Source organism: Arcicella aquatica (assembly GCF_034928825.1).
Classification (GTDB): domain Bacteria; phylum Bacteroidota; class Bacteroidia; order Cytophagales; family Spirosomataceae; genus Arcicella; species Arcicella aquatica.
The window spans coordinates 1-41,085 of record NZ_JAYFUL010000048.1 but is presented as its reverse complement, the minus strand read 5'-3'; the positions used below and the strand labels follow the sequence as shown (position 1 = coordinate 41,085).

Annotated in this window: 37 protein-coding genes and 1 tRNA gene; 7 read left to right on the top strand and 31 right to left on the bottom strand. The window is 34.6% G+C overall.

Going from position 1 to position 41,085, the window contains the following annotated elements:
• Positions 1 to 489: 489 nt before the first annotated feature.
• The 10 genes from VB264_RS20755 to VB264_RS20710 form a co-directional block, all read right to left on the bottom strand.
• Positions 490 to 945, bottom strand: a complete 456-nt coding sequence (locus VB264_RS20755; RefSeq protein ID WP_323252572.1) for a carboxypeptidase-like regulatory domain-containing protein — start codon at positions 943 to 945, stop codon at positions 490 to 492.
• 566 nt (positions 946 to 1,511) lie between these two features.
• Positions 1,512 to 2,210, bottom strand: a complete 699-nt coding sequence (locus VB264_RS20750; RefSeq protein ID WP_323252570.1) for a hypothetical protein — start codon at positions 2,208 to 2,210, stop codon at positions 1,512 to 1,514.
• Between the two features lie 289 nt (positions 2,211 to 2,499).
• Positions 2,500 to 2,865, bottom strand: coding sequence for a hypothetical protein (locus tag VB264_RS20745; RefSeq protein WP_323252568.1), 366 nt, complete (start codon positions 2,863 to 2,865; stop codon positions 2,500 to 2,502).
• Positions 2,866 to 3,065: 200 nt separating this feature from the next.
• Positions 3,066 to 3,659, bottom strand: a complete 594-nt coding sequence (locus tag VB264_RS20740; protein WP_323252566.1) for a hypothetical protein — start codon at positions 3,657 to 3,659, stop codon at positions 3,066 to 3,068.
• 85 nt (positions 3,660 to 3,744) lie between these two features.
• On the bottom strand, positions 3,745 to 5,217 hold the full coding sequence (locus tag VB264_RS20735; RefSeq protein WP_323252564.1) for a M28 family metallopeptidase: 1,473 nt from the start codon (positions 5,215 to 5,217) through the stop codon (positions 3,745 to 3,747).
• 168 nt (positions 5,218 to 5,385) lie between these two features.
• Positions 5,386 to 6,279 (bottom strand): EamA/RhaT family transporter, encoded by an 894-nt coding sequence (locus VB264_RS20730; RefSeq protein WP_323252562.1) that lies wholly within the window; start codon positions 6,277 to 6,279, stop codon positions 5,386 to 5,388.
• A 449-nt stretch (positions 6,280 to 6,728) separates the two neighbouring features.
• Positions 6,729 to 7,793 (bottom strand): ferrochelatase, encoded by a 1,065-nt coding sequence (gene hemH, locus VB264_RS20725; RefSeq protein ID WP_323252560.1) that lies wholly within the window; start codon positions 7,791 to 7,793, stop codon positions 6,729 to 6,731.
• A gap of 139 nt (positions 7,794 to 7,932) precedes the next feature.
• On the bottom strand, positions 7,933 to 9,069 hold the full coding sequence (locus VB264_RS20720; RefSeq protein WP_323252558.1) for a DUF4249 domain-containing protein: 1,137 nt from the start codon (positions 9,067 to 9,069) through the stop codon (positions 7,933 to 7,935).
• Positions 9,070 to 9,113: 44 nt separating this feature from the next.
• The gene (locus tag VB264_RS20715) at positions 9,114 to 11,540 is read right to left on the bottom strand and encodes a TonB-dependent receptor (protein WP_323252556.1); all 2,427 of its coding nucleotides are present in this window, start codon (positions 11,538 to 11,540) and stop codon (positions 9,114 to 9,116) included.
• A gap of 222 nt (positions 11,541 to 11,762) precedes the next feature.
• The gene (locus VB264_RS20710) at positions 11,763 to 11,945 is read right to left on the bottom strand and encodes a hypothetical protein (RefSeq protein ID WP_323252554.1); all 183 of its coding nucleotides are present in this window, start codon (positions 11,943 to 11,945) and stop codon (positions 11,763 to 11,765) included.
• A gap of 553 nt (positions 11,946 to 12,498) precedes the next feature.
• On the opposite strand from VB264_RS20710, the gene atpA reads away from it, so the two are divergent.
• On the top strand, positions 12,499 to 14,076 hold the full coding sequence (gene atpA / locus VB264_RS20705) for a F0F1 ATP synthase subunit alpha (RefSeq protein ID WP_323252552.1): 1,578 nt from the start codon (positions 12,499 to 12,501) through the stop codon (positions 14,074 to 14,076).
• A gap of 102 nt (positions 14,077 to 14,178) precedes the next feature.
• Entirely contained in the window at positions 14,179 to 15,063 is an 885-nt protein-coding gene (atpG, locus tag VB264_RS20700; protein ID WP_323252550.1) for an ATP synthase F1 subunit gamma, read from the top strand.
• A 66-nt stretch (positions 15,064 to 15,129) separates the two neighbouring features.
• Here atpG and VB264_RS20695 read toward each other — a convergent pair whose 3' ends face one another.
• Positions 15,130 to 16,032 (bottom strand): Rpn family recombination-promoting nuclease/putative transposase, encoded by a 903-nt coding sequence (locus VB264_RS20695; protein WP_323252548.1) that lies wholly within the window; start codon positions 16,030 to 16,032, stop codon positions 15,130 to 15,132.
• A gap of 250 nt (positions 16,033 to 16,282) precedes the next feature.
• Between VB264_RS20695 and VB264_RS20690 the strand changes: the two genes are divergently transcribed.
• The 3 genes from VB264_RS20690 (at position 16,283) to VB264_RS20680 (ending at position 19,081) form a co-directional block, all read left to right on the top strand.
• Entirely contained in the window at positions 16,283 to 17,119 is an 837-nt protein-coding gene (locus VB264_RS20690; protein ID WP_323252546.1) for a DUF2911 domain-containing protein, read from the top strand.
• 527 nt (positions 17,120 to 17,646) lie between these two features.
• Positions 17,647 to 18,909 (top strand): GTPase HflX, encoded by a 1,263-nt coding sequence (hflX, locus tag VB264_RS20685; RefSeq protein WP_323252544.1) that lies wholly within the window; start codon positions 17,647 to 17,649, stop codon positions 18,907 to 18,909.
• A gap of 100 nt (positions 18,910 to 19,009) precedes the next feature.
• Positions 19,010 to 19,081 (top strand) — tRNA-Arg (locus VB264_RS20680).
• 466 nt (positions 19,082 to 19,547) lie between these two features.
• Here VB264_RS20680 and VB264_RS20675 read toward each other — a convergent pair.
• From VB264_RS20675 to VB264_RS20590, 18 genes are all read right to left on the bottom strand, one after another.
• Positions 19,548 to 20,159, bottom strand: a complete 612-nt coding sequence (locus VB264_RS20675; RefSeq protein WP_323252542.1) for a DUF4142 domain-containing protein — start codon at positions 20,157 to 20,159, stop codon at positions 19,548 to 19,550.
• A 73-nt stretch (positions 20,160 to 20,232) separates the two neighbouring features.
• A complete protein-coding gene (locus VB264_RS20670) occupies positions 20,233 to 22,599 on the bottom strand; it encodes a glycosyltransferase (protein ID WP_323252540.1) in 2,367 nt (788 codons plus the stop codon).
• A gap of 4 nt (positions 22,600 to 22,603) precedes the next feature.
• Positions 22,604 to 23,635: a glycoside hydrolase family 130 protein gene (locus tag VB264_RS20665; protein ID WP_323252538.1), complete on the bottom strand. Its 1,032-nt coding sequence runs from the start codon at positions 23,633 to 23,635 to the stop codon at positions 22,604 to 22,606.
• Between the two features lie 170 nt (positions 23,636 to 23,805).
• Positions 23,806 to 24,189 (bottom strand): hypothetical protein, encoded by a 384-nt coding sequence (locus VB264_RS20660; RefSeq protein WP_323252536.1) that lies wholly within the window; start codon positions 24,187 to 24,189, stop codon positions 23,806 to 23,808.
• 231 nt (positions 24,190 to 24,420) lie between these two features.
• Complete coding sequence (locus VB264_RS20655; protein WP_323252534.1) at positions 24,421 to 24,642, bottom strand: hypothetical protein; 222 nt, start codon at positions 24,640 to 24,642, stop codon at positions 24,421 to 24,423.
• A gap of 5 nt (positions 24,643 to 24,647) precedes the next feature.
• Positions 24,648 to 25,136, bottom strand: coding sequence for a response regulator (locus tag VB264_RS20650; RefSeq protein WP_323252532.1), 489 nt, complete (start codon positions 25,134 to 25,136; stop codon positions 24,648 to 24,650).
• Positions 25,137 to 25,152: 16 nt separating this feature from the next.
• On the bottom strand, positions 25,153 to 25,503 hold the full coding sequence (locus VB264_RS20645; RefSeq protein WP_323252530.1) for a cupin domain-containing protein: 351 nt from the start codon (positions 25,501 to 25,503) through the stop codon (positions 25,153 to 25,155).
• A gap of 215 nt (positions 25,504 to 25,718) precedes the next feature.
• Entirely contained in the window at positions 25,719 to 26,693 is a 975-nt protein-coding gene (gene pfkA, locus VB264_RS20640) for a 6-phosphofructokinase (RefSeq protein ID WP_407654669.1), read from the bottom strand.
• A gap of 34 nt (positions 26,694 to 26,727) precedes the next feature.
• Complete coding sequence (locus VB264_RS20635; protein WP_323252526.1) at positions 26,728 to 26,955, bottom strand: SHOCT domain-containing protein; 228 nt, start codon at positions 26,953 to 26,955, stop codon at positions 26,728 to 26,730.
• A gap of 81 nt (positions 26,956 to 27,036) precedes the next feature.
• Positions 27,037 to 27,708: a BON domain-containing protein gene (locus VB264_RS20630; protein WP_323252524.1), complete on the bottom strand. Its 672-nt coding sequence runs from the start codon at positions 27,706 to 27,708 to the stop codon at positions 27,037 to 27,039.
• A 180-nt stretch (positions 27,709 to 27,888) separates the two neighbouring features.
• Positions 27,889 to 30,408: a magnesium-translocating P-type ATPase gene (gene mgtA, locus VB264_RS20625; RefSeq protein ID WP_323252522.1), complete on the bottom strand. Its 2,520-nt coding sequence runs from the start codon at positions 30,406 to 30,408 to the stop codon at positions 27,889 to 27,891.
• A gap of 322 nt (positions 30,409 to 30,730) precedes the next feature.
• On the bottom strand, positions 30,731 to 31,207 hold the full coding sequence (locus VB264_RS20620) for a DUF2383 domain-containing protein (RefSeq protein ID WP_323252520.1): 477 nt from the start codon (positions 31,205 to 31,207) through the stop codon (positions 30,731 to 30,733).
• 335 nt (positions 31,208 to 31,542) lie between these two features.
• A complete protein-coding gene (locus tag VB264_RS20615; protein WP_323252518.1) occupies positions 31,543 to 31,857 on the bottom strand; it encodes a hypothetical protein in 315 nt (104 codons plus the stop codon).
• 261 nt (positions 31,858 to 32,118) lie between these two features.
• Positions 32,119 to 32,679, bottom strand: coding sequence for a helix-turn-helix domain-containing protein (locus tag VB264_RS20610; protein ID WP_323252515.1), 561 nt, complete (start codon positions 32,677 to 32,679; stop codon positions 32,119 to 32,121).
• A gap of 122 nt (positions 32,680 to 32,801) precedes the next feature.
• Positions 32,802 to 33,236: a response regulator gene (locus VB264_RS20605; protein ID WP_323252513.1), complete on the bottom strand. Its 435-nt coding sequence runs from the start codon at positions 33,234 to 33,236 to the stop codon at positions 32,802 to 32,804.
• A 61-nt stretch (positions 33,237 to 33,297) separates the two neighbouring features.
• Entirely contained in the window at positions 33,298 to 35,277 is a 1,980-nt protein-coding gene (locus VB264_RS20600) for an ATP-binding protein (RefSeq protein ID WP_323252511.1), read from the bottom strand.
• Positions 35,278 to 35,387: 110 nt separating this feature from the next.
• On the bottom strand, positions 35,388 to 35,957 hold the full coding sequence (locus tag VB264_RS20595; RefSeq protein ID WP_323252508.1) for a helix-turn-helix domain-containing protein: 570 nt from the start codon (positions 35,955 to 35,957) through the stop codon (positions 35,388 to 35,390).
• A 14-nt stretch (positions 35,958 to 35,971) separates the two neighbouring features.
• Entirely contained in the window at positions 35,972 to 36,313 is a 342-nt protein-coding gene (locus tag VB264_RS20590; protein ID WP_323252506.1) for a cupin domain-containing protein, read from the bottom strand.
• Between the two features lie 497 nt (positions 36,314 to 36,810).
• Here VB264_RS20590 and VB264_RS20585 point away from each other — a divergent pair, with 497 nt between their 5' ends.
• Complete coding sequence (locus VB264_RS20585) at positions 36,811 to 37,827, top strand: glycosyltransferase family 2 protein (RefSeq protein WP_323252504.1); 1,017 nt, start codon at positions 36,811 to 36,813, stop codon at positions 37,825 to 37,827.
• Between the two features lie 15 nt (positions 37,828 to 37,842).
• Positions 37,843 to 38,817: a hypothetical protein gene (locus tag VB264_RS20580; RefSeq protein WP_323252502.1), complete on the top strand. Its 975-nt coding sequence runs from the start codon at positions 37,843 to 37,845 to the stop codon at positions 38,815 to 38,817.
• 32 nt (positions 38,818 to 38,849) lie between these two features.
• Here the strand turns inward: VB264_RS20580 and VB264_RS20575 are convergent, their stop codons facing one another.
• Entirely contained in the window at positions 38,850 to 39,875 is a 1,026-nt protein-coding gene (locus VB264_RS20575; protein WP_323252500.1) for a quinone-dependent dihydroorotate dehydrogenase, read from the bottom strand.
• 129 nt (positions 39,876 to 40,004) lie between these two features.
• Positions 40,005 to 40,739: an outer membrane lipoprotein-sorting protein gene (locus VB264_RS20570; protein ID WP_323252498.1), complete on the bottom strand. Its 735-nt coding sequence runs from the start codon at positions 40,737 to 40,739 to the stop codon at positions 40,005 to 40,007.
• Positions 40,740 to 41,085 lie beyond the last annotated feature (346 nt).

The following is a 41,085-nucleotide window of genomic DNA, read 5'->3' as shown; positions in this document are numbered from 1 at the left end:
CTATAAAACAATAAATTGCAATCGTAAAATCTTTCATTGAGGATAAATTGAGTTGGCAAACCAAATTTAAGCCAATATTGAAAGGTTTTACTTTTTATAATACTACGCAACTTACATTAATTAATTATTTACAGTTACTTATAAGCACAAATAGATAATATTTAATAGTCAGGTTTATTGTAATTTATTATTTTACAATACCCAGATATGATAAGCTTTTTGAGATTTAAAATAATACATAAACATCAGCATCAAAAACTATTATATACTCCAAACACTATAATTTTATGCCTTACGATTTAATGACTTTGAAAAAGAAATAAAATACTTATTCTCTCATAACTTTGAGCGAAACGCTCTTTTGTATTTGGAGTCGTAGGATAGCCTACGACTAGATAGATATTTGCAGTCTCAGACTGCTTTTTTATTATACCACGAAGTTGGAAACTTCGAGGAGCAAGGGCTGGGGCTTTTTTTGATTGTAGTTTTTTATTTCTTCTTGTAATATGGTATAAATTCTTGTTTATAACAAGCCTTATCTGTTTTAAAAATACCTTTCTTAAATGCTTCTTTATGTAGTTTTGATAGGTTATTAAATCTTTTCTTTCGCAATTTATCCACTCTTTTGAGAGTTATAAAATCATATGTAACAGCGTCCATCATAATAACTTCGACCTCGTTACATTTTTCATCAAGACTTAAATGTGTTACCTCAAATCCAACGCAAATAAAAATAATTTTTTGTTCTGAAACAGGAACATTTATTTGAAAATATCCATTTACATCGGGTTTGCCAACTTCAATTGTATCATTAACCATAATTGAAGCAAATGGCAAAATTTCTAAATTTTCAGCAATGACACGACCTTTAATCATTCTTTCTTGACTATAAAGATTACCAATTGAAATTAAGAACAAAATAAGTGTTATTGATAATTTATTCATTTTTATATTCTTAGATTAAGGTTTGTAATGATGATTATAATTATATACTTTTCGCTCTTCGAGATGTTCCGAAGGGCATCTCGAAGTATAGATAAAAAGGATGTTAATCCAAAAAAAATCAAAATATCGACCTCGTTGCATTCTTCTAATAAATAGCTTGGGCAATCATAGATTGTCTTTTATCTGTACCACGAAGTCAGAGACTTCGAGGAGCAACGGATGTTAATCCAAAAAAGCAACATATCGACCTCGTTGCATTCTTCTAATAAATAGCACGGACAATCATAGATTGTCTTTTATCTGTACCACGAAGTCAGAGACTTCGAGGAGCAAGGGTTGTTGTCGCACTGGTTGTTGGTGAAAAAAAACACCAACAACGGCAAAAAACGAAAAAAAGACTTTATACAGCAACTATTCAGAGTTTAAGCATCCTATTTATTATTTTATAGGATTAATATTCTTGTTATCGGTGCTTCTAGATGTCCTTTGGAACATCTAGAAGAGCGGGCATAAATCCTTTAATCGAATGTCATTCAATAAATAATTACATAAGATTAATTTCCTTTTTATCTGGACTTCGAGACATCCTTGGTAACATCTCGAAGAGCAGGATTATTTTTATAGAGCGTAATTTTATTATTCTTATCATTTAAATAATAAATCTTATTCCTTTTAAGGTTAATAATAATATCGTTAAAAGCTCTATAGGAAAAATATGAATCTTCTACATCTATATGAAATTTAATAAAGTTTGATTGCACATTAAAAGGATAAAAAGTGGCTGATTTAAGTGGTTTTAAAGAATAGCGATATGAATCCGTATAATTGACTTTAAATATGTATAGTTGAATACTTTGAATAGGCAATTTTTCTTGGATTACTGAAAGAGAATCACATCGTTTTGTGGTATATAGCTTATCATTCAAGTAGATAGTACACTCGCAATCTTCTGCTTTAATTTTATTAAACCTGAAATCAAAAAACATCTCATTAATAACCTCTTTTGTTGTGGTATATTTCTCAGTTTCTAACTTTAGCAAATTCCCTTTCAAAAAGCTATTTAATACTATTTCTTTTTTATTCTTTTGATACCATTTTCCATTTGAATATTCATATTCATGTAATCTATAATAATTGTATCTAAATGTTGAGTCATCATTAAATGTAAATGCATACACCTTATTTTTAGAAATGTATTCTCTGTAAAAGCGTTCTTCTGTACAACTAAACATGAGAATACTTGAAAGCATAATTATTATTTTCATAAGTTAACAACTATTTATTATCACTATCATCAAACGCTTTAATCATTATTTCTCTGTTATAGCCTGCACCCATAATGCGTTGCAAATATATAAAATCCCCAATAGCTCCATTCTTGCTCTTCGAGATGTTCCGAAGGACATCTCGAAGTATAGATAAAAAGGATGTTAATCGAAAAAGTCAACATATCGACCTCGTTGCATTCTTCTAAAATAGCTCGGACAATCATAGATTGTCGTTTATCTGTACTACGAAGTCAGAGACTTCGAGGAGCAACGGTAAAGTATGACACTACGGACAAATTGAGATTTTAATCAAATCATAAATTTCAGTAATTCCATTCTCGGGTTCAGTACAGATTTTTAGCCTTTTCCCGTATTCTGAACACATTATTCTATTTGGTGTATATCCTATATTTTTCCCATCCATCTCAAATACAACTGTACTTATTTCCAAATAATATTTCATACCTTTTTTTATATTTTGACCACCGCTTGAATGTCTATATACAATTTTGAAAATCTCATCTATATTATTTTTCGCATGAATGATGCTAATCGTTTTGTACTTTTTTATTTTATGAATATAAAAAGTATCTGATTTAGTTATATTCGTTATTGTACTTTGACAATAAATATTGCATGATATAAGTATCATAATAAGGGGAAATAACTTTCTCATCGGATTCTTGGTAAGTTTATCAATATAAAATCCATCTTTTTTATCCAAAAAGTCAACATATCGCCCTCGTTACCTCGTTGTTTTCTCCTAAAAATAGCACGGACAATCATAGATTGTCATTTATCTGTACCACGAAGTCAGAGACTTCGAGGAGCGAGATTCAATTATAGGGTTCACTATTTTTTCAATAACTTATCAATTGCTTTAAGGATGGTATCTCTATTTTTGGCATCTTTAATGAAATTAGGAAGGCGTTCTACCATTGTAGTATGTGTCATGTTTTGTCTTTCTCTTAATTTTGATGCAACGTAGTTTTTTATCTCTAACAGGTGCTCTCTATTATAAGCCCAAAATAAGTTCCCTCTTATCTCACACTGAAACCATAAAGGAAGGTTAAAAACTGGATCTCCTTCTAATGAGTTTTTATAAAATAATCTATAATCATCATTTCGTGGTTTATAAGTTCGCACTATTCCACAATGTTGACAAGGGATGGTCAATTCTTCTACTTTTTCTTTATTATTCGGAATAGTAATATCTATTGACTTCCCACAATTATCACAATTTCGTTTTACTATAGCATTGTATCTCACAAGCTCTTTCGCATCTTCAGTAAATTTACAGCTACTGCAAATCAATTTACTCCTATTAGTAAATCGACCTATCACTAACGCTTCATGCAAACACTTTGGACAATGAACGAGATATTCATGTTTGTATGTCCATCTAACTTCCTTTGACTCAATATATCTTTTGTTATTTTCTTCCATTTTACTGATGTCCATTCACTCATTGCATGACTACCAGTCACTCGGCAACGTTGGTAATACTAACAGCGTCATGCCATGAGTAATCTTATCTCTCTAATTTAAACCCCTTATCCGTGGCTGGTCTGTTGGTTGCATTGGCTACCTTCCACCCTGTTCTGTACATCCAATCAGCCATTTTTTTAAGCTTTGGATAGTTGATGCTCTCGGCATTATCTTGTGGCGTATGATAGTCGGGATGCAAAAGACTGGTGTACATGATAGCAGGAATGCCTAGCCTTGCATACGGTAGATGGTCACTCCTAAAATACCAACCTTCTATGTGCGATACGTCGTCCCAAGTATCATCTAATTTAAACTTAGGGCCTTCATTATTAGCGTCAAGTGCCATCGTTACCAAATCAAGGGAATTTCTGTGAGGAGGTTTCATGCCTAAAATGGCGGCACTATCAGTAGTATTTCTACCAATCATATCTCCATTCAATACCGCTACAATGTTTTTGATAGGAACAGTAGGGTGTGACGAAAAATACCTCGACCCTAATAAACCCCTTTCTTCTGCCCCATGAATCACAAAAATCACTGAACGTTTGGCTGGCTTTTTAATAAATGCTCTGGCATTGGCAAGCATCGCTACATCTACACTGCCATTATCATCAGCACCATAATAAATAGAATCATTTTTGATTTCATTTCTAATGCCATGTGCATCGGTATGCCCACTATATAACAGGTACTCTGCTTTTAATTTAGCATCTGTTCCATCAATTTTGCCAACTACATTGACAGAGGGATAGGGATATTTAGCCACTATCAAGTTGGCTTTAATCGTAGCAGTATTTTGTTGTAATAATGCTTTCGCACTAGCATGGAACCACAAAACAGGCACGGTAGTGGTAACATTTTCATTCACGCCCCCATCTATGTCATAAGTACCTCTTTTAAAGTTTTCAGCGGCATCTTCCCAAGCGTTTTCAGCTACATCGTCTGCAATAAAAATGATGGCAATTGCTCCTTTTTTTATCAAAGGCAAGCCATACTTCGTGAAAACATATCGGTTGTATCGCCAAGTTGGTAACGATACATTCAAATTAATGCCTTTCGCATTAGCCTCAATGGCTATTACTTTGCCTTTTACATCTATTTTACTCGTATCAATATCAAGGGCATTTCCTAAATATACAATAGGTGCATTTAACGAAATATTAGCCATCTGTGCCACAGCAACGTCTTTCCAAAGCGAGAAGGTTGTATTATTAATCACGACACTAGCATTATCTGCTATATGATTTCGCCATAAGGTAAAGTACTGAAAGTAGGTACCATCATCCCCTGCTGGTTTTAGTCCAATTGCCCTGTATTGATCAGCCAACCACATAGAAGCCTTTAGTTCGTCTAACGTTCCAGCAGAACGACCATTAAAATGGGCATCTGCAAAGGCATATAAATCTTTTTTCAAATCCTGTATTGTTATGGCATTCAACGCAGGAGGATTATTCAGTTGTGCCAACACTGTGTTTGTCACAAGCAGGAACAAGAATAGTAAATTACTTTTTTTCATTTTCTATTTATGGCTAAGTTTTGTTAAGTAATCATTAAAATTTAAGCATCGTTTTTATTTATCGCAAACAACTGATAACTAGCAATTTGAAAAACTACCGAGACAGGGGGCTATTCACCAATCACTATTTACTAATCGCTACTTAATGAATTTTTATTTTAAATTGGCTTAAAACAAACCCTGATACGAAATCAATCCAATGGCGATGACCGCCAACAGTAAGCCGATTTTATTGAGCAAAGTAAATTTCTCTTGAAAGAAAATAAAAGCGACCAAGGCCGATCCTACAATGACACCAATATTATAGATGGGTAATACAAAAGCGCCATTGTTCTGATAAGCATCAAGGGCTTTTAGTAGATAATAAAATGATAGGAAATTAGGAATGCCTAATGGAATTGCCGCTAACAGGCTCTTGGCTTCTAGTTTCTCTTTTCCTTGTATCATCCTGATAATCAATACAACTCCCCCAATCAACACAGAACCAACTAAGATAGTTAAGGTAAAAGGAATAGTAGTACCTGCGGCAGTAACGTATTTGGCATTGAGGTAATTAAAAGTGGTATTGGTAATGCCGTACATGGTAAATACAGCAATGGGTAATAACCAATCTGCCGTTTGTTGCTTGTTTTGATTGCCGCCTTCATCCTTTTTAAAGGTGCTCAACGCTACTGCTATGACGGCTAGTACTAATCCCAGATAATTAAAGGCATCAAAACTAGTACTCGTTTTCAGGATGACTAAGCTAAAAATAACGGGTACTACCAACGACATATTGTTTGCTAACGAAGTAGTAGCCATCCCGATTCGTTGGGTAGAGATACCCGAAAGCATAAAGGTAATCACAAAACCAACGCCTAATAGCATGGCTAAAATGGTGGAGGTTTCGGATAAATCTAAGTTAAGGTGTTGGTTTTCTGGCAAAAACAATAAGCCTGTAAGGATGCAAACTGGATAATTGAAAATGATGGTTTGAAAAGTATTGATGCCAAAACGTGGATGCAAACGGAAATTAATCAATAATAAAACCGAGAAGATTATACTGAGCAATAAATGTATCATAGCTGATGATGATTAAATATTTTGGGATTTATTATACCGTTTAGGTTTGAAAACAGGTAATTACCCAAATGTAATAATATCCATTCAAAAGCTTAAACAAATATTCCCGAATTTATATTGAGCTATGGGTGTAAGTGATGAGTTGTGAGCCTTGAGATGAAGCAATGTCATTTTTCTATTAGGGTGCGACTCAAGTCGCACCCTAATAGAAAAATTTCTGTCTTTGTGTTTTTTAAGCCCTTGTTGGTGAACTAACACCAACAAGTAGTGCGACAGCAATGCACCACTAATAATTGTAACAAAAACTAACTATTGGCTGGAGTGTTGCTGTCGCACGAGTTGTTGGTGAAGACACCAACAACGGCGAAAAGACACCAACAACGGCGAAATAAGGGCTAAAGGGCGAATGGCGAAAGAAAAAAGCTCATCACTCAAAGCTTACAGATCTATCACGCCTTTTTAATCAAATCTTCCAATAAATCCACCCACATCGGTGAGTTATTTAGGCTCTCTACCAATTGCCAATGTTGCCCGCCAAATTCTTCAAACATTTCACGGTATTCTTCTCCTATTTCGATAGTTGTTTCTAAGCAATCAGCCACAAAAGCTGGCGAGAACACCAAGATATTCTTTTTGCCTTGTTCCGCCAATTCCTTAATGACAACATCAGTATAAGGTTGCACCCAAGGGTCGCTGCCTAATCTCGACTGGAAAGTAGTTCTATAAGTACCCTCTTCCAAGCCCAATTCTTTTACTAACAACCTAGTGGTTTCATGGCATTGTGCCCGATAGCAATATTGATTCATCGAATGTATAGTATCACAACATGAACCGAACTTGCAGGTTTCACCCGTACAGTCACCTTTACGGATTTGACGTTGTGGTAAACCATGATAACTAAACATGAAATAGTCGTATTCGTGTTTAGCCATATAATTTTTAGCCGCAGTAGCAAAATATTCTATAAACTTAGGATGGTCGTAAAAAGTATTGACAAAGCTTATTTCAGGTATAATCTGCCATTCTTTTACGATACGCATCGTTTTTTCGTAAACCGACCCTGTACTTGCCGATGCATATTGTGGAAAGAACGGAACAACGATAATCTTTTTATAGCCCGATTTTTTAAAGGCTTCTAAGCCAGCATCCATGCTAGGGCTTTGATAACGCATCGCCAATTTGACATCATACTCATCGCCCAATTGTGCTTGAAGCATCTTTTCGATGTCTTCGCCATAAAACTTTAAAGGCGAACCTCTGTCTGTCCAAAGTTCTTTATATACCTTAGCCGACTTGGGTGCTCTAAATGGTGCAATGATAAGGTTTACTAGCATCCATCTAAAAGCATAAGGAATATCGATTACTCGCCCATCCATCAAAAATTCGCGTAAATACTTACGGACATCTGGTGTATTTGGCGAATCGGGCGTACCCAAATTAACGATTAATACTCCTGTTTTAAGCTTAGTTGTCAAGGACTTGTCAGACAACGTGTGTGGTTCTTGTACTTGCATTTTTATAAATTAAGTTTCTCGTATTTACGTAACAATTCGCTCAAGAGATTGTTTAAAGACAACTTCTATAATACAAATTTGTTCGATTTTAATATTTCTACCGCTCATTTATGAATTTATTTTTCGAGAAACTTACTAATTAATTTTTCCAGCCTACTGGTTTAAATGGTGTTCTGTACAAACCATCGTTACACTGAACGTACTCTTTACAATTTGAAGAAGCTGGAGGGCAAGCGAAAACATCTCCAACAATTTTTACAGTAACAGGGGCTTCTCCTGCTGGTACTCCTACAGAACGGTCTATATAAAATATCTTTTTTCTGGTTGAGTGTACATCAAAAATACCCAGTATTTTTTCACTGGTATTGGTTGCTGATTTGATATTATAGCTAAATCTTGTTTCAGCAGGTACATCAAACAGTGTACCATTATTTTGTGTTTGGGCAGCCAGACTTTGATAATAGTTATAGGCATTTTTAGTAATAGAACGTTGTTCAAACTGAAGATAATATGGTGTAATATCATCATAAGGTATTCTTGCTACCCGTCTGCCCGTAATTCTCTGTCCGTTTAGATAAGAATCAGAAAATACATTCAAATCAGTTGAAAAGGATATATTCCAACAATCTCCATCACATTTATAATTCAAAATTATGTCTGTTGGTACTTTAGGGAAAGTACAGGTATTCTTGGTAAAATCATAATAGCCATTCGGACAAGTCTCGCAAATGAAAGCACGTTCATAATGTTTCCAATACCATTGATAATTATCTCCTGTAGTAGAAAAATCCTGAAAATCTACATATATATTAAAACCTCCACGACGAGGGTCCCCTTTGGCATAATTATCTTGTAGGTCAAATCTAGTAATCACATTTTCTATTTCTGGAACGGGTCTCATCGTTTCTGCGGTAGAAACATACTTTTTACCATCTAATGTTTCGATAGTTAAGGTATAAGTTCCTCCCACGCGTCCAGCATATCCATCGGAAGTCTGGTAATAACCTGTAGATTTAGGGTCTGTTAAGTTTTCAACAACACCTTTTTCATCTGTCAAATAAACTTTGGCTTTCAATATTGGCAAAAAATATCCTCCCGAAATTTTATCTGAAGACATATATAAATGCACTTTATGGGGCCCGGGTTGGTCTGTTAAGTTAGCTTCTATCGTCAGGAAGCTTTTTGAGGATACTTGTACAAAGTCTGTAATTGGTGTAATACACGAGGCTACCAGTAAACAGAAAAGTAAGGAAAATATTGGAAATTTAGTTTTCATGATAATATATTTCAATCTTTCTAAACGAAAGCAATACAAGTCTTTTATAAAAATTTAAAATTATAAGTCAATGAAATCAATGGGTTAGCGAAAACACTTAACTCATAAGGTTTCAAGGCAACACCAGCAGGTTTGAAGAATACCGAATAGGCATTTTTTCTTCCATAAAGATTATACACTGTAAAAGTCCAGCTTCCTTCCCAGCGTTTTTCTTTCATACTTGGATTGGTGATAGTCCAAGAAAAATCTAGGCGATGATAATCAGATATTCTATCATTGTTTCTGGCTTCGTAAACAGGGTATCTTTTATTATCCAACTGAAAAAAACCTGATGGAGACGAAAACGGACGACCTGTATTATAAGCAAACGTAAAAGAAAAACTATGATGAATAGTTGGCTGTACGTTCATCATAATATTCAAACTATGAGGCTTATCATAATTTGAAGCATACCAATTACCATCAGAAATTTGTTGGAGTTGAGGATAATCGCCTCTTACTTGTTGCAAAGAACGTGCGAAAGTATAACTCACCCAACCATTCAACTCACCTCTTTTTTTCGTTAACATCAATTCTAAACCATAAGATTTGCCCTTGCCTGAAATGAGTTGTGTTTCGATGGCTTGACTCAATTGTAGATTTGCTCCCGAGATATAATCCACTACATTCTGTGTTGAACGATAATATCCCTCTGCTGAAAACTCCCACACATTATCTTTATAGGTCTTGAATACGCCTAAAGATACAAAATCACTCACCTGAGGTTTAATATATTCGTCTGCGGTTTTCCAACGTGCCGTAGGCAGTGGCGTGGTATTATTAGATAATAATTGAATGAATTGCTGCATTCTATTATAGCCTATTTTCAAGGTACTGTTTTCGCCCAAAGAGTACTTTATTGCTAAACGAGGCTCAAACCCACCATAAGATTTCTCTACAGCACCACTTGATACAATTTCTTCTCCGATTTGAGAGGAGGCTGTTCTTGGCTCTCCATCTAAATATTTTCGAGTAGTCGTTGGGCCTAAGCTTAAATATTGTGCATACCTAATGCCCGCTTGTATCGTCAACTTTTCATTGGCTTTGTATTCATCATCCACAAACAACCCTAATTCTAACGATTGTTCCCTTGGTAATAAAACGCTCGAAATCCTTGATTTTACATTTTCATTCAATTTACCCGGTGAAATCTGGTAATTGATTCCGCTAGCACCGAAATTGATTTTGTGTTTTTCGTCTGGGTTATAATCAAAATTTACCTTGATGTTTTTATAATCAATACTGTTGTACAAATCTATTCTATTAACACTATCAGGTGCATACGTTCTAGTTTTATAATTACTCACTACTCCTACTACATCTAAACTAAATTTCGTATTAAAATAGTGGCTCCAACGAGCAGAAAAATTCAAATGTCCATAGTCAAACTGAGTTTGTTTTGCCACTACATTTTCTAAACTAAATAAGGAATCTACTTGATAGAAATCTTTACTCATATACGTAGAGAGCGAAATGGTATTGTTTTTATTCGGTCTGAAATATACTTTAGTCGCTACATCATAAAAATTAGCCCGCGTATTTCTCATATTATCTGGTCCAATCCATTTAAACAAAAAATCATTGAAGGAAACTCTTCCTGCTACTACAACCGATAATTTCTCTTTGATAATAGGTACCTCAACCATCGCTCGGTTAGATACCAACCCGATTCCGCCCGAAAGTTTAAATTTCTCTAAGCTAGGGTCTGTCATTTTAATGTCTAACACAGAGGCCGTCCGACCACCAAAGCGAGATGGAATACTTCCTTTGTAAAGTTCTAATTCGCGAATAGCATCCGAAGCAAACACTGAAAATAATCCAAAAAGGTGGGTTGGATTAAAAATAGGGGCTTCATCTATATAAATTAAGTTTTGGTCAACATTTCCTCCACGTACATTTATTCCATTTGAGCCTTCTCCTACTGACGACACACCCGGTAAGGTTTGTAACGAACGGATAATATCTACCTCACCCATCATCGCTGGCAACTTCTTGATACCTTTAATACTCAACAAAGTAACCCCCAAAGAAGGCGTCTGTATACTTTTGCGTGTAGCCTGACTCGAAACAATTACTTCTTCAAGTGTCTTAGAGACATCCTCTAAAGTAACATCCAACTTAGTATCAGCCTTTAAGGTTAGTTTTGTACGATAAGGTTTATACCCCACATGACTAACTTTAATGACATATTCGCCTGGGGGTAAATACAGTTGGTAATTACCCAACGAATCGGTGATTACACCTGATTTTTTGAAATCCAAAAAAATCGTTGCACCAACAATTGATTCACCTGTGTTAGAATCTTTTACTTTCCCTGACAATTGAGGCAACTTAAATTCTGTATTTTGTGCAAATGACTGTGTAGTAAACGAAATGGAAATACAGCAAAAAAATAAGCTTTTGAGGATTAATGCTCGTAAAGTTAGTTTCATAGTTTATTTTTATAGTTGATGCCAGTCATCAAGATAAACTGGTTTTACAAAGAACGGCATTTTAATAGAAATCTATAGCATGATTTATCTCCTTATTATTACATATTATATCAAATACTGACAACGTGCTGAAATTTCAAGACAGAATACTTAAAAAAAGCGTCGAAACAAAGTCCTGCCCGACTTGCTCCGACGCTTTTTGCATCTAAAAAACTATTAAAACTACTGATGTTTTTGTGGCATTACCGCAATGGTATCAATACCAAGTCCTTGTGCGATTCTCTTTCCCAAACCAATGTCTGATCTGAACCAAGGGCATACTTGCAAATCGGTAATTTTATCTTCCATTGGGTAGTAATCCCTGACATCGCACCAATGATATTTTAACAGTTCTCGCCTTGGCATCACCAATCATCAAACGCTACAAACTACACGGTTGCGTATAATGGTCGCTCTCGCCTTAGACATTTCTATCATACCAAAAGCAGTAGGCAAATTCATCGTTGTTTCAGACATGATAGTAAGCTATTTATAGATGAAGATTATTATTTGATGTCACAAACTTAGAATTTTTAAATACATAAATCAAATCGATAAATTTTATTTATAAATAGAAAATAACTATATGTTATCTCAGTTTTAAGACTAAAAAAGGATTTTTTGAAGATAAAAGCTCAAAAAGTGGCAGATTTGCTAACATGGAAGAATAATGAATCCCAAAAAAGTATAACATTTAAGCATGAAATGTTCAGCATTTCATGGAATTGTGAAATTTGTTCCCTAATTTTGCACCTGAAAAATAAGTAATTTATTAATTAAAGAATTCAGCGAGCAACGATAGAGTATTTATTAATATTGTAAGTCTTTAATAATTAATCTCTAATTGATATTTAACTAATTCTTATCTAGTAGATTAAATACTATTCCAAATTCAAAATCACAAAACAAACTTATTATAATGGCATCAGTCAGACCAGATGAAGTATCAGCAATTTTGAGAGAACAACTCTCAGGAGCAAAATCAGAGGCTGAACTTCAAGAAGTAGGTACCGTATTACAAATCGGTGATGGTGTAGCCCGTATTTACGGACTATCGAAAGTACAGGCGGGTGAATTGCTCGTTTTTGATAACGGCTTAAAAGCCCTAGCTTTGAACCTTGAAGAAGATAACGTAGGAGCGGTATTATTAGGGGATTCGTCTGAAATCAAAGAAGGAGACACTGTAAAACGTACTGACGAAATCGCATCTGTTAAAGTTGGCGACGGTATCTGCGGTCGTGTTGTAAATACACTTGGCGAGCCTATTGATGGTAATGGACCAATCACAGGTGATTTGTATGATATGCCTTTGGAACGTAAAGCTCCGGGTGTAATCTTCCGTCAACCTGTAACTGAGCCCCTTCAAACAGGTATCAAAGCGATTGATGCGATGATTCCAGTAGGTCGTGGACAACGTGAATTGGTAATCGGTGACCGTCAGACAGGTAAAACTACTGTTTGTATCGACACTATCATTAACCAAAAAGAATATTATGAAGCTGGAAACCCTGTTTACTGTATTTATGTAGCATGTGGTCAGAAAGCCTCTACTATCAAACAAATCGAACAAACACTTCGCAAAGCTGGTGCGATGGACTATACTGTAATTGTAGCGGCGGGTGCTTCAGACCCTGCTCCGATGCAATTCTTTGCTCCATTTACAGGTGCTGCGATTGGTGAATTCTTCCGTGATACAGGTCGTCCAGCATTGATCATCTATGATGATTTATCTAAACAAGCTGTTTCTTACCGTGAAGTTTCATTATTACTTCGTCGTCCTCCAGGACGTGAAGCTTACCCAGGTGACGTATTCTATCTTCACAGTCGTTTATTAGAGCGTGCTGCTAAGATTAACTCATCTGACGAGATTGCTCGTAGCATGAACGATTTACCTGAATCTATCAAGCATTTGGTAAAAGGTGGTGGTTCATTAACAGCACTTCCAATCATCGAAACACAAGCGGGTGACGTTTCAGCATATATTCCTACAAACGTAATCTCAATTACGGATGGACAGATTTTCTTGGAATCAAACCTTTTCAACGCGGGTATTCGTCCAGCTATCAACGTAGGTATCTCGGTATCACGTGTGGGTGGTAATGCTCAAATCAAGTCGATGAAAAAGGTAGCAGGTACTTTAAAGCTTGACCAAGCACAATTCCGTGAATTGGAAGCATTTGCTAAATTTGGTTCTGACTTAGATGCTGCTACGAAATTGACTATCGAACGTGGTCGTCGTAACCTTGAAATGTTGAAGCAACCAAACGGTGCTCCACAAAGAGTTGAAGAGCAAATCGCTATGATTTTCCTTTCAACAAAAGGTCTTCTTGACACGGTAGCGGTAAGCAAAGTTCGTGAATTTGAAAAAGATTTCATTAACGTAATGAACGCTACGCAAAAATCAACAATGGATGCTTTGAAAGCAGGTAAATTTGATGATTCTTTGACAGATGTCTTGACAAGAGTATCGAAAGAAGTAGCACCGAAATACGTGTAAAAAATAATTTTCAATTTTGAATGATAGAATGATAGTGATTTTACAAAGTAGATTAATTCACTATCATTCATTCATTCTATCATTCATTTATTAGAAAAGATAATGGCTTCATTAAAAGAAGTAAGAAACAGAATAGTCTCGGTAAACTCTACTCAGCAGATTACCAAAGCCATGAAAATGGTGTCGGCAGCAAAACTTCGCCGTGCGACAGATGCTATCGTTCAGATGCGTCCTTATTCAAGAAAATTGACTGAAATGATTGCTACCGTTTCTGCTAACGCAGAAGGAGCAAAAGAAAATCCATACACTATCGTTCGTGCTATCAACAAAGTATTAATCATTGTTGTTACATCAGACCGTGGTTTGTGTGGTGCTTTCAATGCCAACGTTGGTAAAGCAGCTGTTAGCTTAATCAGCGAAAAATATGCAGCGCAACAAGCCGCTGGGAATGTTGAAATTTTGGCACTTGGCAAAAAAGGTGGTGAATACCTTTCGCGTCGTGGATATAATGTAAACACTGCTTATGTTGATATCTTTACAAAATTAAGTTTCACGAACGTTCGTACTGCGGCAGAAGCAGCGATGAAAGGTTTTGAAGAAGGCAAATACGATGTTGTTGAATTGGTGTATAACGAATTCAAAAACGTAGCGACTCAAATATTAAAGACAGAGCAAGTATTACCAATCGTTGAACAAAAAGACGACAAAGTTAAGGCTTCTTCTGTGGATTATATCTTTGAACCTTCTGAAGAAGAAATCATCAATGAATTAATTCCTAAGGCGTTGAAGTTACAAATCTACAAAGCCGTTCTTGAATCAAATGCTTCTGAGCATGGTGCTAGAATGACAGCGATGGATAAAGCAACCGATAATGCTGGTGAATTATTGAAAGAATTGAAATTACAATATAACCGTTCTCGTCAGGCAGCGATTACTAACGAAATCCTTGAGATTGTTGGTGGTGCAGAAGCTTTGGCAGCGGCATAAGATACGATATTTCATTAAAAAACTCATTCTCAAAAGGAATGAGTTTTTTTTTGGCTATTGCTGAAATCAATTATCCCTTAAATGATTAATTTCCTCCTCAGAAAGACCAGTAGCTTGAATAATTGTTTCGATTGAAATTCCTAATGAAAGCATATTTCGGGCTACTTCTAACTTTCCTTTGTATATACCCTCTATCTCTCCTTCTAACTTCCCCTTCAATATTCCCTCTATCTCTCCTTCTTCTCTGGCAGTATCCAATGAGTTTTTTAAATCTCTGTAATACTTCAAGCTATCTTCATAAGATAATACTTGCTCTTGAGTAAACTTGGCTATTTCTGCGGTTTCAAATACTTTTTCAAAAATTTGTTCTCGTAAACTATCAGGGACTCTATCTAGTTTATTTAGGTTGCTAATTACATACAACCATTTATCGAACCTCGTTTCTAATTCATCTATTGTTTTCTTGAATTTTGGCATTTCTAAGTAGATGAAAGTCAACTTGTCATAGAATACTTTATTGGTTTCTGTGTCTTTCAACTTTACATCATACCTAAATTTATTGGGTTCATTTTTATCTGCATCGAAAACAAAATCAAGAATGGCAATAGTATAAACAGCCTTTAATTCATAATTCCAATCAGCTCGTTTAGCTTGCTCACGTATCGGAAAAGTTGAATAGTAAACTGTTCTATCTTTAAAGAAATTCTGTTTAGTCTTTTGTAACTCCACTATAAATTTCTCTCCTTTTTCATTCTCACAATACAAATCAAAAATAGCTTTTCTATCTAATTCTGTCAGACCAAGATTTTCTGTTTTTAGGTAGTTTAACGCTGTGATTTGTCCTTGCTCTTCTTTTAATAATTCGTTCAGAAAATCCAATAATAAGTCTTTGTTTAGCTCCTCGCCAAACAATTTCTTGAAACCGTAGTCGGTAAAAGGATTAATATATTTCTCTACAAATTCTGCCATTTACATATTATTTTAAACAAATATACATCATTTCGAAAATTGATAGATTAAATTTTTATTAGTTAAAAGTCCATCATGCAAAAACGCCATAAAATGTATATTCCAGCAAAAAAAATTATCGAAGGTGAAATATTTTCACCCACCAATTTTTACTGTTTATCTAAAATTTATATAGATTAACAAAAGCTAAAGAATTGTTAATGTAACTATCCTTAACTTTGTAGGATATACTTAAACAAATATTCTTCTCATGAAAAACTTTATTGTTTCAATTCTTGCAATTTTTACCTTAAATACTTCATTAAACGCTCAGGGAATTAAAACACCTGCACCGAGTCCTACACAGACCATCAAACAAGATTTTGCTTTATCTTCTATCGAGGTAGTGTATTCAAGACCAAACATCAGAGGTAGAGTAGTTTTCGGTGACTTAGCTCCTTTCGGTAAACTATGGAGAACTGGTGCAAATGCTGCTACCAGAGTAACTTTTGGCGAGGATGTAAAAGTAGGTGGCGTAGCTTTAAAAGCTGGCACGTATGTATTGTACACTATTCCTAACAAAGATGAGTGGGAAGTGATTTTCAACAAAGGCTTGAACAACTGGGGCATTGATGGGTATAAAGCCGAAGAAGATGTTGCTAAATTCAAAGTAAAACCGACAACCTTAGCAAATTCTGTTGAAACGTTTACGATTGAGATTGCTAACCTAACGGCTTCGTCAGCAGATATTGAAATCAGTTGGGAAAAAACAGCTATTGCTATTCCAGTGACTGCTGATATTGATGGCAAAATCACCAAAGCCATTGAAACAGCATTGGCTGTTGATAGTCGTCCGTACTTTCAGGCAGCTAGCTATTATTTTGAAACAGGCAAAGATTTAAATAAAGCGTTGGCTTGGGCAGATAAAGCCGTTGAGCAAACACCTAAGGCATACTGGATCATGCACTTAAAGGCAAAGATTCAAGCAAAGCTAGGGAATAAAGCTGTAGCGATTGAAACAGCCAAAAAATCAATAGAACTTGCTAAAGAAGCCAATAATATGGATTATGTAGCGTTAAATGAGAAGTTAATTGCTTCAATGAAGTAATATCATTGACTTCTTTTTTTGAACCTGTAAGAGTATTTAACCCTTACAGGTTTTTTTATGCATAATAAGATAGAAATCAGAAAAATAATTATACCTTTGCACCACTAACTTTAAAACGATTCTTTCAGTATCATTACTAACATGAAGCTAAGACAAATTTTCTGCTAAAATCCTCTCTCGGCTCTGCAAAATCCAGTCTTCATGGATATTGCCCTCCGAAAGGGCAGTAATTTCAACATCAACCATTTCTGTTTAAACTTGTTTTTAATTTCTGTAAGATAAAACCAATTGCGTATCTTTAAAAATACACAATCTGTTTAGTCGTCGGCTTTTAGCTAGCCAGTAATTAGGACGAATAGCAACAATATTAACGAAAACAACAATGTCAATATAAGATAACACGCGCAAAATTGTACATGTATTCTTTCAACAACAGGATTTAGAATAATCATATTGAAAGGTAATCATGTAAAGGCCTGATGATTTTAGGCTATTTATAAAATTCCAATATTGAACATCAAGATATTATGCATACTACCGAAGAAGTAAAAGAGACAGCCGTTTTAGTGGCTGTACAAACACAAAAACAAACAGCAGAACAAACAAAAGAATACCTAGACGAATTGGCTTTCTTGGCAGATACGTCACAAATCAATACGCTTTATACTTTTACACAAAAATTAGAAAAACCTGATACACGTACTTATGTGGGGAAAGGTAAGATGCAGGATATTATCGCTTATGTAGTGGATAATGATGTAGACATGGTAATTTTTGATGATGACCTTTCGCCTGTTCAAATAAGAAATATTGAAACTGAATTTGCCAAATTTCAGCATGAAGTAAAGATTCTTGACCGTAGTTTATTGATTCTAAACATCTTTGCGATGCGTGCCAAAACAGTTCAGGCAAAAACGCAAGTGGAACTGGCACAGCAACAGTATATTTTGCCACGATTAACAAGGATGTGGACTCACCTTTCTAAACAGCGAGGTGGCGTGGGTATGCGTGGGCCAGGTGAAAAAGAATTAGAGACTGACCGTCGTATTGCTAATGATAGAATCGTTTTCTTGAAAGAGAAACTCAAGCAAATTGATAAGCAAGCGTTTACGCAGCGAAAAAACAGAGACCGAATGGTGCGTGTATCCTTAGTAGGTTATACCAACGTTGGTAAATCTACTTTGATGCGTCGCCTAGCCAAAGCAGAAGTATTTGCAGAAAATAAACTTTTTGCTACGGTGGATGCTACGGTGAGAAAAGTGACTTTCGATACTATTCCTTTTTTATTGTCAGATACGGTAGGGTTTATCAGAAAATTACCTACGATGTTGATTGAATCATTTAAATCGACCTTGGATGAAGTAAGAGAAGCAGATATTTTATTACACGTTGTAGATATTTCTCATCCAAATTATGAGGAACACATCGAGGTTGTCAATTCAACGTTAACTGAAATTGGTGCAGCCGACAAGCCAACGATTCTTGTTTTTAATAAGATAGATTTATTCTCGTCGGAAGAAGTTGTTATCAATGATTGGGAGATTGGGTCTGGGAATGAACCTGAAAACCAACAAAGCAGGATTGAAAAAGTAACGGCTTTCTTGAAAAATTCGTACATGAATAACCCTCAACCTCAAACGGTTTTTATTTCAGCTGAACAAAAAGAAAACATAGAAGAGCTAAGAGAAACCATTGTGAAAGCAGTGAAAGAAAAGCACATCCTTATTTTCCCAAATTGGCTAAATGAAGTTCATTATTCAACTGATGAACTGGAAGAGGAAGAAGAATAACAAGCGAATATTCTTCGCTTGCCTTGATTATTAAAGAGTTTTTAGAGAAATTTGCAGTTATTGAGATTACAAGAGAATTTTTCCTTGTAATCTCAACAAAGGCGCCATAGTTCAACGGATAGAATAGACGTTTCCTAAACGTTCGATGCGGGTTCGATTCCCACTGGGGCCACAAATAGGGTTTTTGAATACCAATTAGGATATTTTTCTTGATTCTAATCAACTAAAACATAAGTCATACCGAATTTTTCCTAAAATTGTGCGTTTTGTAAACAATTTGAGAGGTTTTCTACTTAATTATCGTCTAGTCCTTACTTTTCTTTCCTTGATGAAAGAAAAGTAACAAAAGAAAATCAAGAATTCCTAAACTCGCTCCGCTCAAACAGTAGGAATTCGTTGCCCATCAATCATAGAAAAGCGGTCGAAAAACTAATTTCGACCGCTTTTCTATGATTTTGAAATTCGTGATGACTCATGTTTCTTGATTTATGGATACAGATTAGAGTTCCGTTAGGAATTAGGAACACTATATCGCCGACCGTCGTTGCGGTAGAAGAAGTATCACGGATAGGTTGTTTTGGTCGAGAAATCTCAAGACTTTTGGGATTATACTTTGGTAGTTTTTAAGGATAAAGAATCTAATATCGTAATGACGAACTCTTAGCATTTCTCTTACAAGTAATGGCTTGATTAAGATTACTCCGTAATGCTGGCAACATGAGGTTGGCCCACTGAATCATATCTAAATCGTTTGATTCTACTAAAACTTTTTCTAAGGAATCTATCGCATCTTTGTTGCTCAAAACCATGATATTACAAAAAGCAAAGTCAAAATCACTTTTCGACTCTTTATTCAATTTGCCGTAAGTATCAATAGCATGGTTTGATAAGGCTGTGGGAATACTGATTGATTTTTTCTTAGCAATTGCTTTTATATTTTTTAATGATTTATAATGCAATACTTCCATCATTTTACCCAATACTCTTACTTCATATTGTTGGCTATTATGTTGTGCCAACTGCCCTAGTTTTATTTCTTCTAAATCAATTTCTGCAACATTTACTAAAAACTCTTTGTCATTTTCTAGTGCTATGTGGTCAAGTGTAGTTTCTTTGGCTTGATAAATATTAGAAAAACTTTCATCAGGTCTTGGATAACGATGATTACAAGATATAAAGCCAAACATAATAAGGCATCCTACTACTACGCTGAACCACAAAGTATTGTTTAAATAAATGGTTGTTTTCATATTGTTTTACTGATTGAAATAAATCCTACCCTATCGATACAGTATTTGCTAATCACTACAAAGACATTTATAACTACATATCTGTTATAATCAGTTGCCATTCTTTGCTTGACATCACTGGCGTCTTCCCCTGTAGGCTTTTTTCGATAGTCAACCTTGCCATCAAATAGCTTACTGTAGATTCCGCTCCTTGATTAAGGTTTACATAATTCTCTTCTAGTCCGTCATAGCACCCTCCTGTACAAGGATTATAGATAATCTGATGCAGATGGTTATTCCCTAAAAACCAATTAAAGGCTATCTTCATTTTATGTAAGTATTCGTCCTCTCTGAAAACTTCATAGAATTTATTAAGCGCCAATATCGTATAGGCTACATCAATGGGTTGCTCTCCTCCTATTGCATTTTGTACAGTATCTTCTTCTTTATTTAGCCAACATTTATTAGAAATCACTTTAATACGTTGTTGGTTGAATGTCTTGGATAAAAGAAAGTCAAAAGATGATTTGGCAATTTGCTTATACACAGATTCGCCAGTGGCTAAATAAGCACATAACATTGCTTCTGGCAGAATACTATTGCCATAAGTAAGGTAACTTTCATACCATTGCCAGTCTTTATTGGCTTCATGTTTGTACATCTGAACCAACCTGTTAGCAAGTTCTCTGATAAGCGCAATATTATTTTTGGATTTATAGCGCGTATTGCGATAATACAAGCCTTTTATGATAAATGCCATTGCACGGGTAGAGAATATTTTTTGAACATTCTGTAATGCTAATTGAATAGTCGCTTCGGCATCATTTGCTAGTTCCTCAGGGAGGATTGCACTTTTGAAAATTAAAAAGCCCAAAGCCCAAATCGCTCTCCCATTAGAATCAGCAAGGTTTGTCGTATTATTTTGTTCTGTAAATTCTTTTTCTTCATTCACATAATTCAAGAAATACCCTTCTTTTTGTAAACAGAATTTGATGAAATTGAAATAAAGCTTAATGTATGCTAAATCTGATTCATCATGTGTTAATTCATAGTGCTGACACATTGCCACCATTGCTCTGGCATTATCATCTAGGGTATAGCCAGAATCAATATCGGGCTGGTTGATGATAGAAAACTGAATCATGCCAAAATCAGTACTCAATTTCTTGATATGGTCTAGGTTTAGCACAGGCAGATTATACTGCAACGTAATTTGTGCTAAACCAATTTCCTCGAATAAAATAGCATGAGCAATCGCAGCGTTTTCCCAAGCTGTTGATGCCATTTTGTGTAAACCATTAGAGCTAATGTTTTTTCTAAGGGTCTCATTGGCTAATAAACTTTTAACAGCATGAGCCAATTGATGCGAATTTTCAAAATCGATGATAACTCCTGCATCATTCTTTAATACCTCACGAGCATGCGGTATCGGGGTGGAAACAATAGGACAACCACAGCTAATGGCATAAGAAAAAGTGCCACTAACAGCTTGGTTGGGGTCTTTAGAGGTAAACAGATAAACATCAGTAAGTTGTAAGTATTCAAGCAATTCGGGTAATGGTAAAAAACTATTGATAAATCTAACATTTTCTTGCAGCGAAAGAGCGACAACTTTCGCTTCTAAATATTCTCTATATCGTTCTCCATCTCGTTTAATCACTGATGGATGCGTTTTACCAATGATTAAAAAGAGTACATCAGGGTTTTCTTTCACTATATCGGGTAGCGCATCTAAGGTTGTTTCGATGTTCTTCCCTGAGCTTAACAATCCGAAGGTCGAAAGTATTTTCCTACCCGTTAGCTTATATTTACTTTTTAGTATTTCTTTATCTAAATGTGGCACTAAGTGTGTGCCATGAGGAATAACCGTAATTTTATCCTTTGGTATTTCGTAAGCCTCTATCAGGATTTTAGCTGACGAATTGGTCATCACAATAACAGATTGTACAATATGTGAAATTTGCTGTACTGTATCTTTTAAAGTTGGATTGGGGTCTGGTAAAACCGTATGAAAAACAATAATTATAGGTTTTGTGAGTGCCTTAAGGAATTTTTTAAACTCTACTTCATTCTTTTCAAAGAATCCAAATTCATGCTGAATCATCACCATTTGAATATCCTCATTTTTATTAATCCTAAAAGCTAATTTGGTAAATGAGCTTTCATTGCTAGTATCCAGGATATATTTTGGTTCTTCGGAATAAGTATGTTTTTCATTTTCAGATTCTAACGGACAAATACTTATTTTAAAAGAATGATCAAATTTATTATTTAAGGCTTTAATCAAATCTTGTGAATAGGTAGCAATGCCACATTCGCGAGGTGGAAAAGAAGTAATGAATAATATTTCTGGTAATAACTTCTTTTTATTTTCAAGACCATTTAACCCATCTCCCATAAAAGAATTGGAACTTTCTGGCATCTGAAATTTATTATGATGCTGTACTATTTGATTTATCATTTTATTATGTGTTAAGCATTAACTCTTTCACGAGTGCGGTTAAACTCAGGGAAGCACAGGCTATTTGTTCGTCGGCAGCACCGTAATAAATATAGAGCGTATCGCCAAACAAGGCTGTTCCCGTCGGGAAACAAACATTGTTTACTTCTCCTTTAAGCTCCCAAGCTTGGTCGGGCTTGAATAATGGATAAGGTAAACGTGCTATTTCCTTTTGTGGATTCTGTAAGTCGAGCAATGCCACACAAGCCGAATATACATAACCCTTTACAGAATCTTGAACACCGTGATATATCAGCACCCACCCTTCTTTTGTTTCTATTGGTGGACAACCCGTCCCTATATAACTTACCTCATGGTCAAATTTTGGGATAAGCACAATGTTTTCGTCCAGATGAAGAAAGTAATTTTGCCAGAATTCATTAGTAAGATCCTCTAAATGATTGATAGCCACTACAATTTGAATATCCGGTTTTATACGATGTAAAAAACAAAGTTTATCATTTATTCTCCTTGGGAAAAAGATTAAGTTTTTATCCCAAAGAAGCATTTGCTTACCTTCTTTTTCAATAATTCCAAGATGTTGATTATACCTTGGGTACTTGTCATCTAATGCATTTTTAGCTTCAGAAAGTCGTCTAAACTCCTCATAAGTAATTTGAGGCACGATAATCCCTTTTTTTTCAAAATTTACTAAATCTGTTGACGTAGCCAATGCTCCTAGAGCATTTACACCATCGTAGGCGGTGTAAGTCAGGTAATATAAATCATCAATTTTTACAATTCTTGGGTCTTCAACACCGTGCGACTCATACTCAAACTGAGGGAAAAGTATTGGTGATTCTGAACGAGACTCAACAACCAAAGGCCCTTTCAATTTACAATATCCAATACTTGAATAATTCCCTTTGCTAACGGCCCTGTAAAAAAGATGTACATATTCGCCTTCTTTGTATACTGCTGGATTGAGCACTCCTTCATTTTCAAAACCCAAAGTGGTTTTTTCCAAAAGAATACCTGTTTTGATTACTTCTATCATAAAAGGGTTGCTGATGTTAGTAAAATTTATGTTAAGCTTCGCTACCTTTTTCTTTACGTTTGGCAGCCTTCGCCTCTCTTTTTTCCTTTAGGTTCTTTACAGGCGCTTTTTTGCCTGTTTTTTCTTTACCTTCTTTCTCTTTCGACATATCGTTTTTGATTATTTTACCATCAAAGCCTATTAAAATAATTTCTTACATAAGCTACCTGTTGGTTATCAGTCATTTTATCACTTGTCTTTACTTCAATCTTAATGTTCTTATAATGCTGGTCTTGATTCAAAATATTAAACAATTCAACTTTTGCATCTGTTGGACCAAATAATAATACTTCATCATACCCTATTATTTCTGTAGCTATTTTTTTATAAAAATCCATTTCAAGGTGTTGCTCCTTGTTATGCATAATATTTTCACTTTTACTTAAGCTTTGCTCTTTTTCTTCATGTGTAAAATCAGATGTTATTATTTTACGCTCAATGAAAATATTGCTGTATTCCATTAAATTGGCTGTTGAGTGATCCATCCAGATACCCAATTTCTTTTTTGTAGTCATTATTCTTGATGTTGTTTTTGTATATAAGATTGAAGCTGTTTAAACTTTCCGTTTCTGAGGTGAAAGTATTGTATTTTTGAATTGATTTTTTCAACATTTGCGAAGCATAGCATCGCTACGCTGAGTAAATTTTGGAACAAGCTATGCTAAAAGACTTAGTTTAACCCGAAAGGGAAAGTTTAAATAGCTTCATTATTTGAATAATATAGGTTTAGAGGTTAAATAGCCCTATTATTCTGTATTTCCACGATTATGATTGGTATTGTACTTTTTCAATAATGCTAATAAAGAATCGTAATAATCTTGTAAATTTTTCTGATTTACCGCTGGGTTAACAACATCTGGGACACTAATTGGCATTTCTTCAACATATTTTGATAGTTCAGGAAATTTCTCTTGGATAAGCATCGTTATTTTCAGAATCTCGTCGTTAAGTTCACTTTCTGTTTTCATAAAGTTTAAGGATTAGCTGTAAAAAACAATTGCACAGGAACTTTCTGGTCAAAAATTGATTTATTTGGTAATCCCTTAAAAAAGCTCCCTGTTGGCATTAAATTGGGTTTAAGCTCTTTCTGAATAGCTTGCCTGATTTTCTGGCAAAGTATTCTTTCATTAGAAGGTTTATTGATAAACGTTTTTGCACCAAGCTGAAGGATATCGTTAATCCTAGCCATATCATTGGTAAGAAATACCACCGGAATATTTTTAATTCGGGGGTTATTTAAAATATTACTAAAGCATTCAATACCGCCCATAATAGGCATATTGATGTCAGTAAAAATTAAGTCTGGAAGAATTTCTGCCTTTTCTAATTGTTCTAAGGCTTCTTTTCCATTATTTGCAAGTCCAAACAGACGAACTTCGAGTATCTCACTCAAGGCTTCTATAAAAAACCTTTGGTCATCTTTGTCATCTTCGATTAATAATATATTTTTTGTGGTTTTCATATTCTTTGGCTTTCAATTAGTCTTCATAGCCACTTTTAATAATGGTTGAAATCATTTTAAACTGTACATTCGCATTAAAACAGTAGGTTGAATGGGCTGGAATAATAATTCCTTCGCCTAATTTTAGCTTAAACTTTTTATCATTTATCATTAACTCTGCTGAACCATCAATAATCTGAATATATATATCGTAAGGAAGTTTTTTTTGTGATAATTCTTCTCCAGCGTCTAAAGAAGAGATAGTAATATTTCCTGTTGCCCTTTTAATGATTGTCTTGTTGACCACAGTATTGGATACATATTCTATGATTTCTACAATGATATGTGCTTTTGACTTTTCTAATTCAGCATCTTCCATACCTATCATTCGATTTAATGTTGATTGAACTATCTAATACAAAGGTTGGCAAATCGACATTAGAATGTGTTACACAACTTTTTAAATTTGTTGCATCATTCACAGATTTAACTATTTTTGAAGGGATAAAAGGCAGATTTATTCTTTAACTATTTACTCGTCAATCATTTGCAAAATGATATTGAAAGGCAATGAAGCAGCTTACATTAAAAAGTTGAATACAATTAACTAGTTAGGGTATTCAACATATTTAATGTACTCTGATTAATGTCGAGATGTTGTTTGCTGACTGCTTCAAATGGTGTAAAGCAAAGCTCATTTTTTTGCACCCCTACCATTACATTTTGTTTGCCTTCTAATAAAGCAATCACAGCAGTGTACCCAAATTTTGAAGCAAGGATTCTGTCCGCAGCCGACGGACTACCCCCTCTTTGGATATGTCCCAAAATACAAATACCTATGTAATGTGTGGGCATATATTTTCTAACCATTTCAGCCGTTTTATAGGCTCCTCCATTTTCATCTCCCTCAGCAACGACAATGATTAATGAGGCTTTTTTTCTATCCCACCCTTTTTTGAGGATATTCTCAAGGTTTTTAATATCAGCTTTTGATTCGGGAATTAAGATAGACTCTGCACCAGAGGCAAGTCCAGCTCCATAGGCAATATAACCAGAATCTCTACCCATTACTTCTACCAAAAATATTCGTTCATGCGACTCAGCCGTATCTCTAATTTTATCAATTGCCTCCATAGCAGTGTTCAATGCAGTATCATAACCTATACAAACATCTGTTCCTGCAATATCGTTATCAATTGTTTTAGGGATACCAATAAAAGGAATATCAGCATATTCCTCCATAAAAGCTTTTACACCCGCAAATGAGCCATCGCCCCCAATAAGCACTATGGCATCAATCTGTGCTTTTTTGATGTTTTCATACGCCATTAATCTCCCTTCTTTTGTTTTGAATAGTTCACTTCTGGAAGATTTAAGGATAGTACCTCCCAACTGTATAATATTGCTTACACTTTGTGCTTGAAGGTGGATAAAATCTCCAGCGATTAATCCTTCAAAACCATGTTGAATACCTACAATTTTCAATTGATGAAAGATTGCAGTCCTTACTACGGCTCTGATACAGGCGTTGAGCCCAGGGACATCCCCGCCTGATGTCATTACCGCAATCTTCTTTATTTTTTGTGTTTCAGATTGACTCATTATAATATTATTAATAGATTTTAGGAGCATCATTATCAAGTATTTTTCTCATTTCCTTGTACTCCTCTAGCGTAATTTCACCTGCTGCGTACCGTTTCTGTAAAATATGGTGCGCCGAATTTCTTTTTGTTCTTTGCCCTGGTACTTCATAAGGCGTAACGAACAGCCAAAAAAGCAAACCAACCCAAATAAACCACCATAAAAAGTGCATTCCCCAATACGAGTCGTTATAAAACATCATGATAATTATTTATGTTAAAAAGTATTCACTCTCAACAGAATGCTCAAAGTGAATGCTTTGATTATCAACTATTAACTATTAACCTACTAATGAGTATCGGTATTCTACTACCAAGTTGTTTTCTAAATGCCAGACACCGGGTGCATTCCAAGCGATTCTTTCAGCCTCATCTTTTTGAAAAATAGACTCGACTGTTCCACTTAATGTTACTTTATGTCCATTTACTTTAACCTTAATATCAGCATTGACAATAGACCATGTACGTCCTAGCGCCTGCTCAATATCTTTTTGTTCAATTTCGTCAGCAGTTTCTTCCTTTATAGCAATATCATTCGTTACACCTTTAACATGTTGAAGGCTACTTACAGCTTTCTTAGCAGCTTCTTTTTGATAATTCCATCGTACATTTCCCGTTAGTGTAACCCAACCATCTTCAATTTTTACTTTTATCGTATCATGCGGTACTTGCCAATCCCATTTCAAAGCATTTAGGGCATCTTTGGCAGTTTCTTCATCATTTATCTGGAGCGAGCCTTTAAATTTTATTTGAATCTTTTCTATTACAGCACTTACTCCTACTACATTTTTTGCAGCCGTTTCTGCTTCATTCTTTTTAATATAATTGTCAACTGTACCTGTTAATGTTACTATACCATCTTTAGCAGTAACACCAATTTCTGCTGCATGTAAAAGTGGCTCCCATTTGATAGCTTCCTGAACATCTTTTTGCAATTCTTCGTTACTTTTCATTATTGTATTGTTAAAATGTGAAATTGTTTTCACGTTGTAAAGGTGCCTTCTTTACTCAGAGAAAGTATTACACAATACTTTAATTGTTTTACAACATTCACACATATTTTAAAATATTTTCGATGTATGGCATACAATAACTACTTAGTAATAAAGCATATACCATCTTTATCAATCATCTTAGGCACTTCTATATTTCTTAAAAAACCAAACCTTCAGTAAGTCAGCTGTGATAATATATGTCGCCACAATCAATAACATCAACCCAAGATTTAAGAGTGGTAATGGAACCAAGCCTACCTCGTTGGCAAAGGGCAGATAAGGCATAGCAATTGTAAGAACTAGCCCCACGATGCTCAGGATAAACAAGTAACTACCGGGTTTACTTTTAAAGAAATTTTTGTGTGTCCTAATGATAAATAGGATAAACAATTCTGTTAGGATAGATTCAATAAACCATGCTGTTTGAAAAGCCGATTCCTTCACTTTTAATACATACAAAAGCGTCAGAAAGGTAATCACATCAAACAACGAGCTATGTATTCCAAAAACGACCATGTAGTTTCGGATAAATTTTAAATCCCATTTCCCAGGTTTATCTAATTGCTCTTGGTCAACATTATCAGAAGCAACCGTTAAATAAGGAAAATCCGTAATGAAATTGGTCAGTAAAATTTGCTTAGGCAACATTGGTAAAAAAGGCAACAATAATGAGGCTATCGCTACACTAAACATATTACCAAAAGTAGAGCCTGTATTAATAAAAATGTACTTCAAGGTATTAGCAAAGGTTTTTCGCCCTTCTTTAATACCATCTACAACAACCATGAGGTTTTTTTCTAACAAAACAAAGTCTGCGGCTTCTCTGGCTACATCTACGGCATTTTCTACAGAAATTCCTACGTCGGCAGCATTAATGGCCGATACATCATTGATGCCATCGCCCATATAAGCAACAGTGTATGTTTTTCTGAGGGCAAATATGATTCTTTCTTTTTGTTGTGGTTCTACCTCTGCAAAAATATGCGTTTTCTTTACCAAGAGTTTTAAGGCTTCTGGACTGGTGTTAAAGAGGGTCTCTCCTGTCATCACTACTGGGTTTTTAATACCAATACTCAGTGCAATAGACTTTGCCACATTTTTATTATCGCCAGTAATAATTTTCAGGTTTACTGCTAATTTTTTCAATTCATCGATGGTCTCAATGATTCCTTCTTTTACAGGGTCTTGAAGCAAGATAAATCCTGCAAAAATCATGTCTTTTTCATCTTCTTTTGATATATCATCTTTTTCAATATTTTTATAGCATAATCCAATAGCCCGCATACCACTGAGACCAAATTCTTCAAATTTTTGCTCAATAACTGTCTGATAATCTGACAGGTCTGCTATTGAGTCATTCGTTAACTTTACTTTCGAACAAATACTGAATATTTGTGTAAAAGCTCCTTTACAAATCAGTAGGCTTTTGCTATTTGTCTGAACGGCAATACTTAATCTTTTACGAATAAAATCATAGGGTACCTCTCCAATTTTTTTGGCTATTTCTTTGGGCTTGAGGTTTAATCCTTTTAGGGCTTCATCAATGGGGTTGGTATAACCTGTTTCAAATGAGGCATTCCAAAAAGCCAAGAGTTTTACAAATTCACTTTGTTCGCCAAAACCATCCAATAACCCTGCTACCTTAATGGCTCCTTCGGTTATAGTCCCTGTTTTATCGGTGCATAATAAATTTACTTCGCCTAGGTTCTGAATAGAAGCCAATTTCTTTACGATTACTTTCTTCTCTAGCATTCGTTTTGCTCCGGCACTCATAGCGATAGTTGTGATGGCGGGTAGTAATTCTGGAGCCATTCCAACAGCCAAGGCCAAAGCAAACAAGGCAGAATCAATAACGCTTTTATGATTGACTAGATTGACTATTAAAATAAAAAACGAGAGTACTAAGGTGATTTTCATGAGGAAATAGCCGAAGTCTTTAATGCCTTTTTCAAAAGTGGTTTCTGTTAAGGTATTGATGCTTTGGGCTATGCTTCCAAATATAGTGTTAGTCCCTGTATTGATAACCAGTGCCTTGGCATTGCCACTAACAATGTTAGAGCCCTCCCATAAACAGTTTATTCGTTTTGCTAATTCGGTATGTTCGGCTAAGATGCCAACATCTTTTCTTACTGGGTAAGACTCTCCTGTTAGGCTCGATTCATTGACGTGTAATTCATTGGCTTCAATTAATAAACAGTCTGCTGGAATCATATCTCCTGCTTTAAACAAAAGAATATCGCCAGCCACTATCTTTGATGAATCAACTTGTTGTTCTTCGCCATCTCTAAGTACATTGCTTTTCAGCGAAATCATGGATTGCAATTTCTCGACTACTTTCCCAGCATTTCTCTCTTGAAAAAAACTCATTAAGCCAGTAGAAATCACGATAAAAAGTATGATAAAAACATCGGAAGTATCGCCAAGGAAAGCAGATAGGATGACAGCACCAATCAATAAAAGCATAAGCGGACTTTTGAATTGTCCGATAAAAAGAACCAAATCTTTTTCGAAAGAAGACTTTGTTTTTTTGTGATGCGGTGATTGTAGCAATATTTCATTCGCTTCAGCCTGCGAAAGCCCTTTGGCAGTGGAATTCAATTGCTGAAACCAATACGTTGGCTCAAATTGCCAAAAGTTATTTGCTGGTAAAATCTGCATAAAAATATTGTCTGATTTACTTATGATAGACGACCTTCTTCATTCATAAAATACAATGGGTCAGCCGACACGTATTAATCTCGTGCAAGCTAACCCATTGTATTGTGACAATACATGATGTTCATCATGTCATTCGATATTTTTTATCACCAATTCATTCATCGTAAATATATTATTCCTTTCCTAAACTTTAGGAAGGAAGAGAGCCATCATTCCATGACTATTTTAATGACAAAGATGAGCCCTTTGTTCAGCCTTTTAGGTATGTTGCTAATAGCATCCATCTTGACTGACGGTAGACAGCATACGTAATTGCCTTAATTTATCTATTTACCATAAATAAATACTTATTCGATTTATTGCTTAATGCTATTATTCTGGCATAATCAGTTTTAAGTAACCTCTGTTGGGCATTAATCATAATACGTTGATAGGTAGAGATATTTCCTTGATTATCCTTCAAGGCTCTTCTATAAGTATTAATGACTTCGTCATCGGTATGTAAACAGACATTTAACATTGCTTTGCGGTAATTTCCTGAAAACATTGCTTTTAAATCCATCAAAAAGTTAAAAAGTTTATTTGTTGCCTTTATTTCTCTGGTTGGCGTACCTCCAAGGTCATAAATTTCGTCTATTAGTTCACTTTTACAAAGTTCACTAGTTTGTTTAAACAAAGGGAATAGTACCTTTAAATCTGTTTCGTCTGTTTCAATCGTTGCTGTTTCATAGCTTTCTATTCTCTCGTTATTAACTTCAATCAGAGAGTTTAATAGTTGTATGGATTTTTCTTTGTTCATTGTATTGATAGAATTAAGTTTTGAGATTATTGGTACTAGCTATTGGCTTGTGAATTAATACACAATTAATCTGATAGGTTATGTATTAATTCACAAGTCAGAACATGTTTAAAAATTATATTTTGTTTATATCCAAAAAGCAATATTTCCTTTCGTAAGTCCTTACTTTTCTTGTCTTGACACAAGAAAAGTAACAAAAGAAAGTCAAGAAATTCCAAACTCGCTATCGCTCAAACAGTGGAATTTCACTAAATGCTAACGCCTAAATAGGATAAAACTTTAAGTGATAAATCTTTTCGAAATTTAAACATACTCTCAACGTATATTGTTCTGAACTACAGCAGAAGAATCAGTAATAATACGATAATGATAATGGCTCCTACTGAAAGATATACGCCACCGCCTACTTCTTTTAATGACTTTTTAATTGAACGAACTTCTTTTCGCAAGGCTTTTTTCTCTACCGAACTCATGTTCGATTTATCCATAGCCTTGATTTCTTCTAATCTGTTAATTAAAGTGCTTGCTGCTGTTGATGCTACTTTTTCTGTTACTGCTTTCTCTGGTTCAGCAACTTCCGCTTTTAGTGTAAAAGGCATTACCATCACCAATACCATCGTGATTAAAATATACGATTTAAGTTTTTTCATCTTTTTAGTTTTTATAGCTTGATTTTTAGTATTTAGTGAAGCTGTTTAAACTTTCCGTTTCTGAGGTGAAAGTATTGTATTTTTGAATTGATTTTTTCAAAATTTGCGAAGCATAGCATCGCTACGTTGAGTAAATTTTGGAACAAGCTATGCTAAAAGACTTAGTTTAACCCGAAAGGAAAAGTTTAAACAGCTTCAGTGTAAAGTTGAGGTATAAAAAGCTAGAAAACCTTACATGATTTTGGAAAATAGTTACATCATTCACAGATTTTCGAGGGTACTTCTTTTTTTGAGTTTAAGGGTTTTAAAAAAGGATGGTGTTAAACCCGTTACCTTTTTGAATTGATTAGAAAGATGAGCCACACTACTGTAATGTAGCTTATTAGCTATTTCAGTAAGGTTTAGCTCATCATAAATGATTAGTTCTTTTACTCGTTCAATTTTATGAAGAAGAATATACTGTTCAACCGTAGTGCCTTCCGTTTCAGAAAAAAGATTGGATAAATACGTATAATCATATTTAAGTTTTTCACTTAAATAAATCGAGAAGTTAATTTTAGGGATTTCGTCCGTGTAATGAACCATCTCAACAACTACATTTTTAATCTTTTCGATTAACATAGCTTTTTTATCATCCATGAGTTCTAGGCCCGATTTTGCAAGGGCGATTTTAATTTGGTTATGTTGTTCTTGGGAGATATTTTCCATGATTTCTACTTCACCCAAATGTACATTTACATAATGTAATCCAAGTGTTTTTAACTCTGCTTTCACCACCATTTTACAACGATGGCTGACCATGTATTTTATAAATAATTTCATACCTTATCTATCAAGTTGGTTTACGTTGTCACTAATTATTCCAGACAACGCAAAAGGGTGGGAAGATCTAGCAAGTTAAGGCTTTACAAAAAGCGTTATTCCAATTCCATTATTCGTTGATATTACATTCTGGCCATATACCAATTCAACTCATTTTCCATTTTATGATACTTAAAAGTAGTTGAAATAATTTGTTGTAAGCGAAAAAAGGCTGTTTCACTCTTTACCACATAATCATAAGCATGGTGGTGCATACAGTTTATGGCCACATCTATTCTATCTTGTTGCGATAACATCACTACAGGTATTTTAACATCAAAAGCTTTGATTTCATCCAATACTTGTATGCCGTTCATTGCGTGTTTATCAATCCCATCTAGCAAATAATCTAAAATAATGATATCGGGGTTATGCGATAAGTTTTCTAAACATAGCTCGCCTGTAATATACGTTTCAACGATAAATGTATCTAGTTGAAGGAATTCTATTTCTAGCGATTTCAAAAACACGACATCATCATCTACTAGGAAAATTCTAATTTTATTTTCGTTTTTCATTATTTATTAGCTGAATGTATGTCAACTGTAATTTAACTATAAATAATCATTAAGGTAGCTGTTACTTAATTTCTTTAATTCTCTTGAGTTCTTCCTCCAATTCTGTGCAAGCTTGCAAGCATACTGTTTCGAGTTGTAATACCAAATCTTGTATACCATCTAATTGTTCTAGGCGGCTGGCGTATTCTTGAATCTTTTTGGCCATTTCTTCAAAGTCTGCACTAATCCCCATGATTGAAAAAGAAGGAATAATTTTATGCATGGCCGAATATAACAAATGCCAGTCTTTATTTAATAGGCTTTGTTTCATTGTGTAGATTAATGGAGGTGTCTGCAATAAATAGAGCGAAATCATTTCCATCATCAATTTTGGATTCGATTTTGTTCGATGTACCAAATAATCAAGATCTACATATTTAGCCTTTTTTATTGCACTATTTTCTTTGTCTTCTTCATCATTCTCTTTAAGAGGCATCTTTTGGTTGACTAAGCTAATAATTTTACTGTATAATGTTCGCTCATCAACGGGTTTAGCTAGATAATCATTCATTCCTACTTCATTACACTTTGCCAAGTCAACCGTGGTAACATCAGCCGTTAAAGCAATAATGGGAATTTTAGATTTCATCGTATTCCTAATATAATCGGTAGCCTCAAAACCATTCATTTCAGGCATTTGCAAATCCATCAAAATAATATCGTATGGTTTTGTCTCTAGTTTTTCAATGGCTAATTTCCCATTGGCGGTAATATCACATTCAAAGCCGAAATCATCTAATAATGTTTTCATCAATAATTGATTGAGTGCCATATCTTCAACGACCAATACATTGATGTTTTTAATTTCTGTATTCAGTTCCATTATCTTCGTTTCTAATTCAGCCTCCGCATTTGTTTTTTGAAAACTCAATATAAAACTAAATGAAGACCCTTCATCGACTTTACTTTTTACAATAACTTTTACACCCTGTAAGTCTAATAATTGTTTTACGATGGCAAGCCCTAAACCTGTCCCGCCATATAACCTTGATGTTCCACTAGAGGCTTGTTGGAAGTTCTCAAATATCTTTTCGATTTTATCTTCTGTAATACCAATACCTGTATCTGCCACGGTAAATTCAACATTTACATTTTCTTCATCTTCAGAGAGCAAACGGACACTTACCGTAATTTTACCTTTAGTGGTAAACTTTACGGCATTACTCACCAAATTAAGAATGATTTGATGTAAACGCACTGGGTCTCCAATCAATACTTCTGGAATATTATCATCGTATTCGGTAACAAGTACTAAGTTTTTTTCCTGAATTTTAGTTTCAAATAAATGAAGCATTGCCGAGATAGATAATGCCAATTTAAAAGGGGTTTGCTCAAAGGTCATTTTGCCAGCATCTACTTTGGCTAAGTCTAGGATATCATTAATCAGTACAATTAAGGCATCGCCACTCATTTTTATAGCGGTTAGATACTCTTTTTGTTTTGCCGTTAATTCTGTTTTCAAGACTACCTTTGTAAACCCAATAATAGCATTCATCGGTGTACGAATCTCATGACTCATATTAGATAAAAATTGCTGTTTGGCTTTTACTGCATTTTCAGCAATTTGGGTGGCACTTTCGGCTTTGCTTTGTGCTTCTTCTGCAAATAACTTTGCTTCATTCAATTCTTTTTCAATCTTTTTTTGTGAAGCAATGTCCCTTGCCATTATTACAGCCCCCAGCACTTCGCCAGCTTCATCTTTATAGACAAAACCATTAAAAAGAACGTCAGTAAGCTTATGGTCTATGATGGTGAGTTGAAAATCTGAAACGAAACCCTTCGCAAATATTTCCTGATAAATTTCACGGGCTTTTTGAGGTTCAGTACAATAAACCACAAAATCTGTATTGATTACTTCTTCACGTACTTTGCCTGTAATATTTACAAAAACCTCATTCATATCAACAATTTTCCCATCACTACTAATGATGACCATTGCATTTAAATTAGCTTCTATCAGACTTCTAGCGTATGCGGATTCTTGTTTTTTTAAGGTTTTCATTGTTTATATTTTATACAGGCTTCATCATAGGTTGTTAAGGCTTTTTTTAGAAAGCGTGTTTGTAGATAAATAAAAGATATATTCTTAATTCAATTAGCAGAGAATGCTTCTTAATTTGTAGTTTCCAGAATGGTATTTTGTCTCTTTTCTTTTAATTCTTTAAAATGAGAAGGAGAAAGCCCCGTTACTTTTTTAAATTGATTAGATAAATGAGCTACACTACTATAATTCATTTTATAGGCGATTTTTGTAAAGTTTAGTTCGCCATAAATAATTAACTCTTTGATGCGTTCTACTTTTTGAGCAATGATAAATTGCTCAATGGTAGTGCCTTGTACTTCTGAAAATAAATTAGCTAGATGCGTGTACTCTTGATTTAGTTTTTTACTTAAATAGTCTGAAATATTTGTTTTGCCCGTTTCCTCATCACTATGGTAGACCATCTCTTTAATTGCAATTTTTAATTTTTCAATCAATTCAGATTTTTTGTCATCTATTAGTTCAAGCCCTGCACTTAGCAAAGCAATCTTTAATTGCTTTGTTTGTTCTACAGAAATATCTTCCATGATTTCAACTTCCCCCAAATCAACCACGATAAAATGTAGCCCAAGTGTTTTTAACACATCTTTCACTATCATTTTACATCGTAAACTGACCATGTATTTAATATATAGTGTCATTTTTGTCCATTCATTTAGTCTTCGTAACCACTTTTTATCACAGTCGAAATCATTTTAAATTGTTCGTTTGCATTAAATATATGCGAAGCATGTGCAGGAATAATAATACCTTCACCTAGCTTTAATCTGTGTTTTTTCCCACTAATAGTTAGCTCGGCAGCGCCATCTATAATTTGAATGTAATTATCGAAAGGAGAAGTTTTTTCGGCTAATTCTTCCCCTGCATCAAAAGACGATGCGGTGATATTACCCGTTAATTTTTTAATGATGGTTTTGCTTACTACTGCGTTAGGAATATATTCAATGATTTCAATAATGATGTGTGCTTTTGATTTTTCAATTTCTCCTGTCTCCATGCTTAATTTTGGTTTTACTTGAATTTAATATAAAACTATCAGTAAAGGTGAGCATCTTATTCGACAATAACCTTACATCATTAAATAATAACCTTACATAATTCACATATTTTCAAAATTGGGCAGTAAAAAGGGATAAATAGCATATTGTCAAACATATTACATTGAAAAACAAGCAATTATATTACTACTGCTTGCACTATAATAAGTACTGACTTCGTGACAAAAGAAAGGTAAGTTCAATCATTAAAAACTGATTTGATTTACCAACTTAAATAAGTTTTGATACAAATTCGTATCCACTACTGAGAATATGCTTCTATTTGGGCAAAAATACTTAATTTTGTTACAGTGGTGATTCCGACTATGAGTCATACAGTTGTGACTGATGAGTTATGTATTAAAATGCTGTATCAATACTTTAAACTGCAGCAGCTTACTACTCACAACTCACAAATCGTTCATATACAACGTTTTACAAACTAAATTCATACATTTTGAAGACCATTTCAATAGCTTTGTGTACATATAATGGTGCTAGGTTTTTAAGAGAACAACTTCAAAGCATTGCGAATCAAAAGCTTTTACCTAACGAAATCATTATTACAGACGATTGCTCTACTGATGATACAGAAAGTATTGTAAATGAATTCAAAAGCCTCCTCAACATCATTTTCATTCGGAATGCAACGCCTCTGAAGGTTAGTAAAAATTTTGAAAAAGCAATTTCTCTTTGTACCAGTGATATCATTACTTTATGTGACCAAGACGACCTTTGGCACCCTGAAAAACTATCCATTATTCACAATTATTTTCAAACAAATCCTTTAAAGTTAGCCGTATTCTCTAATGCTAAATTGATTGATGAAAAAGGGAAGGATTTAGGACAAACCTTTTGGCAAAAAGTAAGGTTAAATACTCCGCAAATAGAGGCTTGGCAACAAGGAGAGGCACTGGAGGTTAATCTTCATGGGAATAGAGTAGCTGGCTGTATGCTAGCTTTTAAGAAAGAATTATTAACATTTTGCCAACCATTTCCTGCATTCAAGCCCCCAATGATTCATGACGGCTGGCTAACGTTGATAGCTTGTATGTTTAATGGCATTGGATTGATTGATAAGCCATTAATTTCGTACCGTCAGCATGAAGCGCAACAAGTAGGCACTAGGGCGGTACAACAAGGCAAGGTATTAAGTTTAAAAGAACGACTAGCGCGTCCAAGATCTGAAAAACTTGCTCCTTTTATTCAGAAAAGAGATGAATATAGCTATTTAAGCACCATCATTAAACAATATTTAGGTCAAAAAGATGGTTTAATAGTAAGTAACAATTTTAAAAAGATAGATTCCGTCATAGATTTTTATGAAACCAGAGCTACCCTACCTATATTTCATTTACTAAGAATTTTGCCTGTTATGAAATTATTAATAACGGGCGCATATCATCGCTATAAAGACCAAGAGGCTTCATGGAAAGCACCTTATATTGCGGCTTTTGGTGATTTATTTGAATAATGAAAACCCTTACCCATGAAATTAATATATACCGTTTGTACTTCTAATTATCTATATCAAGCCCTGACTTTGGGGGAATCTATCAAAAAGACTAACCCTGAGTACGAGTTTATCATCTGTCTTGCTGATAAAATACCCGTACTTGATTTCGAAATTCCCTATCAACTTATTCCTGTAGAAAGCATCAACTTTCCTGCTCTGGAAGATTATAGCACTAAATTTATCACCCTTGAGCTTGCCTGTGCATTAAAACCTATTTTTGCCCTTCATTTGTTAGCAATAAATCCAGCTTTAGAGAAACTGATTTATTTAGATACAGATATTTACCTGTACGGGTCGCTTGAGGGTGTTGAAAAGAATCTTGATGAACATGATATTATCATTACACCGCATATTACGAAGGAGATTCCGTTATCTGAGCGTTGGAATGAAAAGCAGTACTTGAATGCGGGTTTGTATAATGCAGGTTTCATTGCTTTTAAGCGAACGGAAAATACATTAAAGTTCTTGGATTGGTGGCAAACTCATTTAAACAAATACGGGTACGTGGATTACTGCAAAGGAATGTTTGTCGACCAATTATGTTTGAACTTTGTTCCTGTATTTTATGATAAAGTATTGATTGATTACAATCCTAGCCTGAATATAGCTTATTGGAATTTGCAAGAACGACAGCTAACTGTTAAAGATGGTAGCTATTTTGTGAATGATACTAACCCTTTAGTTTTCTTTCATTTCAGTGGATATAATCCAGAGAAGCCAAAGTTGGTGTCAAAACATCTTAAATTATCAAGCGATAAAAGCCAGCAGGCTTTGAAACAAATCTTGCAACAATATAGAATTTCTTTAATTAAAAACCACTTCAACTACTTTAAAGGCATGATACCTAGTTATGGTATTTATGTGGCACCTCCAAAAGAAAAGCATATTGTTGGAAAATTGATTGAGAAGTCGGCTTGGAAAGTAATTAATTACATAGAAAATTTTTAAGGATTTTCTATGTAATTAACCTCTATAGCATTTTAAGCCTTTGCGATAGCCTTGTTAATTTCACTTGCCAAAGCTGGTCCTTCGTAAATAAAGCCTGTGTAAATTTGTACTAAACTGGCCCCTGCATTGAGTTTTTCGATGGCATCTTTCGAAGAATGAATACCCCCTACTCCGATAATTGGGAATGCTTTATTTGATTTTTCTGATAAATAACGAATCACTTCTGTAGAACGCTTTTCGACTGGTTTTCCACTCAATCCTCCCATTTCTGATTTCAATGCCTCCGCAGCCACTAATCCTTCACGAGAAATGGTAGTATTGGTAGCAATCACGCCTGCAATATGCGTTTCTTGGACAATCTCGATGATATCATCTAACTGAGAATCCGTCAAATCTGGTGCTATCTTCAACAAAATGGGTTTAGACTTAGCTCGTTTTTCATTTTCAGTTTGCAATGTTTGCAGTAAATTCTTCAACGGCTCTTTCTCTTGTAAAGCTCTAAGATTAGGCGTATTGGGCGAACTTACATTTACCACAAAATAATCAACGACATCGAATAATTCGTGGAAACAAATTAGGTAATCATCCACTGCATTTTCGTTGGGTGTTATTTTGTTCTTACCAATGTTTCCCCCGATTAAAATGTCAGATTTTCTTTGCTTTAACCTGACAACGGCTTCTTTTACACCTTCGTTGTTAAAACCCATTCTGTTAATAAGGGCTTCGTCTTCTTTCAAACGAAACAAACGAGGTTTATCATTACCCGGTTGTGGTTTCGGCGTGAGTGTCCCGATTTCAATAAAGCCAAAACCCATGGTAGACAGTTCGTCAACCAAGAGGGCATTTTTATCAAAACCAGCAGCTAAACCTACAGGGTTTTTGAATGTCAATCCAAATACTTCTCTTTCCAATACTGGATTTTCATAATGATAGAGAGCTTTGAAAATCGAAGAAACAAAAGGGATTTTAAACAAGAGTTTTACTAAACTAAAAGTAATATGATGGGCTTTTTCAGCATCAAATTGAAATAAAAGAGGCTGGAGAAAAAATTTGTACATGGATTATGTTTTTCATGAAAAATAATGGTAAAATTACTAAAAGCCCAAAGAAAAACCTCTCAAGTATTAAATAACTTGAGAGGTTTTTCTTTATCTGTTATCGTAAAGCTTACAACTTATTGCTTACAATTACTTGCTGGCTGGTTTTTTAAAAATCGACACATCAATAGTTGGGTTCAATTTGATTGATTCCGTTTCAATAGTCATCGTCCCACCCATTGGGTTTGCAGTTTCCATTGTATAAGGAAAAGTTAGTCCATCGATTTGTTTAAAGTTCGAGAAACTCACTTCTGCTTCAATTTCTTGCCCTTGTACTTTACGTTTTCCTGTTGTTTTTAATGTATAGTATGTTGATGTCGACACATATAAGTTGGTAACATCTCCATTTTTTTCTGTTAGTTTCAACTTGTAAACATCAGCGCCATCTACTTTTTCAGTTCCCACTAATTCTACCGTAGAACCTTTTTCTTTATAATATAATAAAGAGCCCCCCAAATCTACTTGTTTACGAGACTCTCTAACCAAAGCAATAGGCATATCTTCAGGTTCTCCTGTTCCGCCCATCATTGCTGGTCTAACAGACCAACCTGTTTCTCCATCTACCGCCGTAATAATTGATTGTCCCATTACTGAAACATCACTTCTTAAAGACTTACCATTCACAATGACTGTTTTACTATCAATATCCATGCCTTGAACCGAGAATTTATTTTTCATCTCTAAGCCCTTTAAAGCTTTCCATTTTTCCAATCCACCCATTGCTTCAATGTGTTTTGCCACAACTTCATCTGCAGTTTGCGCGAATACACTAGCAGTAGTTGCTATTACAATTAGCGCCGAAGTAATAATTTTTGAGATTTTCATCGTTGTTTTTTTAATGTTATTAACTAATAATTGCTTGGTTTAATGATATGCTATTATGCATAATAGTAATTATGGTTGAAATGTAGCGAGTATTATATTCATGACAAAATATAATCTTGATAATCAGTGAATTTAGAGGATGAATGGAGGGAGTTATGAGTTATGAGTTATGAGTTATGAGTTATGAGTTATGAGTTATGAGTTATGAGTTATGAGTTATGAGTTATGATGTGCTTGCCTAAAATAGGTTGACATAAATTTCAACTTATTTATGAGCAAATCGAAATCAGATTCTAAAAAAAGTACAAGTTTAAAAATTCGTCAACGACGTATTTTTAGTGAATCA

What these genes read in the sequence shown, in the direction of transcription:
- VB264_RS20755 (WP_323252572.1), bottom strand. Translation starts at nt 945, where the DNA reads ATGAATAAATTATCAATAACACTTATTTTGTTCTTAATTTCAATTGGT.
- VB264_RS20750 (WP_323252570.1), bottom strand. Translation starts at nt 2,210, where the DNA reads ATGAAAATAATAATTATGCTTTCAAGTATTCTCATGTTTAGTTGTACA.
- VB264_RS20745 (WP_323252568.1), bottom strand. Translation starts at nt 2,865, where the DNA reads ATGATACTTATATCATGCAATATTTATTGTCAAAGTACAATAACGAAT.
- VB264_RS20740 (WP_323252566.1), bottom strand. Translation starts at nt 3,659, where the DNA reads ATGGAAGAAAATAACAAAAGATATATTGAGTCAAAGGAAGTTAGATGG.
- VB264_RS20735 (WP_323252564.1), bottom strand. Translation starts at nt 5,217, where the DNA reads ATGAAAAAAAGTAATTTACTATTCTTGTTCCTGCTTGTGACAAACACA.
- VB264_RS20730 (WP_323252562.1), bottom strand. Translation starts at nt 6,279, where the DNA reads ATGATACATTTATTGCTCAGTATAATCTTCTCGGTTTTATTATTGATT.
- hemH (WP_323252560.1), bottom strand. Translation starts at nt 7,793, where the DNA reads ATGCAAGTACAAGAACCACACACGTTGTCTGACAAGTCCTTGACAACT.
- VB264_RS20720 (WP_323252558.1), bottom strand. Translation starts at nt 9,069, where the DNA reads ATGAAAACTAAATTTCCAATATTTTCCTTACTTTTCTGTTTACTGGTA.
- VB264_RS20715 (WP_323252556.1), bottom strand. Translation starts at nt 11,540, where the DNA reads ATGAAACTAACTTTACGAGCATTAATCCTCAAAAGCTTATTTTTTTGC.
- VB264_RS20710 (WP_323252554.1), bottom strand. Translation starts at nt 11,945, where the DNA reads ATGCCAAGGCGAGAACTGTTAAAATATCATTGGTGCGATGTCAGGGAT.
- atpA (WP_323252552.1), top strand. Translation starts at nt 12,499, where the DNA reads ATGGCATCAGTCAGACCAGATGAAGTATCAGCAATTTTGAGAGAACAA.
- atpG (WP_323252550.1), top strand. Translation starts at nt 14,179, where the DNA reads ATGGCTTCATTAAAAGAAGTAAGAAACAGAATAGTCTCGGTAAACTCT.
- VB264_RS20695 (WP_323252548.1), bottom strand. Translation starts at nt 16,032, where the DNA reads ATGGCAGAATTTGTAGAGAAATATATTAATCCTTTTACCGACTACGGT.
- VB264_RS20690 (WP_323252546.1), top strand. Translation starts at nt 16,283, where the DNA reads ATGAAAAACTTTATTGTTTCAATTCTTGCAATTTTTACCTTAAATACT.
- hflX (WP_323252544.1), top strand. Translation starts at nt 17,647, where the DNA reads ATGCATACTACCGAAGAAGTAAAAGAGACAGCCGTTTTAGTGGCTGTA.
- VB264_RS20675 (WP_323252542.1), bottom strand. Translation starts at nt 20,159, where the DNA reads ATGAAAACAACCATTTATTTAAACAATACTTTGTGGTTCAGCGTAGTA.
- VB264_RS20670 (WP_323252540.1), bottom strand. Translation starts at nt 22,599, where the DNA reads ATGATAAATCAAATAGTACAGCATCATAATAAATTTCAGATGCCAGAA.
- VB264_RS20665 (WP_323252538.1), bottom strand. Translation starts at nt 23,635, where the DNA reads ATGATAGAAGTAATCAAAACAGGTATTCTTTTGGAAAAAACCACTTTG.
- VB264_RS20660 (WP_323252536.1), bottom strand. Translation starts at nt 24,189, where the DNA reads ATGACTACAAAAAAGAAATTGGGTATCTGGATGGATCACTCAACAGCC.
- VB264_RS20655 (WP_323252534.1), bottom strand. Translation starts at nt 24,642, where the DNA reads ATGAAAACAGAAAGTGAACTTAACGACGAGATTCTGAAAATAACGATG.
- VB264_RS20650 (WP_323252532.1), bottom strand. Translation starts at nt 25,136, where the DNA reads ATGAAAACCACAAAAAATATATTATTAATCGAAGATGACAAAGATGAC.
- VB264_RS20645 (WP_323252530.1), bottom strand. Translation starts at nt 25,503, where the DNA reads ATGATAGGTATGGAAGATGCTGAATTAGAAAAGTCAAAAGCACATATC.
- VB264_RS20635 (WP_323252526.1), bottom strand. Translation starts at nt 26,955, where the DNA reads ATGTTTTATAACGACTCGTATTGGGGAATGCACTTTTTATGGTGGTTT.
- VB264_RS20630 (WP_323252524.1), bottom strand. Translation starts at nt 27,708, where the DNA reads ATGAAAAGTAACGAAGAATTGCAAAAAGATGTTCAGGAAGCTATCAAA.
- mgtA (WP_323252522.1), bottom strand. Translation starts at nt 30,408, where the DNA reads ATGCAGATTTTACCAGCAAATAACTTTTGGCAATTTGAGCCAACGTAT.
- VB264_RS20620 (WP_323252520.1), bottom strand. Translation starts at nt 31,207, where the DNA reads ATGAACAAAGAAAAATCCATACAACTATTAAACTCTCTGATTGAAGTT.
- VB264_RS20615 (WP_323252518.1), bottom strand. Translation starts at nt 31,857, where the DNA reads ATGAAAAAACTTAAATCGTATATTTTAATCACGATGGTATTGGTGATG.
- VB264_RS20610 (WP_323252515.1), bottom strand. Translation starts at nt 32,679, where the DNA reads ATGAAATTATTTATAAAATACATGGTCAGCCATCGTTGTAAAATGGTG.
- VB264_RS20605 (WP_323252513.1), bottom strand. Translation starts at nt 33,236, where the DNA reads ATGAAAAACGAAAATAAAATTAGAATTTTCCTAGTAGATGATGATGTC.
- VB264_RS20600 (WP_323252511.1), bottom strand. Translation starts at nt 35,277, where the DNA reads ATGAAAACCTTAAAAAAACAAGAATCCGCATACGCTAGAAGTCTGATA.
- VB264_RS20595 (WP_323252508.1), bottom strand. Translation starts at nt 35,957, where the DNA reads ATGACACTATATATTAAATACATGGTCAGTTTACGATGTAAAATGATA.
- VB264_RS20590 (WP_323252506.1), bottom strand. Translation starts at nt 36,313, where the DNA reads ATGGAGACAGGAGAAATTGAAAAATCAAAAGCACACATCATTATTGAA.
- VB264_RS20580 (WP_323252502.1), top strand. Translation starts at nt 37,843, where the DNA reads ATGAAATTAATATATACCGTTTGTACTTCTAATTATCTATATCAAGCC.
- VB264_RS20575 (WP_323252500.1), bottom strand. Translation starts at nt 39,875, where the DNA reads ATGTACAAATTTTTTCTCCAGCCTCTTTTATTTCAATTTGATGCTGAA.
- VB264_RS20570 (WP_323252498.1), bottom strand. Translation starts at nt 40,739, where the DNA reads ATGAAAATCTCAAAAATTATTACTTCGGCGCTAATTGTAATAGCAACT.